We start from the raw sequence: 57,671 nt of genomic DNA, 5'->3' as shown, positions 1-57,671 counted from the left end.
ATTTCGCTGAAGATAAACAAACAGTCACTGCTCCAAACCCAGCAGAAGAACACGACGACATTAACGATGATGATTTAGCTAAAGCCTTACAAGCACTAGAACAAGAACTACAAGATGAACCAGCTTCCATTAATGTAGAAGAGCCGTCACAGCCAGCGGTAGAAACTGTTGATTTGTCTGACGAACTGAGAAACGACGATAAGCTTGAAGAGATTGATAGCGACGCTGATAAAGAGTCTGAGCAACAAGATGATAAGCCGCATAATCCATTTGCGAACTTATCGCTTGATCCAAGCTGGGATCCAAACTCTGACGAAAAGCCTGTGATAGAAAGCAAAACCAAACAGCCAAAATCACAAGCCTTGATTGACGCAGAAGAGCGCGCCAAACAGTTTAAAACGGATGAGTGATTAAGTTACGAGGTACGAGTTTCGAGGGGAAAGGTGCGAGATTCGAGGTGCGAGTTTGTAGCAGCGATTTTACATCGCGTTTGATTACCTAAATCCCAGCGCCTATGCTTCCCCGCGTAGGACTGGCTTTAGCCGGGAATGGTTTGAGTAAGGTACGAGAAACGAGGTGCGAGTCTGTTGCAGCGATTTTACATCGCGTCCTAGAACCTAAACCCAGCGCCTGTGTTTCCCCGTAGGACTGGCTTTAGCCGGGAATGGTTTGAGTTAGCGAGTTACAAGGGTAAAGAAACGAGGTGCGAGTCTGTAGCAGCGATTTTACATCGCGTCCTAGCGCCTAGCGCCCAAAACTTAGAGCCTAGCCCCTAATGCGTTCACCGTAGGCGTGAAACTTGTTTCGCGGGTCTAAATGAAAAGGTTTATATGGATTATGTTGGGTATCGCTCCGCTCGACCCAACCTACCCTAAAACGAGCAGTTCAAATGCAGAGAAGAACGCACGATCTAACCAACTCCACAGTTCGACTGATATCTAACATCTGACCTCTAACGACTAAAGCAGCGATTTTACATCGCGCCCTAGCGCCTAGAGCCTAGAGCCTAATACCCAGCTCCTAGCTCCTTTCCCCTTTACTCTCGCTAACTTTCCCCTCGCTAACTCAACACTCACTTCACCACTGACCGTGGGCGCATTAACCAATGGAAAATAAATATCAAACCAAAAAACACCGACACGGCTAAAACACACAACACAATAATGTTGGTTGGTAAAAACGAATCGGTGCTGTAGCTGTAGCGCTTTAACTCTTGCTCGGCGGTTAACTTAGCTCGTTCGGCTTTACTAGGTAAAACAAACTCATGAAACGAGTCTGTTGGTTTTGCTTCAGTTCGGGCAAGTTGCGCACTTTTTTGCTGCCATAACATATCAAATTGCTGAAACTGAACTTGCTTATTTTCAAGGCACGATTCAAGGTTTTGCAGCTGCAATGAACGAGCTGTACAACGTGGCGGCATCACATAAAAGCGGTCCCATGCAGCTTGTTTGCTTATGTAGGCTTGCTCTGTTAATGGCTTTGCCAAGCTGTTTTCGAGCTCTGCAATGTCAGGGTTATACAACGACGATTTAAGCTCAGCAATTTGCTCTTCACTAAAACAGGTTTCGGATATACGCGCCGATAAGCTTTGAATGCGCTGTTTATAGGCTTCAATTTTGTCGAGAAGATTGGTTTTACGCAGGGCTATTTGTAGCTCGATACGTTCGGCTTGCATGCTTTGACATGCTTCTGAAGGAGCACTTTGCTGCGCCCAAGCAAAAGCGGGCAACAACAAGGCTGTTGTCATTAAAATCCGTTTAATCATTAATTTACGTCACTGTAAAAGTTAGGGGTACAGATTAGCAGTTTCTAGTAAAACTGCAACAAATCTGCGCCAAATTCACTAAAAAGGCTGATCTATCATTACCCAAAAATTGGCCCCTTCTTTTGAATTAGCAAGCTCTGTTCGAACGACTAATCCCGACATCATAGCTCTTAACGAAACACCATAGTCATAATGGTAGTCTTGCCATAATGTACCCAAGGTTAAATGAGGCGACACACGACCCGCTTCTACAAAGCCAACTAACTGAAACCAATCCAGCTTCAAAAACTTTAACCAATTTACATCTGCTATTGGGTTATATTTAAGGGTATAGCGATATTCGAATGCCCCATAAATAGCGGCTTTGTCATGAAACCGATAAAAGTCATAACCCCGTAAACGCTTAAATCCTCCTAATGTAGCGCCTTCGTTATACGGTGCAGCATCAGAGATAAACTTAGTGCCATCAAGAGTGTGATTTACTTGCCAGCTGGGTGAATAAGCAGCCCAAAAATTAAATGCTAAAATACGCTGATGAGCAAACTCACTTGCCCCTAAAGAAATAAACTTACTGCCATTAAACTGCCACAAATCCCAATCATAAATATCGTCACTCCCTGGCATTGATTGGCTATAGGCAAGATACTGCCTGCTTCCGTAACTTGGGTTAGTTGCAAAATCGGTGTTGTCATAGAGCAGGCCAAATTCCATTGCTGAAATACTGCCATCTTGTGTACCCTCATTAAATTCAAAGCTTTGCGAGCGTCTAAAATAGCGTGCAGTTGCAACCATTACACCCGATTCCAACGGGTTCCACTGTGCCCCACCCGATGGTTCAGAAACCAACAAGCCGTTTTTTAGTTGGTAACGCACCATACCTGTTTGCGATGTTGCGCCAAACGGTAAAGCGTATTCGATGCGAGCATCAAACCAATTAGAGCTACCATCGGCTTCTAAATAAACCTCGTTTGAAGAGTCATTACTACCGGGGAACACGGCGTTGTCAGCAATGGGCACTTTATGGCCTCCGGTATAAGCGCGCTGATCAGGAAAATATGCAGCCATGCCACTGGCACTAAAATACCAGCGTTCTGAATCTAACACCTTATAGTTAAACAGGCCTGCCCACGCGCCTTCGCTCACATCACCTTTAAATGCAGTGGCGCCAACGGTCATTTGTGGTTGATGGTAACCTTTGATCATGCCACCCACACCAAAGTTAAGCCCCATGGTATCGGTGCTAAATAAGTAGGGAAGCACTAAAGACTCGTGCTTTTTATTCGCGCTCTCAACACGCTCAATACTTGCTTTTACACGGGAAATATCAGCATTGGCCGTTAGGCTTGCAGCCACACAAACGCCACAAAAAATAACTTTAAAGTTAAGCATTACTAGCTCCTTTAGTAAGCGACTTAAATAAGCATAGCTGGTGCTTAAAAACTTTAAAATGATTTAACGCAAATGTTACTGATGAAGTTGATAAAATTGCTGATCATCTAAAGCAAACTGAGCAAGCAACCAATCTTTAAACAGCTGCACTTTTTGCCATTTAAAATGTTCGGGCGGCGCAGCAAGGTAGTACTTATATTGGCAGTGATACTCATAGTTTGGATAAATCTCTAGCTGACCAAGTTGCAGTTGAGTTTCGATTAACCGCCGCCTTACCATTGCAATACCTTGCCCTGCTAACGTGGCTTGAATAACCAGTGCAGCGTTATCAATTTCAAGTGCGGGGAGCGCATCTGGGCTTACAGCTAATTGCTGAGCCAAAGTTAACCAACCGCGCTCTGCGTCTGGGCACACATCTTTAATTAGTTTTTGTGCCAGAATCTGCGGTTTAAGGGGTTTATTAACATCAATGGCACCGGGTTTATAAGCCAAAAATAGGCTGTCGTCGCTGATAAGCTCACTGTGCAAACCTGGGTAGTTTCCTTGACCAAACCGAATGCCTAAATCAACTTGCCCCGCTGAAAAGTCGGCAAGTTGATCGCTTGGTTCAATACGCACTTTGATATTGGGGTATTTGTTTTGAAAGTCGCTAATACGGCCCAGTAACCAGCCACTGGCGAACGAAGGCAGCACAGTTAAGTTTAACGTATTCGGGTGGCTATCTTGGCTAACAGCCTGCACACCTGCTTGTAAATGACTAAATCCCTTAAGTACATGGGGTAACAGCTGTTCGCCTTGGCGAGTCAGCTCAACATAACGGGTATGACGAGTAAACAAGCTGCAATCAAGCTGTTGTTCTAACAAGCGAATTTGTTGGCTAACCGCAGCTTGGCTAACAAACAACTGCTCTGCCGCAAGCTTAAAACTACCTAACTCTGCCGCGTGCTTAAAATACCAAAGGCTTTTTAATGGAGGTAACTGCATACGCTTTTATGGTTAATAAAAACTTAAGCATAGGCAATTTTTAATCGTTTGTCAGTAGTGGTGACACGAGTAATACTCATACTGCCAACCGCGACAAGACAAGGACAAACACCATGAAATACTTACTTATTTTATTACTTATAGTTGCCACAAGCTTTAGTTATGCCAACCAACCAGTAATTACTCAGCTTGATACCGATGAAGGCTACCCTTATAAAAACTTAATTAAAAAAGTAGAGCGAGTAGAAATTCGCTATGTAGAAAACAGCCATTCGGTGACCTGCAAAGTCAATGTGCAAACACTGCACAACCAATACATGGGCAAAGAACAAACAGTCTCAGCCAAGCTATTTGCAAAACGCCCAATGGCCGCGTGTTTAACCCGCGAAAAAGCTAAGCAAATCCTGCATATGCTGTAACCATTTCAACCTCGTGAAACTAGGCTACGAATAGCAGTACTTCCCCAGTAGCCTAGTTTTTTTTAGCTGGCGGCTGATCGCTCTTTTATGTTTCATTCGGCACTCAAGTACCTCCTACAATACCTCCTACAAGGTTGTCATTGCACAGAAGAACACTCGACCTTAACAACCCCACAGTTCGACTTTCCCCTAGTACCTAGCCCCTAGAGCCTAGCTCCTTTCCCCTCGTATCTCGCAAACTTTTCTCTCAACACACCTCCACTTTCTCTACCTCAACCGGCTTCGCCAAGGCATTCTCATAAAACGCGAACACAGCTTTGGTATAAGGCTGAGCATAATGCTCATCAAGGGCGGCTTGCGATTCAAACTGCTCAACTAAAAACAAACAACGCTGCTCTTTGCTTGCAAACAGCTCAAAACGATTACAACCAGGCTCTGCGCGAGTGGCTGCTAAAATGCCCTGTAAACGCCCTTTACAGTCGTCAAATAATGCCGCCTTTGGGGTAATTTTTGCCACGATATTAATCATACTGACTCCTTACTAAATAACTTTAAAACCAATGCCCTAATTGGCGGGGCAACCGTAAAAGCCACCACAAACGCAGCAGGCCATGCATTGGCAAATGCCTTCATCCAACTTAGAAAAAATGTATCGCTCAGCCCTAAGTTGACATAAGTGACCCATGCCGAAAGTAAAAACGACATTAAAAACGAAAATGCCGCAGTAAAAGTAAAATGAATTTTCATATGTCCTCCTTGGCGTTACTATATTTGCACTGGCCTAGTGGCAACAGTCACGAAAATGCAAACTAAGATTGAGGGAGTCGTATGCTGGATGATCTGCATTTATTTATTGAAATAGCGCGCCGTAAAAGCATGAGCCAAACAGCAAAAGATTTAGGACTGAATCTATCGACCCTATCAAGGCGTATTCAGGCTTTAGAAGAAAAACTCGCTGAGCCATTACTGCAACGCACAGCCCGAGGCATTGTATTAACCGCCAAAGGCGAATCACTGTATAACGAGCTAGGCGAACCAGTGCTCGCTCTTAACAGCCAGCTTGAGCAATTAAATGACTCACCCACTGCAAAAGAGTTTTATCTGTTGTGTCCACAAAACATCATTGCGGGCCCACTGATGGGGGCCGTTAATCAGTTTGCGATGGCAAACCCTACGCTAAACCTCCACATTTACCCAAGTAATGCCAACAGCCAACTAAGCCAAAAACGTTTTGACTTAGCCATTCGCATCGGCGAACAACAAGACTCAAGTTATTTTCAAAAGCGCCTAGGCATGATCGCAATAAAGCTGATTAAAAAGAAAGATGCTCCAACATCAAGGCTGATACTGCCCTATTCAGAGTCACAACTCCCCAGCGGTTTGCTAAACAAATTAAAAACCGAGTATGAACATATAAGCTTTTGTTTTGATATTACAATCGCCAGAAAAATGGTTGAAGCAGGCTATGGCATTGGCTTACTACCCATGAGCGAAATTTGCTGTATAGACGACACCAGCAACTTTAGTTATATCGATTCCCCCCACAGTATTTCCGCAAGGCCAATTTACGCCCTCTGGCCACATTCACGCACACCATCAGCGAATGCCCAGTTGTTGATAGAACAACTCCAAACCAGTATTGCAGACTCACCAAGCTTGCAAGGAGAAATATTAGGGCTTTAGTTGCAGTTTTCTCACTTCTCGCTTCTCGCTTCTCGCTTCTCGCTTCTCGCTTCTCGCTTCTCGTCATCGTAAGTCGGGTTTTAGCCCGTCAAATAACTCAATCTCTAAACCAACGATAAAGGCCAAACACAAACAACATGGCCGCAATGCCAGCCAAGACTAATTGCCAAATTTTAAGGTCATTCAACTTTGTTAATTGCGGTCCAACACTCTCATTTAAAGGAGTTGAAGCTTGTTTAACGGGTGCTTCAATTATCGGATTCTTTATCACGGCTTGGCTTGTAGTTTTATTTGCATTAATTTCTGTAATGGTCGGCTTTACAGTAATAACAATATCTTTATAGTCTGCTTTAGCTTTACCACTCCAAGCAGATTCAAATAGCGCCTTTTGCTCAGCTTTATTTTCGCTACACCATACAAAATCAGCTTGCTTCATATCCTTCGCTCTACAACGATCAGGTAATTGATAAAATTGCCCCCAAGCATGGCGCTTTTTATCGTCATTATATGAATTTGAATACACCGTAGAGTTATGTACTTTGGTGTTTAAAAGTGCGGTAGGGTTCGAGCGATACGTATAATTACCGCCATTACCAGAACTTCTTTTTGGGTGTTTGCAGTGTCTAGCCAACAGCGTAAAAAGCTCATCTAAACGCTGATTCCACCGTTCACCTTGCCTAGCCGTGTAGCTACGATTCATTCTTTTACGAATGCTCTCGCGCTCAGCCTCAATGTTATCGCAGCGACTTTTTGAATATTGCTCTTCAGCAACCGTGTTGAAACTCGCTAGCAAAGTAGCGAGAAATAAAATCCATTTATTCATAACATTACATCTGTGTAATTTGGTTGTAATTACTCCCTATGTGTTAGCTAGGGAGGTACTTATTCGATAAAAGCTAGCTAAAACAATTGCTTTATAAAACTTTCGATGCAAAGTGCCTACTCAAACTAAGCATTAAATTTAGTCTCTATCAATTAAACCTTAGAAATATTTAAGCTTCTTTGCACAGCTTGATAGCAAATAGCTTTTTGCATAGCTCCATCTATTTGGTTTTGGCGCATCGACAATATAGTTTTTGCTAACTGTCTATGGGAAACAATAGGAAATGGTGGTCGCTGCTTCAACTCTATAAACCAACCTGGAAAGCACAATATTGGGGTTATTTTTGTTTGAAAACCAGTTGCTTCACTTAACCATTTATAAACCCAATTTGCTTGTATTTTTGCTTGTTCAATTGGCTTGCTTTCACTCCAAGATGGAAAGGCAAGTAGATTATTTTCGAATCGGACTTTGTAGTTTGTATCATCTTTAACGCGCTTATGCCTTCCTTTTGTTTCAATCGCAAAAACACCATTAGGCCCAATAACTAAGTGATCAATATTAAACCCATCAGCTTGAATATCATGAAATATTTGATACCCATGAGATTGAAGCTCAATTAATTCAGATGCAACAGCTAACTCAGCGTCTCGTCCTAGTTTTAGTTTAATTAACTGGTCTGATTCAAACCACGATTTTCTGGCGGTGTAAATTAAACCGACAATAATTACAACTATAAAAAAGTAGTTCAATTGACCGCTTGCCAACATTTCGGTAATCCCTTTGAGGGCAAACGGCATTGTAATAATCAATGTAGCTAAACCTATGTAACCAACAACATTAAAGACCTTATCGTTTACTTGATCGTTAAGTGTTTGTGCGGCTACTCGAGTAAATTTTTTTCGATCTACAGGTAACTTGGCTTGCTTCTGATGAAGCCATACTCTTAAAAAAATAACACCTAATATTGAATATATTCCTCCTATTACAAATAAGAGGCTGAGTCCTTGTGCTATGAAGTTATCCATTTCAGATCCTTGTTCTGTTAACTCCCTCTTTATACATCAATTATTTAATAATGTCGCGTTGGCGACGGCAACCAAAGAGAAGTAAACGCCGACTTCTCTTTGGAATCTCTCGGCGCCCCGAGGTTCACACTGTTCCCTCAATTTGAATAAATTAAATGAACGTAAACAGCGTAGATAGGCCATCCGTGGCCAAGCTAGGCCTTTTACAGCATCCATGCTGTAAATTACTCATAATTAATTCAATTTCGGGTGTGAACACGGGGAAAACCTCAGCAATCGCCTGCAACTGAACAATGAGTTATTTCTTGTTTTCATTAGCTATTTCAGTAAACTGGCTGTAAATAACAGGGAGTGGTTTATGGAACAGGTTGGCATTTACGAGCAGCTTATTACTCAAGTGATTGAGCAGAATTTAGATCGTAAGCAATTTTATGTAGGAGAACGCCAACTAGAATGTGCCGAAGCCGCAACTTGGTTAGCTCGATTTTTAGGAAAGCTAGTCGCACATGCGATTGATGCTATCCCCCACTCTAAAGATCGATTAAGCGAGCAAATTGATTTAGCTAATAACTTAGTTTTATGGCTTAAAGATCATATTAAAGACGATGAGCTAATCAATGAAAACCTCATAGATAGCCAAGGTAAAATACTTACAGCTCTATTCAATACAGAAAACCCTGTAGCAACTAATCTCAAAGACTACTCAAACAGCATTTCCCCACTAACAGGTCTTACGCAAAGTGAGCTATTTAGTGGCGCAAATGCTGGCCTATCTCTTGAGACTGAGCTTAAAAGAGAAATTAAATCAGCTGATACCATTTATTGGCTCGTTTCATTTATCAAATGGACTGGACTGCGGATATTTAAAAGTGAGCTAGAAGCCTTTACAAGAAAAGGTAATAAGCTAAAAGTAATCACCACCTCATACATGGGTGCAACAGATACTAAAGCAGTTGAGTTCTTAGCTAGCTTACCCAACACAGAAGTAAAACTAAGCTACAACAATCAACAAGAACGTTTACACGCTAAATCTTACTTATTTATGCGTAACACAGGTTTTCATACAGGCTACATTGGTTCATCAAACTTATCACATTCAGCACTCACCAGCGGCCTCGAGTGGAATTTAAAAATCACCGCGCAAGAAATACCGCATATTATTGCTAAAACCAAAAGCACCTTTGAAACCTATTGGCAGTCGCCAGATTTTGAATTATTTACCGGCAAAGTTGAATGCAAAGAAAAGCTAATAAACTCACTGAATGAGCAGCGTGGTAAAGGCCAACCAAGTAACCAGTTTTATTTTGATATCACACCAAAAACTCATCAATTAGCTATTTTAGAAAAACTAAGTGTTGAACGAAGTGTTCACGATCGATTTAGAAACTTAGTGGTGGCTGCAACAGGCACTGGCAAAACCATCATATCGGCATTCGATTTTAAAAACGTGTATGAGAAAAAGCCAAATGCCAATTTTTTATTTGTCGCGCATCGAGAAGAGATCCTCACTCAAGCACAAAGCGCCTATCGTGGTGTGCTAAAAAATAACGATTTCGGTGAGCTTTGGGTCGGTAACTATAAACCTCAAAGATACAACCAGTTATTTGCCTCAATTCAGACTCTTAATAATCAAATAGACAACATGAAGTTGAGCGCTGATTTTTATGATTACATTGTTATCGATGAAGTACATCACGTAAGCGCAGCAAGTTACCGCGGTATTCTTAACCACTTTAAACCAAACATTTTATTAGGCTTAACTGCCACACCAGAAAGGCAAGATGGTGCAAATATTTTGGAAGATTTCTGTGGTGTAATTGCTGCAGAGATCCGCTTACCAGAAGCAATAAACCAACGCCATCTATGCCCATTCCAATACTTTGGGCTTGATGATGATATAGATTTAAGCAAAATAACTTGGCGTGGCGGTCGTTATGATATTAGCGAATTAAGTAAGCTCTACACAGGGGAAAACAACCGCGCTAATAGAATCATATCGTGCCTCAATGAAATCGCCACAAATATTCACACAATTAAAGCCTTAGCATTCTGTGTTAGCCAAGATCATGCTGAATTTATGGCTAGTAAATTTAACCTTGCAGGTATAAGTGCAGACGTACTTACTAGTAAAAATACTCATGAGCGAAATCACAAACAACAGGCGCTTAGAAGAGGTGAAATAAAGATCCTCTGTGTAGTAGATATTTTTAATGAAGGGGTCGATATCCCTGAAGTTGATACTCTGCTTTTTTTACGGCCAACAGAAAGCCTAACGTTATTTTTACAGCAGTTAGGACGGGGCCTGCGCTTACCTGACAATAGCCAAAAACAATGCTGCACCGTTCTCGATTTTGTTGGTAACGCTCGCCCAGAGTATGACTTTGCTAATAAGTTTCGAGCTCTAATTGGCAAAACTAACCAGTCAATAAAAGCCGAAATAGAAAATGATTTTCCGCATTTGCCGTTGGGTTGCAGTATAGAGCTACAAGAACATACCCAAAAAGCAATTTTGCGTAATATTCAACAGGCAACTAATAGTAAAAGGCGCTTGCAACAGCTTATAAGTAGCTATTCACAACATACTAACGCCCAACTATCTCTAAGTAACTTTTTATCCATAAATCCTCAAGTGACGTTAGAAGATATTTATAAACCGAAGGAAAATAAGCTCGGTGGCTGGCACTGGTTAAAAGGCGATGAAATACCAGTAGATCAAGTAGATATTTACGCTGCGTATTATCGTGCAATCAACACTCAATTACTCAGTTGCAACTCACTGAGCTATTTGAGCTTTTTACGCGATTTATGTAACAGCGACTTTAGCATTGAAGTAACGCCTAAAAATCAACAATACGCTCTAATGGCTCATTACAATTTTTGGGATAACACCGGCACAAATCTGGGGTTTAAATCTATTAAACAAAGCTTACAAGCACTAAAAAACCCACTATTACAACATGAGTTATCAGAAGTGATTACGCTTTTAATAAACCGTATTCACCAACAAGAAAGTGATTTAACGTGTCTCCCAAATCACGCAATAAAATTACACAGCCGTTATACACGCCAGCAAATATTAGCTGCATTTGGTGCTCATACGTTTGATAAAAAATCAACTGCACGCGAAGGCGTATTAGAGTTCAAAAAACAAAATTTAGAATTACTTTTTGTAACCCTCAATAAATGCGAAAAAACCTATTCGCCAACAACGCTATACCATGACTATGCAATCAGCCCTACTCTGTTTCATTGGCAAACGCAAAACAGCGCACGACCAGAACACGGCCGCGGCCTAAGCTACATTCAGCACCAACAAACAGGCAAAACCATCTTGTTGTTTGTGCGTGAACAAAGCAAAGATGAAAACGGTAGAACAATGGGATTCGTTAACTATGGCGAGGTTAAATACCAAAGCCACAATGGCAGCCAACCAATGAATATTACTTGGGAGCTAACAAACCCCATGCCAAACGAAATGTGGCATGAGGCAGGGAAGTTGGCTGTAGGTTAAACCTAAGCTTATTAAGAATCATATTTGTACTTTGTCTGCGCAACTAGATCTAACGCTTGGATATTTTTACTTCCCGCCAACTCAAATCTATCTTTTGCAAGCCAGAGTTTCGCGCCATTGCTGCTGGCTACTTGGTATGCCCAGTTGCTTACTGCAAGAGATTTATCTTCATCACAATGAAAATAGCGAGTTAGTTCATTAGTGAGCAGCTGGCTGTGACGATCTAGATTTTGGTCTTGCCAACGTTCGCGGTGAAGCTGGGCTGCTAAAAAGTCACGTTTACTGTTATTACAACTTCGATGGGCGGCAACAAAATTATGGCCTAAATCGTTAGCGTAGCGGGCAAAGGGAATAAAGTGATCAACTTCTATCGCGCTCGTGAGTAGCTTTTGACAATAAAAGCATTGGCCTTTTTGTATTTCGACTAAAACTGGTTTTGCTTTGTTTAGTGCTGTGCGGTCGAAACCAAATAAAAAGTCATGTAATTGGCTTTGAGGGCCAATAAGCGCTTGGTTATGCTTAATGCTTTGAATCTTTTGTAGCCATGCATTTTTAGCTAAATAGACAACTAAATCGTAAAAGCGTCTGAAGCAAGCAGCTATGCCTGCGTTTAGAGTGATATAGCTTTTTCCTTTTGTGTGCGGATATAAAAAGCATTCTTCTTGTTTGGCGAGAATTTGTAAGCGCCACAACGGGCCTGTTTTTAAAGTGTATAAAGCCTCTTTATAAGTGGTGTGCCAGTAAGGGCTTAATTTAAGTTGGCGCAAGCTACGAATATTGTTTTGCTGGCACTCATATAGCACCGTAATTACTTTTGATTGCGCACCCGAATTTTGTTTTAGTAAAGCACTTTCACCACTATGAGCAGAAGAAAATGGCACTGCATGGTGCCAATAAAGCTCTATTAACTTTTCAGCAAGCTTAGCAAGATCAATGTTTAACTCGCTAGCTTCATACATCATTGGTTGCTCAACACAAACATCAGCCAACGCATGCAATAGTGCAAACTTATAGGTAGCACTAAAATCACCTTCCACCAGCATGCGCTGAATGTAAGCAATAAAATCGAGTTGCTGCTGCATGGCCATCATCAATCAAGCCTTATGTGTACTTTTGAAAAGTGCTTTAAAGTTCATGAACTGTTCCCTGTATACGCCGACTTATTTGCCACTTATGCTCATAACGCATTGTTGTAGCTTGCATATTCGCGATTTAGTTTAGGAACAATCTAGCATGAAAAGCAGATGTAAATATAGGATTTTAGGTAGAGCCACATATTAAAACACATACAATATTGGGAGAGTTGCGGTATAGCCTGCTATACCGCATATAAACGACTATATCGTTCTTCTATGCAAAATGGCGTTTAGCCATGTTTCTGTTGCGCGCTCTGGGCGTTGGTCGGCGCTTTGCCATGACTTGAGAATAAACAGGTCGGTGCCTTTAATAATGCTCTCAAGGGCTTGCTCGTTTAGGTCGGTAAATTCGCGACCGTTGTGTTCGCGCTCGCCGTCGCCGTATTTAAACGATACATACACGATGCCTTGTGGCTTTAATGCTCGGGCAAGGTTGTTGAATGCTTCTGTTAAGTCGTTTTTTGCTACGTGAATAAGACTTGCGCAGCACCAAATGCCGTCGTATTTGGCAACGTCGTTTAGCTCTAGGAAGCTGCTTACAGCTACGTCTTGGTTTAAGTATTCTGACGCCAGCTTTGCCATAGCTGGGCTGATATCGAATGCATCTACGCTATAACCACGCTCTTTAAAGATGAAAGCGTCGCGGCCAGAGCCACAACCGGCATCGAGTAAAGCGCCTTTTTTTGGGATCAGCGGTAAGAATTCGTCGTAAAGTTCATTGAGGTCTACATCGAGTGTGGCATCTACAAATGCTTGCGCATTTTGATTGTAGTATTCGACGGTTTTGGATGCCATTTTACTTCCTTTATAGGGGCAAGATTGCTTGGCGCTAAAATACCATTAAAGCTAGGTAACGCAAAGAATGAAATGTGATTTTAGATGCTAAAAATCAACGGCTTTAGAGTAGGTATTAGAAGTTAGTTGGAGGGGGATTGGAGGGAGTAGTTACGAGGGACGAAGTGCGAGGGACGAAGTGCGAAATTTTATACCTTTAACTTAACAACATTGCACAATTGGCAATTTGCTAGCACTATTATGTATTAAGAAGACTTAAGTCTGAGGTAAGCATGAACGACAAGCAAACTCATTGCCAGCCAACAGGTTGCAAACAGTGTGAAGACCATTTGGCACTAGGTTTTGATTTTACAATGGCTTTTCAGCCAATCATTGATTGCACCGATAAACACATTTTTGGCTATGAGGCTTTGGTTAGAGGGCCTAATAACGAGTCGGCTTATTCTGTTATCTCACAAGTGAACGATGAGAACCGCTATACCTTCGACCAGCTTTGTCGTATTAAAGCTATTTCGCTTGCCGCTGAGCTGAAGCTTGATTCTGTGCTTAGTATCAATTTTTTACCTAATGCAATTTACAAGCCTGAGCGCTGTATTAAAACAACCCTTGAAGCTGCAAAGCAATATGGTTTTCCGGTAGAGCAGATTATGTTTGAGTTTACCGAGGTAGAACAGGTTGAAGACAGTACGCACATCAAACGTGTGATCGAATATTACCAATCACTCGGATTTATTACCGCAACCGACGACTTTGGCTCTGGGTATTCGGGATTAAATTTATTGGCTGATTTTCAGAGCAATATAATCAAGCTCGATATGGAGCTGATACGCGATATTCATTTAAATAAAGCACGCCAAATCATAGTGAATCATTGCATTGCTATGTTTGAAGAGCTCAACATCACCGCCCTTGCCGAAGGCATTGAAACAGTTGAAGAGTATCAATGGTTGCGCCAAGCCGGCGTAAGTTTAATGCAAGGGTATTTCTTCGCTCGCCCAGGGTTTGAGAGCCTGCCAGAGGTTGATTTTAGTAAGTTGGGGTAAGTGGTTGTAACGAGAATCGAGTTGCGATAAAACAAGAGCTTTCAGCCGTAAGCTCTCGGACGCATGAAGACATTAGGTTCTAGGCGCTAGGACGCGATGTAAAATCGCTGCTACTTGTTCGGCGTTAAAACGCCTCCTACATCTCGTATCTCGCATCTCGTTCCTTTCCCCTTTACTCTTTCCCCTTGTAACTCGCTAACTTAAAACACTTCCCGGCTAAAGCCAGTCCTACGCGGGAAACATCAGGTGCTAGGTTTTGGGTTCTAGGACGCGATGTAAAATCGCTGCTACCTCGTATCTCGTAACTTTCCCCTTTACTCTTTCCCCTTGAAACTCGCTAACTTAAGACACTTCCTTGCTAAAGCCAGTCCTACACGGGAAACATTAGGTGCTAGGCTCTTGGACGCGATGTAAAATCGCTGCTACTTGTTCGGCGTTAAAACGCCCCCTACATCTCGCATCTCGCATCTCGTAACTCGTAACTTTACTCTTTCCCCTCGAAACTCATAACTCTCACTTTCCCCACTTTTAGTACCGTTTTTGTGAAAAATAACAACTTATTCGTTGATGTAGTTACAATTTATCTGTAACTTGTGTCGCCCATTTCGCTACGCACGACTATAATATTAAGCGAAATCAACATTTTCATACTAAATACTAGGGATACACAATGAAAAAACTTCCTATTGCATTGGCTCTATGTGCTGCTTTTGTGTCTGCAAACACAATGGCAGAGGTTCGCATAAATGGCTTTGCTTCTATTGTTGGCGGTAAAGCCCTTGACGACGACGCAACCCTTTACGGTTACGATGACGATATTTCGTTTAAAAACGAAAGTATGTTCGCATTACAGCTTTCTGCAGATTTACAAGAAAAGCTGAGCGCTACGGCACAAATTGTGGCGCGTGGTAGTGATGATTTTGATGCTGAGTTTGAATGGGCTTATTTAACTTATGAGTTCAGCGATGAGCTACAAGTAAGTGCTGGTAAAATGCGCGTGCCTTTTTACCGTTATTCAGACTTTTTAGACGTTGGTTACACTTACCGTTGGGTTCGTCCGCCGCAATCTGTTTATAACCTCCCGTTTTCAACGTATGAAGGCCTAAGCCTGTTACACAACACGCAATTAGGTGATTGGGATTCAACCGTTCAAGTTATTTACGGTAGCTTCGATGGCAACATTGCTGTGGTATCGGTTAATGGTGATACAGAGCTTAATGATATTGCAGGTATCAACTGGACGATGAGCTATGACTGGTTCAGCGCTCGTGCTGCGTACTTTGTAGCCGATACAACAATTGCAATTGAAAACGACACCGATGCAGGTGTTGCACTTAATGGCCTTGAGCAAACTCTTCGCGCTGCGGGTTTTGTTGATCAAGCAGATGATATTGCTGTAAACGAAGATGACGGTTCTTTCTTCGCTGTGGGCTTTTCAATTGATTACAACGACATTCTATTTGATGCTGAATACACTGAGTTCGAAGTAGAAAACAGTGCTCTTGCTAAACAAACTCAATACTACACGTCTGTTGGTTACCGTATGGATGAGTGGATTGTGCACTTAACTTACGAAAATAACGACGACAAACACGATAGCAACCGCTACAACGCACTACCTGCAGTACCAGCTTTAAACGCAGGTATTAATCAGGTGCTTGAAGGCGTTAGAGCAAAGAGCAACGTGTATACCATTGGTACGCGTTATGACTTCCACCCATCAGCAGCATTGAAAGTAGATTTCAGCCGCTTTAAAGATGACATTTCAGATACAGAAACCGACGTTGTTGCTGTTGCTGTTGATTTAGTTTTTTAATTGGAGTTCATAATGAAAAAATTATTAATCGCTACAGCAATGACTCTTTGCTCGCACGCTGCATTTGCTGATGTTGCTGTGATTGTGAACCCTGCAAATGGCAATGCTATTGATGAAGGGACAATCAAAAAGATTTACCTTGGTAAGGCCAAGTCGTTTGATGATGGCACAAAAGTAAACCCGGTAAACCAAGACGGCAACAGCGTAAGCGATGAGTTTAACGATAAGGTTGTTGGTAAGTCGAGCAGCCAGCTTAACGCTTATTGGTCGAAATTGGTATTTACTGGTAAAGGTACTCCGCCTGAGAAACTAGCAAACGATCAAGCTGTTATTGATTTTGTTGCAGCCAACGGCGACGCCATTGGTTATATCGATGCAGCAAAAGTAACTGATAAAGTTAAAGTAGTAGGTACTTTTTAAGTCATTACTACGGCTAATAAAAAACCAGGCAATGCCTGGTTTTTTTATGCGCTTAAATTACTCGACTTTAAATTTAGCTGTGGCGTCGAGTAACGAATCAGACAGGTAATGAAGGTTCTTCGCTACATCACGTACCGCCGACAATGAGTCCATTGTTTCTTCAAACGACATATGCATATTCGACACGTTATCAACCACCATACTGGCAACTGATGTTTGTTCTTCAGTGGCCGCGGCGATTTGCGAATTCATACCGTTAATTTCTAAAATCTGCTCAGAGATTTTATCAATCGACTGCCCTGTATTTTCTGCCGCTTCGGCATTGTTTGTAGCCATATCTCGGGCTGAGTTCATTGCATTTACCGCATGGCTCGCTGCGGTTGTCAACGTTGAAAGCAGCTCTCTGATTTCGTTGGTTGAGTGCGATGTTCTTGATGCAAGCTCACGTACTTCATCTGCTACAACCGCAAAGCCACGACCTTGTTCACCTGCACGCGCAGCCTCAATAGCCGCGTTTAGTGCCAGTAAATTGGTTTGCTCTGCAATTGAGGTAATGACGTTTAAGATCTGAGTCACATTTTTAGTGTCATTTGCCAGCTGGTTAATTGTTGAAGCCGCTTGGTTTATTTCTTCACTTAATGTTTTTGACTCAGTAACAGAGCGCTGTATTTGCGTTCTGCTTTGCTCAACTTCGCGCTCGGCTGTTTGCGCAGCTTGCGATGCGTTTGCCGCTGAATGTGAAATATCAGCAACACTTTGACGCATTTCTTCCATCGACTGCTTAACGATTTCGGCATCGGATGTTTGTTTCGTTGTGGCACGCTCAGCACGTTCCATACCTTGCACAAGTCGCGTTGAGTTCTCCATTAATGGTTCACACACAGCTATTACCTCAAGTACCGAGCCTTTTAATAGCTGAATAAACGCATTGAAGTTAATTGATACCTGACCAATTTCGTCTTTAGCGTGTACTTCAAGTTGTGTGCTTAGTGAGCCTTTACCGTCGGCTAATAGACGTAAGTTATCAGCCGCAGCGCTAGCTGATGAGCCAATTCCACGGGCAATCCAAATTGAGGTAACCACCAATAAAATAAGTGATACAACAGACACAATAAGCATTAAGTGTAGTGCGTTGTCTGAACGCGCTTTGGTTGCTTGTACAAGTTCAAAAAAGCGGTCGTCTGCACGGGTTTGTGCACGTTTAAATCCCGCTAAAACGGCCTCGTATTGCTGTGTTTTTTGCTGTGCTTGCTGTTGAATTTTACTAAAGTCGGCGGTGCCGTCGATCATTGAGGTTGCAATACTCGACGAGGTTTGCGCATAAAGCTCTAATTGTTTTTTGGTATCGGCATGCACATAGCTGTCGTTGATACTGATAATATTTTGTAGATTTTCGTTAATTGTTTTATATGTTTGTGCAGCACTATCCACTAAGTCTGACTCACCAAATGTTACCGCTTGAGTATATAACTCATCTAGTTTTTCGAGTAGCGCAACGTTTGCTGAAGTGAGTTTAACGACTTGATATGACGACTTTTCTAGCTCGTCGAGCGAGATCTTGTTGTCATTCATGGCTATAAAATTGGTTACTACTATGATCACGAATGCCGTTATGGCAATGCATGTTATGGCGTGTATTTTTTTTGTGATGCTCAAGTTATTGAATGAAATACTTGCAGACATTGAATCCACCTTTGCTGTCATATTACTTAGTATTATCGCCCGATTTCCCTAAAGTATTAACTATATTTATATATTTTCAGGTTTTTTTCTTATTTTGTGCCGTTTGTGGGAGGTCTTGTAGGAGGTACTTTAGTGCCGAACCAAAAATAAATAAGAGCTTTCAGTCTTCAGCTGTCAGACGCGCGAAACAAGTTTCACGCCTACGAATGAAACATAGGCGCTAGGATCTGGGTCTGGGTTCTAGGTTCTAGGTTCTAGGACGCGATGTAAAATCGCTGCTACAGACTCGAATCTCGCACCTCGCACCTTTCCCCTCGTAACTTGAAACTCGCTAACTTAAGACACTTCCCGGCTAAAGCCAGTCCTACGCGGGAAACATAGGCGCTAGGATCTAGGCGCTAGGACGCGATGTTAAATCGCTGCTACAGACTCGCATCTCGCACCTTTCCCCTCGTAACTTGAAACTCGCTAATTTAATACATTTCCCGGCTAAAGCCAGTCCTACGCGGGAAACATCAGGCGCTAGGATCTAGGCGCTAGGATGCGATGTAAAATCGCTTACTCGCACCTTTCCCCTTTACTCTTTCTAACCCGCTAACTTTCCCCTTGAAACTTTCCTTTTTTAATAGCGTTCTTTGGGGCTGATCTGTATAATCCGCGGCCTATTATTTACCCTATTGCTTGTTTATTTTCGCAGTTGCTGCGCCCATAACCCTGTCAGTATTTTTCTAGGAATAATTCGTTGATTTCAACCGCTAATATCACCATGCAGTTTGGTGCAGAGCCTCTGTTTGAGAACATTTCAGCTAAGTTTGGTAACGGTAACCGCTATGGTTTAATTGGCGCGAATGGCTGCGGCAAATCGACCTTTATGAAAATTCTAAGTGGTGCGCTTGTGCCAACGTCTGGCAATGTGTCGATTGCGCCGGGTTTAAAGCTAGGTACGCTAAGCCAAGATCAGTTTGCGTTTGAGCAATACACTGTGGTTGATGCGGTGATCATGGGTGATGCAGAACTTTGGAAAGTTAAACAAGAGCGCGACCGTATCTACTCACTACCAGAAATGAGTGAAGAAGACGGTATGAAAGTCGCTGAGCTTGAAAGCATTTTTGCCGAAATGGATGGCTACACAGCAGAAAGCCGTGCGGAAGAAATTTTGATCCAAGCGGGTATTGAGCAAGAGTTTCATTACGGCTTAATGGCAAACGTTGCGCCGGGCTGGAAACTTCGAGTACTTTTAGCACAAGCGCTGTTTGCAAACCCTGATATTTTGCTGCTTGATGAGCCAACCAATAACCTTGATATTCACACCATTACTTGGCTAGCTAACGAGCTTAACCAGCGTAAGTGTACGATGATTATTATCTCTCACGACCGTCACTTCTTAAACTCGGTATGTACACACATGGCCGATATCGATTACGGTGAGCTACGAATTTACCCTGGTAACTACGAAAAGTGGATTGAAGCTTCAAGCTTGCAACGCGAACAGCTGCTTGCTGAAAACGCAAAGAAGAGCGCCGAAATTGACGAGCTACAAGAGTTCGTAAACCGCTTTGGTGCTAACGCATCAAAAGCAAAACTAGCGAGCTCTCGTGCTAAGCGCATGGATAAAATTAAGCTTGATGAAGTAAAAGCATCGAGCCGTATTAGCCCATCACTTCGTTTTGACGAAGGCAAAAAGATGTATCGCCAAGCATTAGAGCTTACCAAGCTAGGTCATGGCTTTGAGGGTGAAACCCTGTTCAGCGGTGGTGACTTATTACTAGAAGCCGGCGCTAAGCTTGCGGTTATTGGTGAAAACGGTGTTGGTAAAACCACCCTATTACGCTGCCTAGTGAATGAATTACAAAGCAACGAAGGTGTGGTTAAGTGGTCTGAAAATGCCAGCATTGGTTATTGCCCGCAAGACAGCAGCAAAGAGTTTGATAACGACTTAACTCTATTTGATTGGATGTCGCAGTGGCGCACCGCTAAGCACAACGATTTAATGGTTCGTGCTATGTTAGGCCGTTTATTATTCACTGCAGATGACGCTAACAAAAAAGCACGTAACTGTTCGGGTGGTGAAAAGAACCGCCTATTGTTTGGTAAGCTCATGATGCAAGACATCAACGTGCTCATTATGGACGAGCCAACCAACCACATGGATATGGAAGCCATTGAAGCACTCAATAATGCATTAAAAGATTACCAAGGCACACTGATTTTTGTGAGCCACGACCGTGAGTTTGTATCGTCATTGGCGACTCGTATCATCGATATTAAAGATCAACAGCTTATCGATTTTCAGGGCACGTTTGACGAATATATGGACCATGTTGCGCAACAAGCGCAGTAACCCCTTCTTCGAAAAGGTGAGCAAGTTAGCTCACCTTTTTTGTTTACGTTCAGTTACATAATACCTTTGACTGACTTACCCAATTTAGGTAATTTGCATCTCTTTTACAAAGAAAAATAAACTTTAAAGGATGTAAATGAAAAAGCTTCTTAGCGTATCGGCATTAACACTGGCATTAACAGCGTGTGGTGGCGGTTCATCAACAGACAAAAAACCAGATGTAAAAGTTGAGCAAAATACTGCGCCTACCCTCTCAGGCTCACTGGCCCTTTCTATTAAAGCGCTTGAATCAGCTAATTTAGTTGTTGATTTAAAAGATGAGCAAAACGACAGTGTGACAACAACGATTATTGATAAGCCAGAATGGCTGACTGTATCCACCAGCAGTAATCAAGTAACTTTTAGTGCTGAGCCAAGCCTATTCGACGTTGCTAACCACGCTTTTACTGTGGAAGTCTCTGATGGTAAAGCAAGTAACCAATATACCCTAACCGTTAATGTCGCTGAAAACCGTGCCGCATGGCAACCAATTGAGCTTAGCAACAGCGAAGTGATGGGGAATTGGCAGTCAAGCGATAGCAGCGTGCAGCTTTCGTTTGCCTCTGAAGACACCGGTGTGATTGCTCAAAACGGTGAGTTAAGCCGTTTTAGATGGTCAAATCCTGATGTTATTGCGTTAAATACCCAAGCAATTGATTGTTTGCATGAGTGTAATCAACAAGCCCTTCTTGAAATGGAAGTGTTAGCTAAGCGCGATGACGCTATTCGTGTTGAGCTTTTTAATGTATCAACCGATAAAGGCGAAGTAGTTACCCTTTATAAATCAAATACAGAGCTTAGCTCTGCGTATTATGTTGATATGGATGACAATACTTTTCACATGGTGAATCATATAAACACCGAAGGTGAAGAAAGCTATTTTGAAGTATCGATAGCAAGCTATATTCCAACAGCTTCAGGCAGTACCACATCATTCCCTTATGCAGAGTTTTCGGCGACCTTAGAAGGTAAATCGTTAGCGATTAATGGCGACAAATTTATTACGAACAGCTATGCAAATCAGCTAAATAAAGAAGGCTACGAGGTGAATGTAGAGTTTGACCTTAACCTCGTTAATGCCGAAGTAGTTGCGCAGTTCGATGATTTTGCGGTTCTAAAACTGCAACATATTCTTAGCTATCATGATGAAGCTGACGCTGCGAATATTGTTGAGTCAGAAGAGCTAACTGAAGCTATGAAAGTGCAAACATCGGTTGTTGCATTACAAAAACTGACACCGATTGCGGTTCCTGAGCTTAAAGTGGGTAAAACGTATACTGGCCGCTTAAATAATAAAAATTCAGATACAGGTGAAGGATTAACGCTTCGCTATTTACCATCATTTTTCACTATCACTGCCGCCGACACTGCAACGGTAACATTCAATACGCCAATAAGTACCGACTCGTTCAAGTGGCATTACAACTTAGACAATAATGGCGACACCGTTAAGGTAACCGGCAATGGCCTAGATACCAGCTTACAATTTTTCACTCAACCTGATGGTAAAACTCTCATGGTGCGCGAGCGAAATAAAGAAGAGCGTCAGGCTCGCTTAGGGTATGAATTTTTGGAAGTGATTGATGATTCAACCATCACTCTTGATGACTATAAGCATCTATTTAGCTACTTACGTCAAGACTACACCAGCGGCAACCTGAAAACATACTGGTTTATAAATGATGATGGTAAAGGCAGCTTCTATTATGCTGATCAATATGGCCTTGAAAACAGAGCTAACTTTACGCCAAATACCTATTGGCAATTTGAAGCTGATAATAGTATTAGTTTTGCAATGATGTCTCAGTGCCCAGGCGCAGTTGATTATGCTAGCTGTAAGGATGAAGTGTTAGGCGATGATGAAATTTTATATGCCTCTTTAATTAATTTTAAAATTATTCATAAAGAAGCAGATAAATTCATTTTCGACCGCCTGTTTTGGCAGCGTATCTATAACTACAGCGATAAAGAAGTTGAAGAAAACATATACCAAAACAGTTATTGGTTAGGGATTGAAAAGTAAAGGAGCTTGCAGCGGTCAGCCGCGCGAAACAAGTTTCACACCTACATGTAGCAGCGGGTTTATCCCGCGTCCTTGGCGAGGTTCTTGGCGCTGGGATTTAGGTTCTAGGCTCTAGGCGCTAGGTCCTAGGCTCTGGGCTCTGGGACGCGATGTAAAATCGCTGGTTTCTAGTCGTTAGAGGTCAGATGTTAGATGTCAGTCGAGCTGTGGGGTTGGTTAGTTCGAGAGTTTTTCGCAACAAAAATGCCTCTTATGCAACATTGTAGGAGGTACTTTAGTGCCGAATCGGACGTCGAAAAGAGCGGTTAGTCAGACGCGCGAAACAAGTTTCACGCCTACGTGTAGCAGCGGGTTTATCCCGCGTCCTTGGCGCTAGGCTTTAAGTTCTAGGCTCTAGGACGCTATGTAAAATCGCTGCTACCTCGCATCTCGCATCTCGCATCTCGCATCTCGCATCTCGCATCTCGTAACTTTACTCTTTCCCCTCGTAACTTTACTCTTTCCCCTCGTAACTTTCCCCTTTCCCCTTGAAACTCGCTAACTTCTTTAAATAAAAAAGGCCACACAGTTTAACTGTGTGGCCTTTGTACTTAACGGAATTTTAAGTTAAATATCGAAACGGTCGGCGTTCATTACTTTCACCCATGCGTCGACAAAGTCTCTTACAAAACGTTCGTTGTTGTCGTCTTGTGCATAAAACTCTGCGTATGAGCGTAGGATTGAGTTTGAACCAAACACTAAATCAACGCGTGTTGCTGTCCATTTAGTTGCACCTGTGCTGCGCTCAACAATATCGTAAAGGCCATTGCTTGTTGGCTTCCATGTGTAAGCCATGTCAGTTAGGTTTACGAAAAAGTCTGTGCTAAGTGTGCCTACATTATCTGTAAACACGCCATGCTTAGAGCCGCCGTGGTTAGTGCCAAGTACACGCATACCACCAACAAGAGCGGTCATTTCTGGTGCTGTTAAGCCCATTAATTGCGTACGCTCTAGCATTAGCTCTTCTGCTGAAACCACGTAATCTTTCTTCAACCAGTTACGGAAACCATCGTGAATTGGCTCAAGTACGTCGAACGAGTCTGCATCTGTCATCTCGTCTGTAGCATCACCACGACCCGGCGCAAATGGCACAGTGACGTCAACACCCGCTGCTTTTGCAGCTTGTTCAACCGCAGCAGAGCCACCAAGTACAATTAAATCAGCGAGGCTTACTGGTTTGCTTAAACCCGCTTGTACTGATTCAAGTGCGCTTAATACTTTAGCTAAACGCTCAGGCTCGTTACCTTGCCAATCTTTTTGCGGTGCTAGGCGAATACGTGCACCATTTGCACCACCGCGATGGTCTGAACCACGGTAAGTACGGGCGCTGTCCCATGCTGTTGCAATTAAGTCTGCTTGACTTACACCACAGTTAAGTAGCTTGGTTTTAAGCTCGCTAATTTCGCTGTCTGATAAGGTGTAATCCACCGCTGGGATCGGATCTTGCCAGATCAGATCTTCGCTTGGTACATCGGCACCTAAATAACGTGATTTAGGGCCTAAGTCACGGTGCGTTAGTTTGAACCATGCACGTGCAAACACATCACTAAAGTATTCAAAATCATCGTTAAAACGTTCGATAATCTTACGATAGGTTGGGTCCATCTTCATCGCCATATCGGCGTCGGTCATAATAGGATTTAAACGAATTGATGGATCTTCTACATCAACTGGTTTGTCTTCTTCTTTAATATCGATTGGTTCCCACTGCCACGCACCTGCTGGGCTCTTCTTAAGTTCCCACTCGTAGTTAAGCAGTAAGTAGCAATAACCGTTATCCCATTTAGTTGGGTGAGTGGTCCACGCGCCTTCGATGCCTGATGTCATGGTATCGCGGCCAATACCGCGTGAGTTATGGTTGTTCCAGCCAAGGCCTTGCTCAAACACATCAGCCGCTTCTGGCTCAGGGCCAACGTTCTCTTCGCTACCATTACCATGGGTTTTACCCACAGTGTGGCCACCGACTGTAAGCGCTGCAGTTTCTTCGTCATCCATTGCCATACGGGCAAAGGTTTCGCGAACTTGTTCAGCCGTTTTAAGTGGATCAGGATTACCATTCACCCCTTCTGGGTTCACATAAATTAAGCCCATTTGTACCGCTGCTAATGGGTTTTCCATGGTGTCTGGTTTAGCTACATTTGTATAACGCTCATCACTAGGTGCTAACCACTCTTTTTCAGCGCCCCAGTAAACGTCTTTTTCTGGATGCCAAATATCTTCGCGGCCACCTGCAAAACCAAAAGTTTTTAAACCCATTGATTCGTATGCCATATTACCGGCTAAGATCATTAAATCAGCCCAAGAAAGTTTGTTACCGTATTTCTTTTTAATTGGCCAAAGTAAACGGCGTGCTTTATCTAAGTTAGCGTTATCTGGCCATGAGTTTAATGGCGCAAAGCGTTGATTACCCGTACCACCGCCACCGCGGCCATCTTCTAAACGGTATGAACCTGCTGAGTGCCACGCCATACGGATCATTAAACCACCGTAATGGCCCCAGTCAGCTGGCCACCATTCTTGGCTTTCGGTCATTAAGTTTTTTAAATCGGTTTTAACTGCTTCAAGGTCAAGAGATTTGAATGCTTCTGCATAATTAAAGTCTTTGCCGTAAGGATTCGTTTTGCTGTCGTGTTGATGAAGAATGTCGAAATTGAGTGCGTTTGGCCACCAGTCGGTATTTGATTGAGCGGTGACAGTGTTACTACCATGCATTACCGGGCACTGGCCCGTTTTTCCATTACTCATTATATGCTCCTCATAAGCTAAAAATATGACGAAACGCTAAAAAGTCGCTTTTATCCCTTTCGTCATAAAGAGAGATTTTCTAATAGTTATGAATAACTAATAGCAAATAAGTTCCTGTTGTTTAAAACTATAGGAGTTGTATATAAATAAAGCTAGATCTAGATCATGGTTTTAAATCGATTGCACCGATAGAAAAATCTGATTTGATTCATTTTGTAAAACCGTCCATTTTATAAGGGTATTTTTTAACAGCGAGTAGCCCTTATGAAAACTATTAATCCTGATGTTGCTAGACAACTAAGTATTAACTTTTTTATCGCCAATTTACCTATTTTGATGTTAACGGGGCTGGTAGTTGCTTCGCTTGTCGGGCTAACCTTTAGAAGCTCAGTATTGTTTTGGCTGGCGTTGTTAATCACACCTTTAAGCATTAATTATTTATATTCTAAAAAACGCATAAAACAGTTTTGCAAAGACAACAAATGCTCAGATATTTCTTGTCTTGCCAAGCAAACTGATTAATTTTTAATTTCATTACCCAGTCACCAGATTATTTAGCCTGCAACTTGTTTAAAAATTAATTAGTTATGCGAGTTTCATAGGTAGTTTGAAGGTGACAGTAACACCGTTATCGGGTTTACTATCGATGCTCACTTCACCTTGCAGCGCTTGCGTTGCAAGGTTATAAACGATCGACATACCCAACCCACTGCCGCCACTCCCTCGTTTGGTGGTAAAAAATGGCTCAAACACCTTGTACATAACATCTTCAGTCATGCCATGGCCATTATCTTTGTAGGTGACAGTGTAGCTGTGATTGTCATTATCTATGCTCACAGCAATATCTATGCGGTTTTGCTCTCGGCCAATAAAGCCATGCACGCAGCTGTTATTAACTAAGTTTAGAATTATTTGGCTAAGCGCCCCTGGTACGGTGATCAACGAAAAGTCTTCGACGCAGTCGATGTTTACTTCGACACTATGGCTTCGCGTTAGCGGCATAAGACTGTGCAATATATTTTCAAGATAATCTTTAATATTGGTATCTAGTAAATTAAGCGATGACTGATCAACTGCGGTTTGCTTAAAGTCGCTAATCAGTTTTGCAGCCCGCTCAAGGTTGGTAAATGATATTTTGATGCACTCGTTTAAGTGATTCATACCTTCGAGTAAGGCCGTTTTTGTTAAGGTATTTGCCTCTATATGTTTGTTAAGGGCACTGAGTTTATCTTTTGCCGAACTATTCGCGGTTACTGCAATGCCAATAGGCGTGTTGACTTCATGTGCAATGCCCGCAACAAGATTACCCAGTGAAGCCATTTTCTCGGCTTCTATGAGTTTTTCTTGCATTGCGGTGAGTTCTGATAAGGTTTTTTCAAGTGTACGCGTACGTTCAGCTACACGTTGCTCTAGATGCTGATTGGCGCGCTCAAGTTCTGCATTGATACGTTCATTCTCTTGTGCAGACAGGGCTCTGCCATAAAGATCTGCCAATGCACCAATAAATGAACATTCATCTTCTGTCCAATGCCGCTTGCCACCAATATGCTCACAGCAAAAAATCCCGATCATTTTTCCTTTATAGCGAATTGGTGCATCAAGCATTGCACCGATATTAAGAGGGGTTAAATAACTTTCGCTAAATTCATAGGTGGCAGGGTCGGTATGAGCATCTACTGCGGTAATCGTACGTTGGGTGTCGAGCGCTTTGAAGTAGGCTGGGTATGCATCACGAGGGAGCACTAACATTTGAATTTCTTTGCCGTTTTCTCTATCAAGTAACAAACGACACTCAATCGCCGTGTTTTCGGCATTTAAAAGCCAAATCCCAGCTCGGCCAATTTCAAGGCCATCAAGAACAGCATTTAGAATTAAGCGTTCAGCTAATTCAACATTGCCACTATCAAGATCGGAAGAAATTGATACTCCATACAGCAGTTGGACTAGTTGTTGGCGCATACTCTCACCTTTTAGTTTTACGACTCCTTAAGTCTAGACGAACATTATGATTCTGACAGAACGAATATAAGTTTTTAAAAACTCATTTAGTATTAAGTAGTTGTTCAGATAAACAGGGGTATATTGTACCTAACTCCTGTTGATACCCCTTACGACTTTATGTTGTTTAAGCAGTTTGGCCAGCTCTCCCCCGAGCTGGTTTTTTTTTGCCTAGTCCACAGTGCTCACGCATGTTACAGTTACTCTAGAACTCACTAAAAATGAAAAGATCATGCGTTATACCTTAATTTTAATTACTTTTTTAATGAGCTTTAGCACGTTTGCAGCAGCTCAAAATGAACCTGAAAACCGCCCTGCACTGAATGAAGCAGAACAACAACAAGCACTCGATAAACTTCAAGAACCTATGTATAAGCCATTGTTAGAGCGTTATATTCTTGATGAATTAAAAGCAGTGCGCCAAGACCAACAGAAACTGCGTGAAGATGTGACCAAACAAGTTGCTCACACACAACTTGATACTGCCGACCGCGCATTAACTTATACAACCGACACCATTAATAATGTCTTTTTTATTATTACCATTACCGCTTCAATTTTAGTTCTAGTTGGCTGGAATTCGCTGCGTGATGTTAAAAACAAAGTAGAAGACATTGTTAATACACGCGTGAGTGCAATCACCAAAGAATACGAAGAGCGATTAAAAGTACTAGAAGAAAAACTACGTGAGCGATCTGAAGAGATCTTAACGAATCAGAAAAAGATCTCAATTACGAATGAGGTTCACTCTTTATGGATGCGTGCCAATTTAGAAAGCGATGTTGCCAATAAGATTGAAATTTTTGATGAGATCTTAAAACGTAAGCCAGAAGATGTAGAAGCGATTGCCTATAAAGCCGATGCATTACTTGAAAAGAATCAAACCACAGAAGCTATTGCACTTTGTAATCAAGCATTAGAAATCGATAGCGATTACGGCTATGCATACTGGCAACGTGCTTGTGCGTATGCATTACTGCACAAACACGCCGATGCTATGGCTGATATTCGCATGGCCCTTGAGTATTCTCCTAACTTGCGTAACGAGCTATTACACGAGAGCGCGTTTGCCAGCCTGCACGACAACGACAGCTTTAATTCGTTGTTAAACGAAACGGTTTAGTCGCCCCCCCATGTAGCAGCGGGTTTATCCCGCGTCATAGGCGTTAGGATTTAGGTCCTAGGCACTAGGATTTAGGCTCTAGGTCCTAGAGCCTAGGACGCGATGTGAAATCGCTGACTTTTAGCCGTTAGAGGTCAGATATTAGATATCAGCCGAACTGCGGGGTTGGTTAGTTCGAGTGTTTTTCTCTGCAATGAAAACCTTGTTCGAGGCATTGTAGGAGGTACTTTAGTGCCGAATTGAACTTAGAAAAGAGTGGTCAGTCAGACGCGCGAAACAAGTTTCACGCCTACATGTAGCAGCGGGTTTATCCCGCGTAATAAGCGTTAGGCTCTGGGTTCTAGGTCCTAGGCGCTAGGACGCGATGTAAAATCGCTGCTACCTCATATCTCGCATCTCATATCTCGCATCTCGTTACTCGTACCTTTACTCTCGCTAACTTTACTCTCGCTAACTTTACTCTTGCTAACTTTACTCTTGCTAACTTTACTCTTGCTAACTTTACTCTCGCTAACTTTACTCTCGCTAACTTTACTCTCGCTAACTTTACTCTCGCTAACTTTACTCTTGCTAACTTTACTCTTGCTAACTTAATCCCCCTCTATTGCAAAAGCCCCAAATACCGCTAAACTAATCATTAAATACCTAATGATTATAAAAGCAATCAATATGCGTTCTGAACAGGCAGCAAAAATGGCACAAAAGCTGGGCGATTTGATACGCCAGCACCGAACACTTCATTATACGCAAAGTACATTTGCGAAAATGATTGGGGTATCACGTTCAACTGTACAAAAGTTGGAGCAAGGTGATGTTGTGAAAAGTGACATTCTTTTTGAAGCGCTGGTTGTACTTAACTTACAAGGAGCACTGCTTGACGAAATAAATGAATTAGCTGCAGACGTAGGTGGCTACAATGCGCGCCAACGCAAACGAAATTCACCACAGGAAATTAATGATGACTTCTGAGTGCTATGTCTTTATAGATGGTTTAGAAGAAAAACCCGTTATTTGTGGTTACTTTAAATTAGATAATCAATCAGGTCGCGGTGAGTTCAACTATGGTAAGAGCTATTTAGCCCGAAGCGATGCCTTTGCTCTAGATCCAGTACATCTGCCATTAAAATCGGGGATTTTCAGTTACAGCGCAAACAGAGGTCTATTTGGCGTATTGAGTGATGCAGGAGCTGACTCGTGGGGGCGCAAGTTAATTCTTTCGCTTCATACTACAAAACCCAAAAACGAGTTAGAATTTTTATTAGCTGGGTCTGGGTATGGCGTAGGAGCTCTTGTTTTTAGTCTCTCGCGAAGTGCCTCAAAGCATAAAACTAACAAAAACACCTTGTCTGATTTAGCCTTGCTAGACCAAGCTAAAGATGACTTGCTGGCGAATAAAACAATTTCTGATGAAGCTAAGAAAGCATTTGAGTTTGGCCAAAGCATGGGGGGAGCTAGACCGAAGACCTCTATACAAATTGACAACAAACTCTACTTAGCAAAATTCAATCGCCAAGATGATTTATTCAATCTAGTCAGAGCTGAACATGCTGCAATGAAAATGGCGGAACAGCTTGGTATTCGAACGGCTCCTACCTTTATTCATAAAACACATACCGGTGATGTGCTACTTGTTGAGCGGTTTGATGTTAGTAATGGGTTACCAACACACCACTTTTTAAGTGCGAATAGCTTACTTCAAAAACCTAAAGTTGCTATGAGTGATCTTTCAAGTGACTACTCATATGGTCAATTAGCTGAATTTATAAGGCATCAAACAATGCAAAATGCAGGTGATGCTGAAGAGTTGTTTAAGCGAATGGTGTTCAATGCGTATATTGGTAATACAGATGATCACACTCGCAATCATGCATTCCTATATTCATTTTCACAAAAAAATTGGCGATTAAGTCCAGCTTATGACATCACTCCAATCAACAACTCAAAACAACATGGTCTTGGCTTTGGCGATGATGGTCGTTATGCAAGTAAAAGCAATTTTTTATCTCAGGCTAAGCGATTTGGATTAGCAAATTCTGCAGCAAAAAACATCATCAAAGAGATTGAAGAATATTGCAAAGATTGGCCGACTCACTTTAAACATTTTGCCGACGTTAGTGATGAAGATATCACTCGCTTAAAAGGTGTAATTCCTGAAATAAATGAAGAGTAATAGCGTGAAACAAGTTTCACGCCTACGTTTTATCCCGCGTTATAGGCGCTAGGATTTAGGCCCTAGGTTCTAAGACGCGATGTAAAATCTCTGGCTTTTAGCCGTTAGAGGTCAGATATTAGATATCAGCCGAACTGCGGGGGTGGTTAGTTCGAGTGTTTATCTCTGCAATGAAAGCCTTGTTCGAGGCATTGTAGGAGGTACTTTAGTACCGAATTGAACGTAGAAAAGCGCGGTCAGTCAGACGAGCGAAACAAGTTTCACGCCTACGTGTAGCAGCGGGTTTATCCCGCGTCATAGGTTCTAGGATTTAGGTCCTAGGCTCTAGGCGCTAGGACGCGATGTAAAATCGCTGCTACAGACTCGCACCTCGTTACTCGCAGCTTTCCCCTTGAAACTCGCTAACTTTACTCTCGCTAACTTGTAACTTGAACCCACTAACTTTCCCCCATAAAAAAAGAGCAGCTGGGCTGCTCTTTTTTCTATCGGAAGAATAACACTTTGGTTATTTTGCCATTCTCTATTTTGTAGCTGGTGACGAACTCTGAGCGCTTGTCGACGACTTTCGGGTCTTGCGTACAAGTTTCAGAGAGTTCATGATCAATCACGATGTTGCCAAGTACGATGCGTTTAATTGGCGATGACTTAATGCACTTTAGCTTTTTGAACATGATACCGTATCGTGCAATAAGCTTTTCTTTACCAGTAAACATAAGCTCATTCGGGAATGTATAAAACTCAACGTTTTCATCATACATCTTAATAAAAGCATCAATGTTGCGAGCGTTGTACGCAGCGATAACTTGTTCAATCACTGCCATTGATTCACGTGACTGGCGCGCTTTTTCTTGCTGCTTAGCTGTTAGTGCTTCTTTAGCTTGGTTAACGGCTTTTTCTGCTTCTGCGACTGCTTGCTGTTTTTCGGCAACTGTTTTTGGTTGCTCAGCAGGTGCTGGGGTTTGTGTACCGAGTACTTTACTGTCATCGACTTCTGCAACCGCTTTTAACGCTTCGGCAGTGGCTTTTTGCTCGTCACTGTTTGTTGTGGTTGCAGTCGTTGTTTTAGCTGCTTCTTCAGCTTTCGCTTTTTCTTCTGCTGTGGTTTTTTCAGCTTCCGCCGCTGATTTTTGCTCTGTTGCTGGCTTTTCTTCAATAAACTCTAAGCTTGGTACGTCCTTCTTTTCGGCTTTTTGTTCATTGCTCGTTTGAGGCTCGGTTTGTTCGGTGGTTTCGTCACTTGCAATTGACTGCCAAGAGAATAATAAACTGATTGCAAAAAATAACGGTTTCATACTTTTCCTAAATGCATCATTCCTGATTTGAGGCGCTAAGGTAGCAAATTCTAGCTGTTTGGCATAGTTTTTTACCAATATTGCTCTACTGTGATCTGCCCAGGTTCACGGCGCCTGTTGCGGCTAAAACCAAGCTCTAACAAAATAGCCGAGGTATCTTTTACCATTTGTGGGTTACCGCAAATCATAAATTGTGCGGTATCAGGTACAGTCGGGCGCCCTATTACATCAAATAAACGATGGTCTTTTATTACGTCTGTTATCCGGCCATTAAAACCGATTGTGGCTGACTCTCGGCTGACTACAGGCGAATAGTAAAGATTTGGGTACTGCTGCTGTAGCGCTTTAATGCGCTCCTGATAACTTAAGTCCTCATTAAGACGAACTCCATGCACTAAATGAACATGCTCAAACTTTTGCCACACTTCGCCCTGCTCTAATATTGAAATAAAAGGCCCAAGCGCAGTGCCTGTACTCAGCATATAAAGCTGCTCACTGCTTGGCACTTCATCAAGAGTAAAAAAGCCAGTCGCGCGGCGCTCTATAGTCACTGAGTCACCCGGCTTTAATTGCGCAAGTTGTTGAGAAAGTTGCCCGTCTTTCACATTGATAAGATAAAACTCGAGGTCGGGATTATTCGGCGCATTCACATAAGAATATGCACGTGCGACACGTTTATCACCCACTTGCATTGCAAGCTTTGTAAACTGCCCCGCCGTGAATGGTTCGACATCAGCATTAACGATTAAGCTAAATAATGACTCAGTCCACCATTTAACGTCTTTAACCTTAGCTTCAACCCAATTAGACATACACATCCTCAATTGTTGTTCCTCTATTAAAGGTGGCAACAATTGCTTGAATTTTCAAGTTTTAAGGGTCGGATGCGAGATGCGAGATGCGAGATGCGGGCAGGATTTTACGCGAGGTAAATAAGTAGTCATAAAAAAAGCCGCATAAATGCGGCTTTGATAGGGTTTCATTAATTAGGTTATAAGCCTTTATCAACCGTGTTTTGCCATGCTGCTTCCCAAAGGCTAAGATCTTCTAGTTTGATAAAGTTAATGCGAGGATAAATTAAGTTTTCAATTTCATCCTCAGAAATTTCACCATTATTATCCTCATCATAACCATAATAACCATACTCATGTACTAATGCAGAATTTGATTCAGGAACATATGCTAGTACGTCCCAAAATCTATAGCGCAAATCAAAATCGCTTTCATAGCCCATTTTAATTTGGTTTTCTGTTCGGCTCCATGCCCATTCGGTTCCAATGTGAAAATAGTTATCAGGCCCATCTATTAAATGAGCTGAACGAATAGCCCGCTTTACAGTATTGTTCGCATCAAACTGGTAAGCAAATAGATAATCAATATTCATTAGGTCATCTTCATATACACTCTCACTACCATGATTCATTACTGTAATCATAGGTTGATACACCTTTGGTAGCTCAGTAATCATGTTGTCAAAAAACAATTCAGCATCGTCTTGTACCTTAACAACGGAGCCTGTACCTTGAAAAATTAGTTCATCATTTTCCCATTGCTGTACAAAGGTTAAGTAACGATGACTATCAGACATAATCGGCGTATAAGTCACTTTTTCTGTAGAGCTAGAAAGCACCAAGCTATTTTCTAAGCGCTCTACTACATAAGATTTACCTGTGTGTTTCGCAGTTGCTGTCACACCTGAAATTGTTAAGAACTCATGATTAAGAGTGCTTCCTGAAACTTCCTCTGCAACATACAGTAATGGGACAGACCACTCCCCAACTAACTGTTCTGAATTAAGCAATGAAAATTCATCATTGGTGCCGTTAACAATTTTCAATGCTCCATCAATTGGTTTTTCGTAAATTAGAGTATCTGATTCCCATTCAACGGCTTCCGGGATCTCTAACTCTTCAACATCTACCCCAGAAATGTATGCTAAAACACCTGACTTATCATTGGCTAATTTAGAAACCGTTCTTTTTAGTGGGTACTTTTTAACAATAATAAATGAATTTATTTTGCCCTTGTAGTAAGCATCTCGTATTGCTATGGCGATATCTTCGCCCCATTTATTAGCAATTTCTACCATTCCACTATCAATGTTGAAGCTTAAGTCGATTGCATATCGTAAAACAGAGTCTTCTGCAAAATCGAATACAAGCTTACCTTGTTCGATTTTCCACTCAACACTCGCTTCTCGAATATCGTTATTTTTAGCGACTATACTTTTACCTTGATGATCACTATTCAAAATAAGTGTTTTATCTGCATATAGCGGCATTAACTTTTTACGGTACGCTGAAAATGTAAATAGTGGTTGCTCAGTGAGCTCTTGTTCAGTAAAAACCAAATCAGTACTGCTGATAGAGTCATTTTTCGCTTGTGTGAAATCAGCTTCATACTGCTCGGTTAGATTACCTTGCGTATCCATTGCAGCAATACTCACTAAGTAAGCATTTATTGCCTCTTTAACTTCACCAGAGTTTAGTAAAGTCAACGATGTACCTTCAGCAACTGTATAGTTGTCATTATCGACCAACAGTTTTATAAAACTTGCAGTATCTAATAATTCCTTTGGTGATATTTGTGCAGAAAAACTATCGTAAGCTTCTTGGGTAATTATTGTGTCTTCAGCATTTTGTTCTTCAGCCAATAAATAGTGGGCAGTCGATAAGTGAGTGATGTTGGCATTGTTTCCTTGCTCATATGAAAAAATGCGATCCTCACCCGAAGCTAGCATTACACTTTCAAAACTCCCAAATAAATTAACTAACTCGACGTGTTTTTGATCATTAGCCGTACCAATCGCCTTTAATAAAAGCATATCGGTTATATCTGACGTTTTAACATCTAACTGATAAAAGCCATTACTATCAGCTTGAGTTTCAAGTGTTTCGCCATTAATTGTTAAAGAGATATCAGCATTTGCAATTGGTTTATCAACCACTTGCCCATGTAAAGTCAACTGCTGATATAAAGTTAGCTCAACGCTTGCTTGTGACGTTTTTTCTCCATCGGTTATTTGATAGCTGAAGCTATCTTTTCCTGCAAAGTTTGCATCAACCGGAGTATAAAGCACTTCATTATTTGAAATCGTTGCTGTTCCGTGAGTTGGCTGCGTTAATATTTGCGCAACAGTTAACGCATCACCATCACTATCTGTGTCATTTTCCAAAACACTAATTACAACACTTTCACCATTAAGGGTTGAACTAGTATCAATAACTGCAACGGGTGCCGAATTTGTTAATTCTTGTTTAGATTCCTCATTACTATCACTATTGCCACCACAACCAGTAAGTAAAGATGAAAAGACAAGGCTTAGAGGTAGGTATTTATATTTCATACTAATCCTTAGTATTTTTGTCCAAGAGAGTTTATTAATTATTTACTTTTTAGGTACAAACCTAAAAGACTAACAATAAAGTATTGTTGCTTATGATTACAACTCTTTTTTATTTATCAAGGCTTAAAATTGCGAGATGCGGGCAGGATTTTACGCGTGGTAAACAGGTAGCTATAAAAAAAGCCGCATAAATGCGGCTTTGAGGTTAGTCTCACTTCACTTTGGGCGTGTTTCCAAATTTCAGTGAATACGTTACCAAGGAACTTATTTAAATTGATTCTAGAGCAATTTTAACCATTTCGTTAAAGGTGCTTTGGCGCTCTTCACTTGGTGTTGCTTCACCAGTGATTACGTGGTCACTCACTGTAAATAGTGCCATCGCTTTTGCGCCGTATTCAGCGGCTACGCCGTACATGCCAGCTGTTTCCATATCAACAGCAAGTACGCCTAGCTTGTCTAATTCTTGATAGAATGTGTTATCTGCTTGGTAGAATGTATCTGTTGTGAATACATTACCTACTTTCGCTTCAATGCCTAATTCTTTTGCTGCGTTTACGCCGTTAAGTAGTAAACCAAAATCAGCAATTGCGGCAAAGTCGTAACCACGTACGCGCGCACGATTTACGTTTGAATCTGTGCTTGCACCTTGTGCAAAGATTACGTCACGGATTTTGATATCGCTACCAATACCGCCACAGGTACCAATACGAATTAGATTTTTAACGCCGTAACTAACGATCAATTCACGGGCATAAATTGACATTGATGGAATACCCATCCCAGAACCCATAATACTAACTGGCTTACCTTTGTAGGTACCGGTAAAACCATACATATTACGAACGCCTGTTACTTGTTTTGCGTCATCTAAAAAGTTTTCAGCAATGTATTGAGCGCGAAGCGGATCACCCGGCATTAATACCGTTTCTGCAAATTCGCCTACATTGGCGCTGATATGAGGAGTACTCATTATTGGTTTCCTTTTTTGTTCGCTAATAGCTTGTCGTTAAAGCTATCACCGTATTCAAGTGCAGGAAGATTAAACCACTGGGCAAGGGTTTGACCTATGTCTGCAAAACTAGCTCGTTCTCCAAGCGGGGTGTTTGTCATTCCCGGTTGGTATGCAAGTACTGGCACGTATTCACGTGTATGGTCAGTGCCTGCTGCTGTTGGATCACATCCGTGATCGGCCGTGATAATTAATACATCATCACTATTTAGCTGATTTAAAATGGTCGGCAGGTAATCATCAAACTCTTTTAATGCTTTAGCATAGCCAACTGCATTACGGCGATGACCGTACTTTTCATCAAAATCAACTAAGTTTGTAAAAATCAAACTATGGTCAGGTGCGCTTGCAATCACTTCTGAGGTTTTCTCAAGCAAGTTCATTAGCCCTGGCGCTTTGTGTTTTTGGGTGATGCCTTGGTGCGCATAGATATCGGCAATTTTACCAATACTGATCACTTCACCGCCGTCTTGCGATAATTTATCAAGCAAGGTTGGCGACGGTGGCAACACCGAATAGTCACGACGATTACCTGTACGGGCAAAATCGTCACGGCTCGAACCCAAAAATGGCCGCGCAATCACTCTTCCTATGTTCATTTCATCAAGCAGCGCCCGTGCGATTTCGCAAACCTGATAAAGTTTCTCCAGTCCAAATGATTCTTCGTGCGCGGCTATTTGAAACACGCTATCAACTGAGGTGTAGCAAATCGGCATGCCGGTTTGCATATGTTCTTCACCTAGCTGTTCTAAAATAGTAGTTCCTGAGGCATAACAGTTACCTAAAATGCCAGGAATCTCAGCGCGAGCAATTAGCTCGTCAACAAATTCTTGGGGAAAACACGGCTGTGTATTAGGGAAGTAACCCCAATCAAATAACACAGGTACACCGGCCATTTCCCAGTGCCCTGAAGGCGTGTCTTTACCACTTGATAACTCTTTAGCGTAACCCCATGCGCCAATAGGTGCTTGGCGGTCACTGACTAAACAAGGTTCTTTACCTGCGGCTTCGCATGCATCAGCTAAACCTAAACGGGTAAGATTAGGTAGCGATAAGTGCTCACCTGTTTCTTCTGCATAGGCTTTAAGTAAATGAGCAAAGGTATTTGCGCCTACATCACCAAACTGCTCTGCGTCAGGTGCTGCGCCAATTCCTAGGCTATCTGCCATTAAGATGAGTGCTCTTGCCATGGGTACCTCGTTATCAATATGTGAATACTTTATATGCTCTTCGAATTTTTGGTACAGGACATAAGTCCTGTTTCATAAAACAGAAACATTATAAATTTGCATCTCTAAGCGAAGCAAAAGAGATTAATCGTGTCTTTTTTGCTATTGTGATCTACCTAACAATGTTTCCTTCTGTGTGGGCGAGAACTTTAGTGACACGAACAATTATAGCTATTGCTGGCGCATCTGCGTCGGGCAAGTCTCTTTTTAGCAAGACGATTTATAACGAATTAGTCAATGAGCTTGAACCGGGCGCGATCGCAGTGATCGAAGAAGATGCTTATTACAAAGACCAGTCGCATTTGCCGTTTGACCATCGAACGCAAACCAATTACGACCATCCTGATGCTTTCGAGCATGAGCTTTTGCATGAGCACTTACTTCAATTGCGCGCTGGAAAATCAGTAGACGTACCAACTTATGACTATGCAATGCATACCCGTAGCGATGAAACGCGTCGAGTGGCACCTGCAAAAGTACTTATCGTTGAGGGTATTTTGCTATTGAGTGATCCGGCACTTCGAAAAGAATTTGATATTAAGGTGTTCATTGATACACCGTTAGATATCTGCCTTATGCGCCGTATGCAACGAGATATGGAGCAGCGTGGCAGAACATTACAGTCCGTTGTTGATCAATATCAAGCGACAGTGCGACCTATGTTTTATCAGTTTATTGAGCCATCAAAGCACAAAGCTGATCTCGTAGTCACACGCGGCGGTATGAATCGCGTTGCCATTGATATAATTAAAAGTAAAATAAAATATTTACTGCAACAATAACAACGGGAAATAGTCAGTATGACAACATTTATGAGCTTAGTAGGCATTGTTGTGCTACTAGGCATTGCTTTTGCGGCTTCAACGAACCGTAAAGCAATTAATTTAAGAACTGTGGGCATCGCCTTTTTACTTCAAGTGTTAATTGGTGGCTTTGTCTTGTTCTTTGAAGTGGGCAAAAACGTACTGGCAAGTATGTCTCGAGGCGTCTCATCAGTTATTGGTTATGCCAATGACGGGATTAGCTTCTTATTTGGCTCACTGGCATCGCAAGATACTTTAGGGTTTATTTTTGCGATACAAGTATTGCCCGTTATCGTGTTCTTCTCAGCACTCGTTGCTGTGTTGTATCACATCGGGGTAATGGATTGGATAATCAAGATTCTAGGCGGTGGCTTACAAAAGCTATTGAAAACCTCTCGCCCTGAATCGCTTTCTGCAACCGCCAATATTTTCGTTGGCCAAACAGAAGCACCATTGATTGTTAAACCATTTATCGCCAGCATGACTAAGTCAGAGCTATTTGCGGTAATGGTAGGTGGCCTTGCTACCGTAGCCGGTTCTGTTATGGCAGGTTACGTAACAATTGGTGTAGAGCTTAAATACTTAATTGCAGCCAGCTTTATGGCGGCACCAGGTGGTTTCTTAATGGCAAAAATGATTGTGCCAGAGACCGAAACACCAAAAGAAGATTTAGCTGATTTAGACGTACAAGAAGAAAAACCGGTTAACGTAATTGATGCAGCCGCATCAGGTGCCGCAAACGGTATGCAACTAGCACTGAACGTAGGTGCGATGTTACTGGCTTTCGTAGCACTTATTGCACTTCTAAATGGGTTATTAGGCGGTATTGGTGGTTGGTTTGATCACCCAACATTAACGCTACAAGAAATTTTAGGTTATGTATTCGCACCGGTTGCATGGTTGTTAGGTGTACCGTGGAGCGAGGCAGTAATCGCAGGCAGTTTTATAGGTCAGAAGGTAGTAGTTAACGAATTTGTTGCTTACCTCGACTTTATTAATTATCGCGATACGTTAAGTGCGCACACACAAGCGATTGTCACATTCGCGTTATGTGGGTTTGCTAACTTATCATCGATAGCAATTTTACTAGGTGGATTAGGCGGTATGGCGCCTAGTCGGCGAAAGGATATCGCACGCTTAGGGCTCAGAGCAGTGTTAGCAGGATCTATGGCTAACCTCATGAGTGCAGCAATTGCAGGTTTTTTCCTCTCGCTAGCTTAGAAACTTAATGAGATGAGCCGTAGTTGCAAAACAATAGGATAGGACTTTAAGGGGTTAAAGGTCTATCTGACTTGAACGATACTTCACCAAGGGCCGCAAGGCCCTTTTATCGTTTTATGTGCTAAGATTTAATTACTAAGTCCTTTTAAGTACATAAATGAACTATTTACGACTTTATTTACTAATCATTTTCTTTAGTTGGCCAGCACTGTGCACGCCGACTCTAACCGTTGTGACTGAACTGTCGCCACCCAATCAGACCTTAATCAATAACCAAGTTGCCGGTGAGAGCACCGAATTAGTAAAAGCGATTTTTGCCAAAGCTAATTTGAACGCGAATATAGAGCTCTACCCTTGGGCCCGTGCCTACAATATGGCATTGAAGAAGCCGAACATTTTCATTTACAGTATGGCGAAAACCGCTGAGCGCGAGCAGCACTTTCATTGGATTGGTGAAGTGGCAACCTATCAAATGGGCTTTGTTAAATTAACCTCTCGCAGCGATATAAACATCACTACAAACGAGCAAGCTAAGCAATATAAGATTGCGGTTCAGCGTCATGACCTAGCGGCACAACGCTTAACTGAGCGTGGTTATACGCTGGTTTATACCTCTGATATCAATAAGTCGTATCAGTTGTTGATGTCGGGCAAGGTTGATTTAATTATTGATGATAAAAATTATATAGCGGCGATGGCTGAGCAGTTAGCACTGGATGAAGCTCGTTTCAGCTTTGCGCATGCAATCGACTTTTTAACCATGAAAGGCTATCTTGCTGCAAATATTAATACCGACCAACGTTACGTCGATGCCTTAAAAGCAGCGTTTAATGAGGTGGTCATGACACCAAGATACAATGCGGTGATGATGCTCGCACAGCGACCTTAATTCGCTTTGTATTGCTCAATATAAGTCTCTAATAACCCTTGCTTACTGAGCTTGTCATAACTTGCCTGTAATCGGCTTACAAGCTCTTCGGGTAAGGCCTTATTTAAGGCTAGAAAGTTACCTACCGTGCCATTTAGTGGCAACTCAACCAACTTAACCACTTCTCGCCCTTGGTGACCGTACTGCATTAATTGGTAATTAAACGACAGCTCCGAGCCAATAATGAGCTCTATTTTATTTTTGAAAAATAAATTAATGCACTCGTAATAGTGACTCACTTTGAGAAGATTTTTTTCACTGCGAAAACCAATACTCTCAACAAATTTTTCGTAAATACTGTCTCTTACCACGCACAGACTATGATCTTTCACTTGCGATAAATCGATGGGATTAATACGGTCATTTGATTGTAAGCGATAAAAGAAGTTACTTGATGAAGCCAGTGGACCAACCCAGTTAAACAGCGCTTCACGATCGGGTATACGAGCCGTAGAAACAAGACCTGATTGCGGCTTTTGCTGGGCTAAGTGATATGCCCGAGACCAAGGCAAGAGCTCGAATTGACATTCAATGTCTGCATCAACACACATCGCTTTGACAAACTCGAGGTTTATGCCCTCTAAGTGCCCTTTGTTCGAAAAATTATATGGCGGGAATTGCTCGGTGTAGATGATGACACTGTCTTTTGCCAGTACTACAGGTGCAAAGCTTAGGCACGCTAACAACAAATATTTTAAAATAATTAATACACTCTAATGACACAGCTGCATTAAATATAGAAATATTCATTAACTCAGTCAATTTTTAGGCATAAAAAAAGCAAGCCGTAGCTTGCTTCTTCTCAACTTTACTTTTCAGTAAAATTATAGCGGCTTGATGTTGTCCGCTTGAGGGCCTTTTTGACCTTGTGAAAGAGTGAACTCTACACGTTGGCCTTCAGCTAAAGTTTTGAAACCTTCAGATTGGATAGCGCTGAAGTGAGCGAAAACGTCTGGACCATTTTCTTGCTCGATGAAACCAAAACCTTTAGATTCGTTAAACCACTTAACTGTACCTGATACGATGTTAGACATAGTATTATTCCTGATATAAAAAATTAAACATGCCCTAGTGGGCGGGTGTAGCAAAAAATGAGATGGTACTTAAAAACTTCAGGACGGTACTACAAGTATTACTTATACAACAACGAAATAAAGATTTATTAATTACACGCTTTCTTTCTAGCTGGTGCCCACTATATAGAGTTAGTTTGATAAGTCAAACACTATCGACATTAAAATTCAAACTCTAAAGCCAAGCGAAAGCTATGATCTTTGCCTGATTGGCTAAGCTCACTAATAAAACCTGCTTCCCATTTTAACTGGCGTTTAGGGCTAAATCTGTGTAGCCCAATAAAGCCTGGACCAACCCCAAAAAAGTCCTCTCCCGCATAGATTTCTATCGATGGTTGAAAGGCCGAACGATAGCGATAACGGTATTGTAAGCGAAACTCGCTCTCCCACTCGTTTGCAATATCAGCGCCCCATTCATACACTAAAAATGCGTTCATAGTCAGGCTTGTACGGCCAAACTCTTTTTCCCATAAAAACCCAGTTGTTGCTTCGTATGCATCGATATTATGCTGTTTTTCAAGCTCAAATAACGCTCCCCAATCGGCCCATAAACGGCCTTGCTCAACTAGCTGCCAACGTAACTCAAGCTCATACGAAGATAAGCCAAAATCACCGTTATCATCTCGTTCGCCAACTAAGTAGCCCTCAAGACTCATGGTGTCGTTAATTGCGCCACCAAAGCCTCCTCGCTGCGCCAGTACATTACCGTTATCGGTTTGCCGAGACACTAAACGCCACTCAACCTCACGTTCAAACGGCATCACATAAGGGTGATATACTTTATCAACCACCATGCCATCTGCCTGCGCGACTTGGCTGACACTTGCTAACAACAAGCAACTTAAGCTAATTATTAAGAACCGCATACTGGCTCCTCTGTCTTTTTAATTTTTAAAACGCGCGCTAAGGCAATAAATACTACAGCAGCAATAACATACACCCAGAGCGCTGTTTTACTCGGCGTGGCTTCGTAGCCCACTAAGGCTTTTAATACGCGCCCAAGCTCTGAGTTTTCAACTAAAAACCCACGCCAATCTAAATAATTTGAGGTCACGTCAAGTAAGTCGACCTGGCTTGCTAAATCAAGAAATATCAATAACTTTGCTGTTGCATTAAAGGCAAGCAGCACGACTAAAGGCTGCACACCTGCACGTCTGACAATACTTTCCAGTAAAAAGAACAATAACACACCAAAACTAATACATATGCCCACACCTAAACATGTACCGAGTATCAATGGCTCAGCGGTATCTTTACTGTGCCAAAAGCTGACCAAATAGATCATGTAATGGCTTAAATACAAGGTCATGGTTGCAATCAAGGCCAGTGCAGCCGCCATTTTTCGTTGCTGACAACTCATCAGTGCAGCGACAAAAATCATTATACACAGCAGCATTTGTATGAACTCTAAGCCTCGGTGATCAAATAACTGACTCACCCAAGCAGCGGCTTGTACAAATACTAAGCTCATCAGGGTACCAATAACGGCATAAATACTCAGCTGGCGCTGACTTAAAGGCACGATCAAACTCAAAAGCACAGCTAAAATAACCACAGGTAAAAGCTGATTAATGCTCATTAATAAACTAGTTATCAGCATCATTCACCTCCGTAGCCACGACAGTACCTCGCGCCGTATTAGGCGAAAATTCTCCAAAAAAATCATAACGTCCAGGGCTGAGCGGTCCGATATAAATGACACTCGTACGACCTGGGTAGAGCACTTTTTCACGGTTTAAGTCAAAGCTATCGAACTCTTCTGGGGTGTCATCTTGGTTTTCGATAACTAATCGCAACTTTTTATTGGCAGGTACTGTTATTTCAGCGGGGTAAAACAAATGATCTTTTAAAATCAGCTTGTACTCTTTGGCATAGGCAAGCCAAGACGACATACATAGTAGCAGCATAGAAAGCGCTAAAATCCATTTATTCACTGACATCTCCTTGCATAAAAGAGACACTCACTCGCAAGCCACCAAGGTGACTATCTGCTAAAGCAATATCAGCGTTATAAATCGAGACTATGTGTTCAACAATGGCCATACCAAGCCCGGCTCCTTGTTCACCTGATGGATGTTTATCACCACCCACACGGTAAAAACGGTTAAAAATGCGCTGTTTTTGAGCTTCATCAATACCTGGGCCCGAGTCATCTATTTGCCAAATAAAACGATTATTTTCGGTTTTCAGCGTAATACAAATTTCTCCCACAGCTGGGGTATATTTTATGGCGTTACTCAGTAAATTGCCAAACAAAGTAACTAAGGTGAATTCGTCACCGGCAATGATAAAATCATCGCCATCAATGCTAATGGTATGCTCTTTTTCGTCAATACGATCATAAAGTTGTGCAACAACTTGTTGGCTAATTTCTAACACCGACACGGGGCTAAATTGCGCTTGCCATTGCTCTGGATAAGTACGCCCCAAAATCAGCATTTGCTCAACGATATTGCTCAGTTTATCAACGCCTTTTTCCATCGCATCAAGCTCAACACTCTCAACACCTTGAGCCACTAAATTATGCACATTGATTTTTAAACTACTGAGCGGGGTACGCAGTTCGTGGGCCGCATCAGAAGCAAAAAAGCGCTCTCGTAAATAGGCACTTTCAACCCGTTTGAATAGATCGTTTAAGCGGCTAATTACGGGTTTTATTTCTTGCTCTGGGGTTTGCCAAGGGATTGCAGTAAAGTCATTTGCTTGACGATGTTTAAGTTGATTTGATAACCGAGTTAGTGGCGCAAGCCCTTGTTTTACAAACACACTAATAAGGAGAGCAAGGATAGGCACACTCCACAACAGCGGCGTCATGGCCGATAGAATCACGGTTTCGGTTAGCGCCACACGTTTACTCAAAGGCTCTGCAATAAGCACGCGCTTATTACCTTCGCTTAAGCGATACACTTTGACGCGTTGCCCAGCCAAATTCTCAACACTAAACCCGCTTTGCCACTGACTTTGATTGCTAGAGTTATGCTGCAATGATTTTGAGCTTGAGGCCAAGCTGTCATCAACCCAAACTTGAAATAATAACTGCGGTAGATCACTCGTATAGGCCGGAGCTTCTTTATTGAGTGGCTGCTCGAGTAACACATGCGCCAGCGTTACCAGCTCGTTATCAAGCAGTGCTTCAGCCTGATTCATACTTTCACGGTAACCTTTAGTAAATGCCAAAAAGCAGGTTAAGATCACCATAGACAAAATAAGTAGAGTCAGCCTTTTACGAATTGACACTAGCGCTTACCCACCACATAACCAATGCCGCGTAAGGTTTTAATAAACTCTTTTGGGAATTTTTTACGCAAGTGATGAATGTGCACTTCGATGGTATTTGACCCCACCTCTTCGCCCCATTCATAGAGTTTATTCTCTAACTGCTGTTTTGATTGCACGCGGCCTTGGTTTTCTAGCAAGGCTTTTAGGAGCATAAACTCTTTACGTGGCAAGTTTACTGGCTCACCTTGAAAACTCACGGTAAAAGCGGCGGTGTCCATTTCAACATCACCGACTTTTAAAGTGCTGGTCTGAGCTTGGGTCACACGCCTGCTGGCAACCCGAAGACGGGCAAATAATTCTGCGGGATCAAAAGGCTTTGCTAGGTAATCATCAGCACCTAAATCTAGCCCCATGACTTTATCATCAATACTGCCCCGAGCCGTTAAAATCACCACGGGCAGGTTTTTACGATGCTTTTTGATGTGTTTTAAAATGTCGATGCCATCACCGTCTGGTAGTCCTAAATCAAGGACTACCAGCTCAATTTCATCATTTTGCAGCCATTGCATCGCTGACTTAACGGTCGAACTATGTTCAACACTGTATCCTTGTTGACGTAAAGAACGACACAGGCCTTCTGCCACTAAATGGTCGTCTTCAACGAGCAATAAATGCATAGTTTATCTCTTTATTTTTTTCTCTACCTTAGCCAATAGTTTAGTAATTTCTTGTTGGCGGTAAAGATCTGCTTTTGGTCTATCAGGGCGCGCTGGCGCTTGCTGTGCAACCAATAAAAACTCTCTAGCTGATTTATACTTGCGCTCGTCATACAGGAATGACGCATATAAATAGTTGCTATCGATACCACGCGGGTTTAGCTCAAGCGCTTGCTTAAACAATTTTTTCGCTTCATCGTCATCACCAAAACCAATTGGCCAACCAGGTACTTTACCGTATAAGGTTGCAAGGCTGGTGTATGCTGAGCCATCAAGCGCTTTTGGATCTAGGCTTAGCGCTTTTTCAAATTGTGCTTTCGCATCTTTTGCAAGACCTAGCGCACCTAAGCCCCCTTTTGCACCTGCATAGCTCGATAACACAATACCGTACCAAATATGGCTAGCTGCTTGCTGGTCGTTGGCTTTGGTAAACTCTGCGGTTTCGCTCGCTAACTTTTCGAATGCATCTAACTGCGCATCTTCAACTAATTCGTAATTCACCACTGCCCACTGTTTTTGCACCGAACTTAAATCGCTATTAAAGTCGGCTTTTGCAGGCGCAGCCATGATAACACCTAACATCATTAGGGCTTTAAAATTTAGTTTAGTCATAATCATTCACCTTAATCAATTTAGTTGGCAAAAAAACTTTTAATTTTAGGAAGTTGTTTTGCTATTGCGTTATCAACGAGTGATGGAAATGCACCGTTAATACGGGCAAATAATGTTTCTGGAAAACCAATAAAACGACGACGTTTTTTTGATTTAATTAAATCTATTAATGCATCAGCCACTTTTTCTGGCGGATCCATGGTGTTGCCCAGCTCTTTATTCATCGCGCGTACTTGCGGCGAATTAATCGCGGTATCGGTGGCACGAGGCGCTAAATACAATACTTTGACATCGCTATGGCTGAGCTCTCTGGCAAGGGCTTCGGTCATCCCTCTTAGGCCAAACTTGCTTGCGCAGTACAAGGTTTGATACGGATAACCAATGCTGCCAAACGATGAACCAATATTGACAATCGTGCCTTTATTGCGGGTCACTTGAGGTAAAAACAGCTGACACAATTTAATAGGCACATGCAGATTAATATTTAACAGGTGATCAATTTGCTGTTCGCTAATTTCACTAAACCCCTGCATTACATTAACGCCTGCGTTATTGATTAGTAACGTTGCCCCGCCAATTTGCTGAGCAAACTTAGCAAGATCGTCGCGAGATTCGCTGTTACTTAGGTCAGCCTGAAAATACTCAGCATCATTGCCACATTCCAATTGCAGTGCAGCAAGTTGCTTCACATTTCGACCAACAAGTAATAAACGCCAACCTTCTTTTGCAAGGCGAAGGGCAATAGCACGGCCAATCCCCCCTGTTGCACCGGTTAGCACACAAACTGGGCTACTCATGCGCTTTGCTCCAAGTCAGCCTCGCTAAAGAAAGGTTCTGAATCGAGGTCACGGAAAATATTGCCGTACAGTTTATAAAAACATTTTGCGGCGTGAATGATGGCTTGCTGGTCGTCCTCGTTATCAATTTTGTTCATAAGATTTTCGAAAAACTTCACATGTTCAATATCAAGTGCACCGTGCGAAGTAAGGTAGGTAAACGCCTTTTTAGGTAAACCTACAACCTCACGGATTTGCCCTGCTGCATTATCGGCTAATGCAATCGAAGTGCCTTCAAGCACATGAACCATGCCAAAGAATGCTAATGGGTTACCGCGATTAATTGCATCGTAGGCGTACGACACCATTAATTCGGTCGAAAACTGTGGACGAGAATGACGTACTAGCTCTTTATCAAAACCGCATGCTGCAATATCGTTTAGCACCCATTCTTGGTGGCCTAACTCTTCTTCGATATATTCTGCAACAGCTTCGCGCAGCCACTCTTGTTTATCGCTCAGCTTTGCACCGACTGCCATCAGCAGTGGTACTGTATGCTTAACATGGTGATAAGCTTGCGTTAAGAACGATGCATATTCACTTAGGCTTACTTCACCTTTAAAAACGCGGCCGATAATCGGCGCAGCTAAAAGGTAGTCACGTTCTTTCTGTGTTTCGGCTTGTAATGTATTGAAAAATTGACTCATGCTCGTCGCCTCTTGATAAAGTGCTGAAATCTCTGTAGCAAAAAATTGATTAATAACATCGCGTTTAGGGCGATTATTGCTGGTTAATAAACCTTGCGTGTGGCTCATAGGCTCTGCCATTCGATGCCATTTTCTGATCTGTGCGTATTCGGGTAGTTGCGCGTTTTGTGCCGTAATATGGGCAGCAAGTTCAGCGTCACTCATCGCTTGGTTTGCATAGATAAGCGCGGCTAAAAATGCCTGGCCTTCGCCAATCACCACAGCTTGTTGTACTTGGCTGTGGCTAAGCAATAACGACTCTGGCCACTCGGCACTGATATTGCGCCCAAAGCTGGTGATAAGCTGATTTTTCAAGCGGCCTTGTATAATCAAGCGACCTGCTTGCTCAGTAACGAGATCGCCGGTTGCATACCAATCGTCAGCATTTTGCGCTGCTTGACCTAAGTACCCCAAAAACAATGAGCCTTTGATATAAAGCTGGCCATTTTCAATTTTGTATTGAATGTGCTTTAGCACTCGCCCTGCGGTGTCAATGTCATCATCAGTCTGTGTATTTAGGCTCACCACCGATGAAGATTCAGATAAACCATAGCCTTGATAAACGGGTAAACCGAGCTCACGAGCTTGCTTAATAAGCGCTTGGCTTACAACCGCGCCACCTACAGCAATAAACTTTAAGCTTGTAGGTACTTGCCAGCCTTGCTTTGCAAAAGCCACTAAACAAGTCAGTAACTCAGGCACTAAAATAAGGGTATTTGGCTCAGTGCGTTCAATTGCTGCTATCAATTTGCGTGGTTCAAGTAACTGTGCACCAGAAAAGCCAAGTTCCGCTAAAGGCACTAAGTTAACTGTGCCACCTGCTAATAGCGGCGCATACACACCCGCTAAATTCTCAAGTAAAACCGGTAGCGGCAGTAAACATAAATGGTTTGGTTTTTCTAAACCAATGCTTTGATAAAGTGATGTCGCTACCTGCATTTGACTCTCAAGCGATAAACACACCCCTTTAGGTGTGCCCGTTGAGCCCGACGTAAAGGTAATCTTTTGCGTGTTTGCAAAATAAGGTACAGACTGTGTATTACTCAATTGATAAACATATAAAGGGTAATGCTTACATACATCCACTAGCGCCACTAATTTTGCATGCTCACCTTCATAAGCGCGGTCACATACAAATAACCCTGCCCCACTGTTTTGCAAACCAAACGCAATTTGCTGGGCAGTAAAAAACGTTGGTAGTGGAATCGCCACTCTTTGAAGTTCGCTAAGCGCAGCTTCTAATACACACCAAGCGGGTGTGTTATCTAATTGGTAAGCAACACCCTGGGCATCAAATTCAGCCAAGGTAGGAAGCAAACGAGCCACTTGTTCTGTAAATTCTTGTTTAGTTAGTGAGCGCACACCTTCACTTTGATGGCAAACCATCAAGGTGTCGCTATCCTTATGCGGTAACTGTGTTAACCAGCTCATAACGCCTCCAAATAGACAGCCAATTCAAGGGATGACTGTAAACACTGCTGTTTGATATTGAATAAAACGGGGGTATTTAATACACGTTGATGTGCTTCGTTTAGGTCAACCACACAAATGGTTGGTTGATTATCGTAATAGCTCCCCCAGCTTGCTGGATCTTGTAGTGCTTGTGCATTGGCAACACCGATTTCTTTGCAATTTACACCCAGCATTTTTAATAGCGCTCTCACTTTACGGGTTGCACAAAACACTAAATATTTTGCCCCTGCTTGATAGAGTGCTTCGTTCATTAAAACAAAATGTGCCAAGGTGGCTTTTCGATGCGTTGAGCATAAATTACCTAGCTCAAAAATGTGCTCACGCTTGGCACCTACAAAGTGCTCAATAGACGCAGGGAGGTATTGTTCAATAAACAAAGGTTGTGATGCAGAGCGAAGACCTAACGTACATACTTCATCATCAACATTAAGCTCACACAGTAGCGGCATGAACTGCGAAATTTTCGCATCATAAGCTGCAGCAAAACCTTGCTTGATATTACTCTCGAGACGGTCACGGAATTGACCTCCTTCACGAGTGCAAACAAAGGCCGGCTCTTGAACTTGAGTTTGATGTGATTGTTGAACTGAAAGCATAATTGTTCGCTCCACTTAGGTTATGTGTAAAATTTATCGAGCGAAACTTAAATAAAACTTAAGAAAAATTAATTTTTATAAATATTTTTCAACCTTATGAAATTCAGTACTTTTATTTTTATAAAAAACAAAAATGCCAGTCTGTTAGACTGGCATTTTAATGCTTAAATTAACCTTAAACTTAGATTACTTAACGATAGTCATCTCTTTAAGTAGGTTTTGAGCATTATCAACTTTATCCATCACCCACAGCATATATCGTGAATCAACGTGAATTGAGCGATTTAAATTTTCATCGTAATCCCAATCACCAATAATGCTTTCGTAAACACCATCAAATAACAAACCAACGAGCTCAGCATTACCGTTTAACGTTGGAGAGCCTGAGTTACCACCTGTGGTATCTACATTCGATAAAAAGTTAACCGGAACAGTATTCATACCGCCTGTGTAATCGCCATAAAGCTTTTGCTTAATTAACTGATTTTGCTTTTCTGGTGAGTTGAATGGTTCAACACCAGTATTTTTAGCAAGCAGGCCTTCTAACGATGTAAAGGGGGTTGCCACTAAGCCATCTTGCGGTGAATAGCCGCCTACCGTACCGTAAGTTACCCGTAAGGTGCTATTAGCATCTGCATAAACAGGTTTATTAAGTGCCTTGTTATAAGCAATGATTGCTTCCATTAATGCAGGGCGAGCAGCTTGCTGTTTACCGGCCAGCTCTTTTTTCGCATCTTCAATATCTTTTGTGACTGCAAAGATTGCATGCGCATACTGAATGAATGGATCGCTACTTTGCTTTAACTGTGCAAGGTCAAGTTCTGTCATCCATAAACGTTTGCTTTCATCTGCAAGAACCGATTTAGCATACATATCATCAAGCAAGGCTTGCTGTTTTTGTTTATCAAAGCCATTGCTCAAACCAAGTGCTTTATCAACCTCAGCAACGCGCTCATCGCTTGGTAAGGCTGCATACTGCTCAATAAAGTACAGTAAAATGGCTTTATCAACGGTTTCATCATAACGACGACTCATGCTTTCTAAACGTGATTTAATGCGTGGCATATCACGCTCTTGATAACCGCTTTCGCGCTCAGCGTCTGGCTTTTGTTTTTCATAAGCTAAACGGTATAGCATGCGTGCAGATGACATCATTTGTGAACGGTGTACATACCCTAACATACGGTCGCGCTGGTTATGCTCTTGTGACTGTGCAACTAACGCTGTTAAATCAGCAAGTACGTGTCCGTATTTAGCTTTGCGGTTGCTATCTTGATTGATCCAAGCAGTAAGATCTCTTTCGAATTGTTGCTTACGGCTATACATTGACCCTTTATTGAAGCTCTCAATCATTGAGCCGTAGTTTTTAATGTAGTTGTTGTAACCCGCAATCGTGCTTTCATAAGCGATACGTGCCTCTGAACCATCCGGGGCATTTTCTTCAATTAACGAGACATATTTAGAGTTATATTTACGCGCTAATGGATAGGCTGTATTAAACACATAGTCAACTTCAGGCGAAATGCGGTAACGGTTTGTGCTGCCCGGATAACCGGTAACCATCACAAAATCGCCTTCTTGTACGCCTTTAGCACTTACTTTTAAAAACGCATCACTTTGGTACGGCACGTTGTCTTCTGAATATTCAGCTGGCTTGCCATCTTTGCCAACATACGCGCGATAGAACGAGAAATCACCTGTGTGGCGCGGCCACATCCAGTTGTCGATATCACCGCCGTATTTACCGACGCCCATCGCTGGGGCATAGGCTAAACGTACATCTTTTATTTCAAGCGACTTAATAAGGTAGTACTCAAGACCACCGTGGAAAGTATACACATTACAGCGGTAGCTCTTGTCTTGCTCACACTCACTAACAAGTGCTTTTTCATTTGCTTCAATAGCATCAAAGCGTGCTTTTCCGGTTAGCTGTTCAGTCCCTTTATTTACTTTTGCTGTAACGTCGGTCACTTGCTCTGTTACATAAACACGAGAACCTGGAGATGCAGGCACTTCTTCGCCCGTTGTTTTAGCTAAAAAGCCATTTTCTAAAATATTGTTCTCGGTCGTTGAGTTATATTGAATCGAACCATAGGCACAGTGATGGTTTGTTACAACTAAGCCTTTTGGTGAAACAAACGAAGCGGTACAGCCACCAAGGCTAATTACCGCATTCATCGGAAACTCAGTCAGTTTTGAAATTGACTCTACATCAATGCTCAAGCCTTTAGCTTTTAGGATAGATTCAAGTTCTGGTAACTGGTGAGGTTGCCACATGCCTTCGTCGGCAACAGCAACATTTGCTACAGCGAGACCCACTGCAGCAGCAATAAATTTAAATCGCATAGTCGTCCTTTATATTTGTTATGTTTATCTTTTTAGCGCTCGTATCATTGTCATTATGCTAGCCAATAGCAATAATTTGCGACCGCAAATGTCAAAGTTTGTAAACCACTTAAGGTTCATGAACCTAATATTTAGACTCATAAACGACCGCATTGTGGCCATGTAAGCTTTCTTGGTGCTCAACCTTAAATTGGTAATCAGCAATACCCGGCATGGTTTCGAAACACTGCTTTAATCGCCTTGCTGCATCTTCGCAAAACAGTAAGTTTTTTGCGTTAAGGGCTGCAAATGCTTGTTCATCTTCACGCTTTACGGCGGTTTGTACTGGGGTGCCTATGGCTTGCTCACATACTGTGATAAAGCCGCTAATATCAGGTAGCTTTTCACTACTAAAAGTGACATCGACATACGCATAAGAGCGCTGGCTATGGGGAGTTGCAATTGAGCCCTGTTCACTTGCAAGCCAATTGAGTAAAGAGGCTTTATCTATATGCTCATCACTAAATTGCTTATCGACGGCCTCGCTCAAAAGCTGCCTCGATAATGCCGCTGAACATGGGCAGGTGCTACTGTAGGCAATATCGGCTTTTAAGTTAATGGTGAGCGATTGCTGCTTAGTAATCGTTAAAACGACAGGGTATGCATTGTATCCAGCATGGTCACTAAGTAGCGCTGGTTTTAGCTGTGGTAAATCAAATTGTAGCACCAACTTTGCGCCTTTACTTAAGCCTTTTTGTGATGCTAAAACGGCCTCCATAAACTCACTAACACGTTGACTCGTTAAGCTTTGTTTAGCCAATTGCTGATTAAGTAATAAATAAAGACGTGACATATGAATGCCTTTTGCATCGCTATCAAGGCTAACAAACACATCAGCTTTGGTATTCAGGTGCACATCAACATGAGTTTGTGCAAGCTTCAAAGGCAATGCTATTTTCTCCATGCCAACCCATTTTAAAGGTGACTGAAAATCTACATTAGAGTGCGAGGTAATATCGGGTAATTGCATATCCACTTCTTTTAACGATTGAATGTTAAGGCCTTAGCGGCCTGTTTGTGCGGGGTCACTTGTTGCCCATCAAAGACACACTCACCATTTACAAAGGTATGTGTTATTCGGTGTGAAAAAGTGGTGCCATTGAAAGGAGTCCATTGGCATAAGTAATGTGTGTTTGTATGCTCAACGTACTTTTCTGCATTTGGGTCAACCAGGACTAAATCAGCAAAATAACCTTCTCTGATAAACCCTCGCTCTTCGATAGCAAATCGCTTTGCCACGTTATGCGCTGTTTTTTCAACAACTTGCTCAAGGCTCAACGCACCACGTTTTACCTGCTCAAGTAACGACAGTAATGCATGTTCGACTAAAGGGAGGCCGGCAGGTGCAGCGCTGTATTTTTGCTGCTTTTCTTGCCAAGTGTGAGGGGCATGATCGGTGGCAATAATATCAATGCGACCATCGCGTACTGCTGCGAGTAGCGCTTGGCGGTCTTGCTCTGATTTTATGGCAGGGTTACATTTAATTTGATTGCCATAGTTTGCGTAATCATCTTGGTTAAACCACAAATGATGCACGCAAGCTTCGGCAGTTATGTGCTTTTGCTCTATGGGTGCGTTACTAAATAGCACTAGTTCTTTTGCTGTTGTAAGGTGTAAAACATGTAACTGTGAGCCATAGCGTTTTGCCAGCGATACGGCATACGATGATGATGCATAACACGCTAACTCATCGCGAATAAATGGGTGATGTTCGATACGTAACTCCCCATAGCGCTTTGCTAAACGGCGCTGATTCTGTTGAATAACTTCGCCTTGCTCACAATGGGTGGCAATGAGTACTGGGCTTTCCCGAAAAATGGCCTCTAGAGCATGAGGGTGCTCAACCAGTAAATCGCCTGTTGATGCCCCCATAAACACTTTAACACCACATACACTTTTGGCATCAAGGGCCTTTATTTCATCGAGGTTGTTTGGGGTTGCGCCAAAATAAAACGCATAATTCGCAGAGCTCGTTTGTGCCGCTATCGCGTATTTATCTGCAAGTGCTTTTGCCGTGGTAGTCGATGGTGAAACATTGGGCATTTCCATAAAACTTGTAATGCCACCAGCCACTGCGGCGGCGGATTCACTGGCGATCGTACCTTTGTGGGTTAAACCTGGCTCTCTAAAATGTACTTGATCGTCGATCATGCCTGGTAATAGCAACAGGCCGCTTGCATCAATTACCTTATCATTGGCCTTAGCGCTGATATCTGCAGCAATTTCAGCGATTCGATCACCTACAATTCTTACATCATTTAATGCGCGCTGCCCTTCATTAACAACGCAGGCGTGTTTGATTATGATAGCCATATGACTCCTTGCTTATTCAGCAACATTTGCAACTTATCGTAAAAAAATGCACTCCATGGCAAGATTGATTGCAGACCAAATTGTTACAATATAACATACCACAAAGTTTTTATTTGGACACTGTTATGAGTCAAAAAGATCAATTGGGTCGGGCTATTTAAGCTGTAAAGTTATAAGTGGCTTTCCGATCTTAGAGAATTTTAACGGCTTATCGCAGCCAATAATCACCTTATCGCAACGTATGAGGTCAATTGTAATAAGACACAGTATGCTGGGCTCATTGATCACATGGTGATACCTGCCTCATATAAGTGCTTTTTTAGCATCTTTTTGTAATCCGTTTTAACCGCTATGCAAATCAAGAGCTTATAAAACGTATGTGCAAGGTTATATCGACACAATTTAATTTTAAAAATGACAAGAGAAAAACTATGAAACACCTAATCGCAACCGCGATCAGTTCTGCGCTGTTACTTACAGCCTGTTCAGAACCGCAAACAACAACATCAACGCCTAAATCAGAGCAATCAGCCCCTGTTGCTGCAAATGAGCAAGCTAACCCACTGTTTGTGAAAAGCGTATTACAATACGAAACGCCTGATTTCAGTGCGATTAAAGATGAACATTTCATGCCGGCATTTAATAAAGGCATGTCTGAGCAAATGGCTGAAGTGCAAGCTATTATCAACAATCCAGCAAAGCCTGATTTTGCCAATACGATTGTTGCGCTCGAGAAAAGTGGTGAGCTATTAACACGCACACGCAGTATTTTTTATAATCTAGCGGGTACGGATTCAAATCCGGCACGTCGTGAATTACAAAAAGAGTTAGCGCCAAAACTAGCGGCTCATAGCGACAACATTTTCTTAAATAAAGCACTTTTTGAGAAAGTAGCGGCTATTCACAGCGAAGCTGACAGCCTTGCCTTAACTGCTGAAGAAAAGCGTTTATTAGACGTTTACTACAAACGTTTTGTGCGTGCTGGTGCAAAATTAAGTGCAGAGCAAAAACAACAAATTCGTGATATCAATACAAAGCACTCGAGCTTAACAACTCAGTTCTCACAAAACTTATTAGCGCTTACTAAAACAAATGTTGTTTTAGTGGATGACAAAGCAGAGCTTGAGGGCTTACCAGCAGGTCAAATTGAGCAGCTTGCCAATGCCGCTGCAGAAGCAGGTCACCCTGGTAAATACCTAATTAAGATCACAAACACCACGCGTCAGCCTATTCTGGCAACACTGAAAAACCGTGATTTACGTGAAAAAGTATGGCGTGCATCGGCTGAGCGTGCATTATCGGGCGAAAATAGTAACCGTGATATCGTGGCAGAACTTGCTCACTTACGTGCTCAAAAAGCGAAACTATTAGGTTACGACAGCTGGGCTGATTTTGGTTTAGAGTCGCAAATGGCGAAAAAACCACAAGCTGTATTTGATATGTTTGCAAGCATGATCCCTGCATTAATGCAGAACGTAAACGCAGAAGCGGCGGCTATTCAAGCTAAGATTGATGAGTCAGGTGAGCAGTTCAAATTACAGCCATGGGATTGGTTATTCTACGCAGAGCAAGTGCGTAAAGATAAATACAACCTTGACGAAAATGCAGTGAAAGAATATTTCGAGTTCAACCGCGTTTTAGAAGACGGCGTATTCTTCACCATGAACCGTTTATACGGCATCACCTTTAAACCACGTAACGATATTCCGGTTTACCACCCTGATGTAAAAGCCTATGAGTTATTTGATGAAAATGGAAAGAGCTTAGCCATTTTCTTTGCTGACTACTTTGCGCGTGAAGGTAAGCGTGGCGGTGCATGGATGAGCTCATTCGTTAAACAATCTGGCCTTAAAGAACAAAAGCCAGTTGTCGTAAACGTTATGAACATTCAAAAAGGCGCGAATGGCGAACCTACGCTTATCAGCTACGATGAAGCAACAACGATTTTCCACGAGCTAGGTCATGGCTTACACGGCATGTTCTCAAACGTGAAGTACCCGACTCTATCTGGCACCTCAGTATCACGTGACTTCGTTGAGTTCCCATCAACTTTTGAAGAAGATTGGGCAATGTACCCTGAAGTTATCGCTAACTATGCAAAACACCATAAAACTGGCGAGCCAATTCCTGATGAGCTACTGAAAAAAGTAATTCAATCACGTAGCTTCAACCAAGGTTTTGATACCCTAGAGTACGTTGCAGCTGCATTACTTGATATGGAGTGGCATTCACTTTCTGCTGATGCACCATTACAAGACATTGAAAAGTTTGAGCAACAAGCGCTTGCAAAACATGGTGTTGATGTACCATTTGTACCACCTCGCTATAAGTCAGCCTTCTTCTCGCACTCAATGGGCGGCGGTTACTCAGCGGGTTACTATGCTTACATGTGGAGTGAAATCTTAGCGGCAGACGCCTTTGCATATGTTCAAGAGCAAGGTGGTTTAACTCGCGAAATGGGTGAAAAATACCGTAAAGAAATTTTAGAAGTGGGTAACTCACGTGACTTAATGGAATCGTTCAAAGCATTCCGAGGTCAAGAGCCAGACACGTCAGCGTTATTAAAACGCCGCGGCCTAAAAGCAACAGTTCAATAGCTTACCTTAAGCTTTAAGCTTTAAGTTCTGAGCTCTAAGCTGTAAGTCAGAAATGTGGGGTTATCGAGTGTTGATAACCCCACAACGATAGTAAAAGGAGCTGTCAGCCTTCAGCTATCAGCCGTCAGACGCGCGAAACACGTTTCACGCCTACGAATGAAAACATCAGGCGCTAGGTGCTAGGGCCTAGGACGCGATGTAAAATCGCTGCTACCTCGCATCTCGTACCTTTCCCCTCGTACCTTTCCCCTCGTACCTTCCCCCTCGTATCTTTCCCCTCGCTAACTTTACTCTCGCTAACTTTCCCCTCGCTAACTTTACTCTCGCTAACTTTACTCTCGCTAACTTTACTCTCGCTAACTTTACT

The 57,671-nt window shown here is 42.3% G+C and carries 50 protein-coding genes and 1 pseudogene (1 of these 51 only partly in view); 19 read left to right on the top strand and 32 right to left on the bottom strand.

Features of this window, described 5'->3' with window-relative positions; all coding sequences use genetic code 11:
* A protein-coding gene (locus NH153_RS11635) for a hypothetical protein (protein ID WP_167350240.1) crosses the window boundary here: on the top strand, positions 1 to 410 show its 3' end. The gene continues 1,765 nt to the left of window position 1, outside the view; only the last 410 of its 2,175 coding nucleotides appear in the window; the start codon falls outside the window, past its left edge; it ends in the stop codon at positions 408 to 410.
* A 662-nt stretch (positions 411 to 1,072) separates the two neighbouring features.
* Here NH153_RS11635 and NH153_RS11630 read toward each other — a convergent pair.
* From NH153_RS11630 to NH153_RS11620, 3 genes are all read right to left on the bottom strand, one after another.
* Positions 1,073 to 1,765 (bottom strand): hypothetical protein, encoded by a 693-nt coding sequence (locus tag NH153_RS11630; protein WP_156503628.1) that lies wholly within the window; start codon positions 1,763 to 1,765, stop codon positions 1,073 to 1,075.
* Positions 1,766 to 1,843: 78 nt separating this feature from the next.
* Positions 1,844 to 3,154, bottom strand: a complete 1,311-nt coding sequence (locus NH153_RS11625; protein ID WP_156503627.1) for a BamA/TamA family outer membrane protein — start codon at positions 3,152 to 3,154, stop codon at positions 1,844 to 1,846.
* Between the two features lie 75 nt (positions 3,155 to 3,229).
* Positions 3,230 to 4,138: a LysR substrate-binding domain-containing protein gene (locus tag NH153_RS11620; RefSeq protein ID WP_062565916.1), complete on the bottom strand. Its 909-nt coding sequence runs from the start codon at positions 4,136 to 4,138 to the stop codon at positions 3,230 to 3,232.
* A 113-nt stretch (positions 4,139 to 4,251) separates the two neighbouring features.
* Here NH153_RS11620 and NH153_RS11615 point away from each other — a divergent pair, with 113 nt between their 5' ends.
* Positions 4,252 to 4,557 (top strand): hypothetical protein, encoded by a 306-nt coding sequence (locus NH153_RS11615; RefSeq protein ID WP_063703979.1) that lies wholly within the window; start codon positions 4,252 to 4,254, stop codon positions 4,555 to 4,557.
* A gap of 247 nt (positions 4,558 to 4,804) precedes the next feature.
* Here NH153_RS11615 and NH153_RS11610 read toward each other — a convergent pair whose 3' ends face one another.
* Both NH153_RS11610 and NH153_RS11605 read right to left on the bottom strand, forming a co-directional pair.
* Positions 4,805 to 5,086 carry a putative quinol monooxygenase gene (locus NH153_RS11610; protein ID WP_063703976.1) on the bottom strand — a complete coding sequence of 94 codons (282 nt, stop codon included), beginning with the start codon at positions 5,084 to 5,086 and terminating at the stop codon, positions 4,805 to 4,807.
* Positions 5,083 to 5,304, bottom strand: coding sequence for a DUF2798 domain-containing protein (locus NH153_RS11605; protein WP_058584444.1), 222 nt, complete (start codon positions 5,302 to 5,304; stop codon positions 5,083 to 5,085). The genes NH153_RS11610 and NH153_RS11605 overlap by 4 nt, the downstream gene beginning before the upstream one ends.
* Before the next feature lie 81 nt (positions 5,305 to 5,385).
* Here NH153_RS11605 and NH153_RS11600 point away from each other — a divergent pair, with 81 nt between their 5' ends.
* A complete protein-coding gene (locus NH153_RS11600; RefSeq protein ID WP_063703973.1) occupies positions 5,386 to 6,240 on the top strand; it encodes a LysR family transcriptional regulator in 855 nt (284 codons plus the stop codon).
* A 97-nt stretch (positions 6,241 to 6,337) separates the two neighbouring features.
* Here NH153_RS11600 and NH153_RS11595 read toward each other — a convergent pair whose 3' ends face one another.
* Positions 6,338 to 7,063 carry a hypothetical protein gene (locus tag NH153_RS11595; protein WP_063703971.1) on the bottom strand — a complete coding sequence of 242 codons (726 nt, stop codon included), beginning with the start codon at positions 7,061 to 7,063 and terminating at the stop codon, positions 6,338 to 6,340.
* Positions 7,064 to 7,215: 152 nt separating this feature from the next.
* Positions 7,216 to 8,088, bottom strand: coding sequence for a nuclease-related domain-containing protein (locus NH153_RS11590; RefSeq protein WP_063703968.1), 873 nt, complete (start codon positions 8,086 to 8,088; stop codon positions 7,216 to 7,218).
* A 358-nt stretch (positions 8,089 to 8,446) separates the two neighbouring features.
* On the opposite strand from NH153_RS11590, the gene NH153_RS11585 reads away from it, so the two are divergent.
* Positions 8,447 to 11,599, top strand: coding sequence for a DEAD/DEAH box helicase (locus tag NH153_RS11585; protein ID WP_063703965.1), 3,153 nt, complete (start codon positions 8,447 to 8,449; stop codon positions 11,597 to 11,599).
* An 11-nt stretch (positions 11,600 to 11,610) separates the two neighbouring features.
* Here NH153_RS11585 and NH153_RS11580 read toward each other — a convergent pair whose 3' ends face one another.
* Together NH153_RS11580 and NH153_RS11575 are read right to left on the bottom strand one after the other, a co-directional pair.
* The gene (locus NH153_RS11580; RefSeq protein ID WP_420820058.1) at positions 11,611 to 12,681 is read right to left on the bottom strand and encodes an HNH endonuclease; all 1,071 of its coding nucleotides are present in this window, start codon (positions 12,679 to 12,681) and stop codon (positions 11,611 to 11,613) included.
* Between the two features lie 255 nt (positions 12,682 to 12,936).
* A complete protein-coding gene (locus tag NH153_RS11575; protein WP_063703960.1) occupies positions 12,937 to 13,530 on the bottom strand; it encodes a class I SAM-dependent methyltransferase in 594 nt (197 codons plus the stop codon).
* 272 nt (positions 13,531 to 13,802) lie between these two features.
* Between NH153_RS11575 and NH153_RS11570 the strand changes: the two genes are divergently transcribed.
* The 3 genes from NH153_RS11570 to NH153_RS11560 all read left to right on the top strand — a co-directional run bounded on the left by NH153_RS11570 (position 13,803) and on the right by NH153_RS11560 (position 16,809).
* Positions 13,803 to 14,573: an EAL domain-containing protein gene (locus NH153_RS11570; RefSeq protein WP_063703958.1), complete on the top strand. Its 771-nt coding sequence runs from the start codon at positions 13,803 to 13,805 to the stop codon at positions 14,571 to 14,573.
* Positions 14,574 to 15,243: 670 nt separating this feature from the next.
* The gene (locus tag NH153_RS11565; RefSeq protein ID WP_063703955.1) at positions 15,244 to 16,389 is read left to right on the top strand and encodes a porin; all 1,146 of its coding nucleotides are present in this window, start codon (positions 15,244 to 15,246) and stop codon (positions 16,387 to 16,389) included.
* A 12-nt stretch (positions 16,390 to 16,401) separates the two neighbouring features.
* On the top strand, positions 16,402 to 16,809 hold the full coding sequence (locus NH153_RS11560; protein ID WP_063703953.1) for a type 2 periplasmic-binding domain-containing protein: 408 nt from the start codon (positions 16,402 to 16,404) through the stop codon (positions 16,807 to 16,809).
* A 57-nt stretch (positions 16,810 to 16,866) separates the two neighbouring features.
* On the opposite strand, the gene NH153_RS11555 is transcribed toward NH153_RS11560, so the two are convergent.
* Positions 16,867 to 18,492, bottom strand: a complete 1,626-nt coding sequence (locus NH153_RS11555; RefSeq protein ID WP_063703950.1) for a methyl-accepting chemotaxis protein — start codon at positions 18,490 to 18,492, stop codon at positions 16,867 to 16,869.
* 742 nt (positions 18,493 to 19,234) lie between these two features.
* Between NH153_RS11555 and NH153_RS11550 the strand changes: the two genes are divergently transcribed.
* Both NH153_RS11550 and NH153_RS11545 read left to right on the top strand, forming a co-directional pair.
* Positions 19,235 to 20,833, top strand: a complete 1,599-nt coding sequence (locus NH153_RS11550) for an ABC-F family ATPase (RefSeq protein ID WP_082874043.1) — start codon at positions 19,235 to 19,237, stop codon at positions 20,831 to 20,833.
* Between the two features lie 136 nt (positions 20,834 to 20,969).
* Positions 20,970 to 22,895, top strand: coding sequence for a hypothetical protein (locus NH153_RS11545; RefSeq protein ID WP_063703948.1), 1,926 nt, complete (start codon positions 20,970 to 20,972; stop codon positions 22,893 to 22,895).
* Positions 22,896 to 23,501: 606 nt separating this feature from the next.
* On the opposite strand, the gene katG is transcribed toward NH153_RS11545, so the two are convergent.
* Positions 23,502 to 25,679 carry a catalase/peroxidase HPI gene (gene katG, locus NH153_RS11540; RefSeq protein ID WP_063703945.1) on the bottom strand — a complete coding sequence of 726 codons (2,178 nt, stop codon included), beginning with the start codon at positions 25,677 to 25,679 and terminating at the stop codon, positions 23,502 to 23,504.
* A 264-nt stretch (positions 25,680 to 25,943) separates the two neighbouring features.
* Between katG and NH153_RS11535 the strand changes: the two genes are divergently transcribed.
* Positions 25,944 to 26,201, top strand: a complete 258-nt coding sequence (locus tag NH153_RS11535) for a hypothetical protein (RefSeq protein ID WP_063703943.1) — start codon at positions 25,944 to 25,946, stop codon at positions 26,199 to 26,201.
* Positions 26,202 to 26,264: 63 nt separating this feature from the next.
* Here NH153_RS11535 and NH153_RS11530 read toward each other — a convergent pair whose 3' ends face one another.
* Entirely contained in the window at positions 26,265 to 27,638 is a 1,374-nt protein-coding gene (locus NH153_RS11530; RefSeq protein WP_063703941.1) for a GAF domain-containing sensor histidine kinase, read from the bottom strand.
* Positions 27,639 to 27,909: 271 nt separating this feature from the next.
* Between NH153_RS11530 and NH153_RS11525 the strand changes: the two genes are divergently transcribed.
* The 4 genes from NH153_RS11525 (at position 27,910) to NH153_RS11515 (ending at position 30,970) form a co-directional block, all read left to right on the top strand.
* Positions 27,910 to 28,800: a tetratricopeptide repeat protein gene (locus tag NH153_RS11525; protein WP_063703939.1), complete on the top strand. Its 891-nt coding sequence runs from the start codon at positions 27,910 to 27,912 to the stop codon at positions 28,798 to 28,800.
* Positions 28,801 to 29,171: 371 nt separating this feature from the next.
* Complete coding sequence (locus NH153_RS22065) at positions 29,172 to 29,429, top strand: pentapeptide repeat-containing protein (RefSeq protein ID WP_082874065.1); 258 nt, start codon at positions 29,172 to 29,174, stop codon at positions 29,427 to 29,429.
* Between the two features lie 40 nt (positions 29,430 to 29,469).
* Entirely contained in the window at positions 29,470 to 29,769 is a 300-nt protein-coding gene (locus tag NH153_RS11520; protein WP_063703937.1) for a helix-turn-helix transcriptional regulator, read from the top strand.
* Positions 29,759 to 30,970 carry a type II toxin-antitoxin system HipA family toxin gene (locus NH153_RS11515; RefSeq protein ID WP_063703934.1) on the top strand — a complete coding sequence of 404 codons (1,212 nt, stop codon included), beginning with the start codon at positions 29,759 to 29,761 and terminating at the stop codon, positions 30,968 to 30,970. The genes NH153_RS11520 and NH153_RS11515 overlap by 11 nt, the downstream gene beginning before the upstream one ends.
* A gap of 482 nt (positions 30,971 to 31,452) precedes the next feature.
* Here the strand turns inward: NH153_RS11515 and NH153_RS11510 are convergent, their stop codons facing one another.
* The 5 genes from NH153_RS11510 to NH153_RS11490 all read right to left on the bottom strand — a co-directional run bounded on the left by NH153_RS11510 (position 31,453) and on the right by NH153_RS11490 (position 37,807).
* Positions 31,453 to 32,262 (bottom strand): nuclear transport factor 2 family protein, encoded by an 810-nt coding sequence (locus NH153_RS11510; RefSeq protein ID WP_167350242.1) that lies wholly within the window; start codon positions 32,260 to 32,262, stop codon positions 31,453 to 31,455.
* A 71-nt stretch (positions 32,263 to 32,333) separates the two neighbouring features.
* The gene (locus NH153_RS11505; protein ID WP_063703931.1) at positions 32,334 to 33,074 is read right to left on the bottom strand and encodes a ferredoxin--NADP reductase; all 741 of its coding nucleotides are present in this window, start codon (positions 33,072 to 33,074) and stop codon (positions 32,334 to 32,336) included.
* Between the two features lie 179 nt (positions 33,075 to 33,253).
* Positions 33,254 to 35,608, bottom strand: coding sequence for an Ig-like domain-containing protein (locus NH153_RS11500; RefSeq protein ID WP_063703929.1), 2,355 nt, complete (start codon positions 35,606 to 35,608; stop codon positions 33,254 to 33,256).
* 268 nt (positions 35,609 to 35,876) lie between these two features.
* Complete coding sequence (deoD, locus tag NH153_RS11495) at positions 35,877 to 36,578, bottom strand: purine-nucleoside phosphorylase (protein ID WP_036972525.1); 702 nt, start codon at positions 36,576 to 36,578, stop codon at positions 35,877 to 35,879.
* On the bottom strand, positions 36,578 to 37,807 hold the full coding sequence (locus NH153_RS11490; protein ID WP_063703926.1) for a phosphopentomutase: 1,230 nt from the start codon (positions 37,805 to 37,807) through the stop codon (positions 36,578 to 36,580). The genes deoD and NH153_RS11490 overlap by 1 nt, the downstream gene beginning before the upstream one ends.
* 191 nt (positions 37,808 to 37,998) lie before the next feature.
* Here NH153_RS11490 and udk point away from each other — a divergent pair, with 191 nt between their 5' ends.
* The 3 genes from udk (at position 37,999) to NH153_RS11475 (ending at position 40,759) form a co-directional block, all read left to right on the top strand.
* Entirely contained in the window at positions 37,999 to 38,628 is a 630-nt protein-coding gene (udk, locus tag NH153_RS11485; RefSeq protein ID WP_054553619.1) for a uridine kinase, read from the top strand.
* Positions 38,629 to 38,646: 18 nt separating this feature from the next.
* Positions 38,647 to 39,870, top strand: a complete 1,224-nt coding sequence (locus NH153_RS11480; protein ID WP_063703924.1) for a NupC/NupG family nucleoside CNT transporter — start codon at positions 38,647 to 38,649, stop codon at positions 39,868 to 39,870.
* 157 nt (positions 39,871 to 40,027) lie between these two features.
* Positions 40,028 to 40,759 carry a substrate-binding periplasmic protein gene (locus NH153_RS11475; protein WP_063703922.1) on the top strand — a complete coding sequence of 244 codons (732 nt, stop codon included), beginning with the start codon at positions 40,028 to 40,030 and terminating at the stop codon, positions 40,757 to 40,759.
* Here NH153_RS11475 and NH153_RS11470 read toward each other — a convergent pair.
* From NH153_RS11470 to NH153_RS11405, 15 genes and pseudogenes are all read right to left on the bottom strand, one after another.
* Complete coding sequence (locus NH153_RS11470; RefSeq protein ID WP_119852742.1) at positions 40,756 to 41,484, bottom strand: substrate-binding periplasmic protein; 729 nt, start codon at positions 41,482 to 41,484, stop codon at positions 40,756 to 40,758. The two genes, NH153_RS11475 and NH153_RS11470, sit on opposite strands and share 4 nt — an antisense overlap.
* Positions 41,485 to 41,622: 138 nt before the next feature.
* Positions 41,623 to 41,832 (bottom strand): cold-shock protein, encoded by a 210-nt coding sequence (locus tag NH153_RS11465; protein WP_054553399.1) that lies wholly within the window; start codon positions 41,830 to 41,832, stop codon positions 41,623 to 41,625.
* 200 nt (positions 41,833 to 42,032) lie between these two features.
* Entirely contained in the window at positions 42,033 to 42,737 is a 705-nt protein-coding gene (locus NH153_RS11460) for a hypothetical protein (protein WP_063703917.1), read from the bottom strand.
* The gene (locus NH153_RS11455) at positions 42,725 to 43,474 is read right to left on the bottom strand and encodes an iron transporter (RefSeq protein ID WP_233999094.1); all 750 of its coding nucleotides are present in this window, start codon (positions 43,472 to 43,474) and stop codon (positions 42,725 to 42,727) included. The genes NH153_RS11460 and NH153_RS11455 overlap by 13 nt, the downstream gene beginning before the upstream one ends.
* Positions 43,458 to 43,778: a cupredoxin domain-containing protein gene (locus NH153_RS11450; RefSeq protein ID WP_082874063.1), complete on the bottom strand. Its 321-nt coding sequence runs from the start codon at positions 43,776 to 43,778 to the stop codon at positions 43,458 to 43,460. The genes NH153_RS11455 and NH153_RS11450 overlap by 17 nt, the downstream gene beginning before the upstream one ends.
* A gap of 19 nt (positions 43,779 to 43,797) precedes the next feature.
* Positions 43,798 to 45,108: an ATP-binding protein gene (locus NH153_RS11445; protein ID WP_063703910.1), complete on the bottom strand. Its 1,311-nt coding sequence runs from the start codon at positions 45,106 to 45,108 to the stop codon at positions 43,798 to 43,800.
* The gene (locus tag NH153_RS11440; RefSeq protein WP_063703908.1) at positions 45,108 to 45,767 is read right to left on the bottom strand and encodes a response regulator transcription factor; all 660 of its coding nucleotides are present in this window, start codon (positions 45,765 to 45,767) and stop codon (positions 45,108 to 45,110) included. Before NH153_RS11440 ends, NH153_RS11445 begins: the two co-directional genes overlap by 1 nt.
* Before the next feature lie 3 nt (positions 45,768 to 45,770).
* Positions 45,771 to 46,418, bottom strand: coding sequence for a tetratricopeptide repeat protein (locus NH153_RS11435; RefSeq protein WP_063703906.1), 648 nt, complete (start codon positions 46,416 to 46,418; stop codon positions 45,771 to 45,773).
* A gap of 20 nt (positions 46,419 to 46,438) precedes the next feature.
* The gene (locus NH153_RS11430; RefSeq protein WP_054563176.1) at positions 46,439 to 47,215 is read right to left on the bottom strand and encodes an SDR family oxidoreductase; all 777 of its coding nucleotides are present in this window, start codon (positions 47,213 to 47,215) and stop codon (positions 46,439 to 46,441) included.
* Positions 47,212 to 47,901, bottom strand: coding sequence for an iron-containing redox enzyme family protein (locus NH153_RS21895; RefSeq protein WP_105173768.1), 690 nt, complete (start codon positions 47,899 to 47,901; stop codon positions 47,212 to 47,214). The genes NH153_RS11430 and NH153_RS21895 overlap by 4 nt, the downstream gene beginning before the upstream one ends.
* Before the next feature lie 12 nt (positions 47,902 to 47,913).
* Positions 47,914 to 49,371: pseudogene (locus NH153_RS11425) on the bottom strand (AMP-binding protein); the annotation flags it as partial.
* On the bottom strand, positions 49,368 to 50,009 hold the full coding sequence (locus NH153_RS11420) for a thermostable hemolysin (protein ID WP_063703902.1): 642 nt from the start codon (positions 50,007 to 50,009) through the stop codon (positions 49,368 to 49,370). The gene NH153_RS11420 and the pseudogene NH153_RS11425, both read right to left, overlap by 4 nt.
* A gap of 186 nt (positions 50,010 to 50,195) precedes the next feature.
* Positions 50,196 to 52,355 (bottom strand): S46 family peptidase, encoded by a 2,160-nt coding sequence (locus NH153_RS11415; RefSeq protein ID WP_063703900.1) that lies wholly within the window; start codon positions 52,353 to 52,355, stop codon positions 50,196 to 50,198.
* Between the two features lie 124 nt (positions 52,356 to 52,479).
* Complete coding sequence (gene folE2, locus NH153_RS11410) at positions 52,480 to 53,364, bottom strand: GTP cyclohydrolase FolE2 (protein ID WP_063703897.1); 885 nt, start codon at positions 53,362 to 53,364, stop codon at positions 52,480 to 52,482.
* 11 nt (positions 53,365 to 53,375) lie between these two features.
* Positions 53,376 to 54,707 carry a dihydroorotase gene (locus NH153_RS11405; protein WP_063703894.1) on the bottom strand — a complete coding sequence of 444 codons (1,332 nt, stop codon included), beginning with the start codon at positions 54,705 to 54,707 and terminating at the stop codon, positions 53,376 to 53,378.
* 431 nt (positions 54,708 to 55,138) lie between these two features.
* Here NH153_RS11405 and NH153_RS11400 point away from each other — a divergent pair, with 431 nt between their 5' ends.
* The gene (locus tag NH153_RS11400; protein ID WP_063703891.1) at positions 55,139 to 57,304 is read left to right on the top strand and encodes a M3 family metallopeptidase; all 2,166 of its coding nucleotides are present in this window, start codon (positions 55,139 to 55,141) and stop codon (positions 57,302 to 57,304) included.
* 268 nt (positions 57,305 to 57,572) lie between these two features.
* A partial coding sequence (locus NH153_RS22060) for a pentapeptide repeat-containing protein (protein ID WP_156503639.1) occupies positions 57,573 to 57,671 on the top strand: 99 nt, incomplete at its 3' end.

This window comes from Pseudoalteromonas gelatinilytica (genome assembly GCF_001641615.1).
GTDB lineage: Bacteria > Pseudomonadota > Gammaproteobacteria > Enterobacterales > Alteromonadaceae > Pseudoalteromonas > Pseudoalteromonas gelatinilytica.
Note: the sequence above shows the minus strand (reverse complement) of the source record. Positions and strands in the feature narration are given on the sequence as shown.

Bases quoted from the DNA above. Each gene is read 5' to 3' on its own strand.
- NH153_RS11630 (WP_156503628.1), bottom strand. From the start codon at position 1,765: ATGATTAAACGGATTTTAATGACAACAGCCTTGTTGTTGCCCGCTTTT.
- NH153_RS11625 (WP_156503627.1), bottom strand. From the start codon at position 3,154: ATGCTTAACTTTAAAGTTATTTTTTGTGGCGTTTGTGTGGCTGCAAGC.
- NH153_RS11620 (WP_062565916.1), bottom strand. From the start codon at position 4,138: ATGCAGTTACCTCCATTAAAAAGCCTTTGGTATTTTAAGCACGCGGCA.
- NH153_RS11615 (WP_063703979.1), top strand. From the start codon at position 4,252: ATGAAATACTTACTTATTTTATTACTTATAGTTGCCACAAGCTTTAGT.
- NH153_RS11610 (WP_063703976.1), bottom strand. From the start codon at position 5,086: ATGATTAATATCGTGGCAAAAATTACCCCAAAGGCGGCATTATTTGAC.
- NH153_RS11605 (WP_058584444.1), bottom strand. From the start codon at position 5,304: ATGAAAATTCATTTTACTTTTACTGCGGCATTTTCGTTTTTAATGTCG.
- NH153_RS11600 (WP_063703973.1), top strand. From the start codon at position 5,386: ATGCTGGATGATCTGCATTTATTTATTGAAATAGCGCGCCGTAAAAGC.
- NH153_RS11595 (WP_063703971.1), bottom strand. From the start codon at position 7,063: ATGAATAAATGGATTTTATTTCTCGCTACTTTGCTAGCGAGTTTCAAC.
- NH153_RS11590 (WP_063703968.1), bottom strand. From the start codon at position 8,088: ATGGATAACTTCATAGCACAAGGACTCAGCCTCTTATTTGTAATAGGA.
- NH153_RS11585 (WP_063703965.1), top strand. From the start codon at position 8,447: ATGGAACAGGTTGGCATTTACGAGCAGCTTATTACTCAAGTGATTGAG.
- NH153_RS11580 (WP_420820058.1), bottom strand. From the start codon at position 12,681: ATGCAGCAGCAACTCGATTTTATTGCTTACATTCAGCGCATGCTGGTG.
- NH153_RS11575 (WP_063703960.1), bottom strand. From the start codon at position 13,530: ATGGCATCCAAAACCGTCGAATACTACAATCAAAATGCGCAAGCATTT.
- NH153_RS11570 (WP_063703958.1), top strand. From the start codon at position 13,803: ATGAACGACAAGCAAACTCATTGCCAGCCAACAGGTTGCAAACAGTGT.
- NH153_RS11565 (WP_063703955.1), top strand. From the start codon at position 15,244: ATGAAAAAACTTCCTATTGCATTGGCTCTATGTGCTGCTTTTGTGTCT.
- NH153_RS11560 (WP_063703953.1), top strand. From the start codon at position 16,402: ATGAAAAAATTATTAATCGCTACAGCAATGACTCTTTGCTCGCACGCT.
- NH153_RS11555 (WP_063703950.1), bottom strand. From the start codon at position 18,492: ATGTCTGCAAGTATTTCATTCAATAACTTGAGCATCACAAAAAAAATA.
- NH153_RS11545 (WP_063703948.1), top strand. From the start codon at position 20,970: ATGAAAAAGCTTCTTAGCGTATCGGCATTAACACTGGCATTAACAGCG.
- katG (WP_063703945.1), bottom strand. From the start codon at position 25,679: ATGAGTAATGGAAAAACGGGCCAGTGCCCGGTAATGCATGGTAGTAAC.
- NH153_RS11535 (WP_063703943.1), top strand. From the start codon at position 25,944: ATGAAAACTATTAATCCTGATGTTGCTAGACAACTAAGTATTAACTTT.
- NH153_RS11530 (WP_063703941.1), bottom strand. From the start codon at position 27,638: ATGCGCCAACAACTAGTCCAACTGCTGTATGGAGTATCAATTTCTTCC.
- NH153_RS11525 (WP_063703939.1), top strand. From the start codon at position 27,910: ATGCGTTATACCTTAATTTTAATTACTTTTTTAATGAGCTTTAGCACG.
- NH153_RS11520 (WP_063703937.1), top strand. From the start codon at position 29,470: ATGCGTTCTGAACAGGCAGCAAAAATGGCACAAAAGCTGGGCGATTTG.
- NH153_RS11515 (WP_063703934.1), top strand. From the start codon at position 29,759: ATGACTTCTGAGTGCTATGTCTTTATAGATGGTTTAGAAGAAAAACCC.
- NH153_RS11510 (WP_167350242.1), bottom strand. From the start codon at position 32,262: ATGAAACCGTTATTTTTTGCAATCAGTTTATTATTCTCTTGGCAGTCA.
- NH153_RS11505 (WP_063703931.1), bottom strand. From the start codon at position 33,074: ATGTCTAATTGGGTTGAAGCTAAGGTTAAAGACGTTAAATGGTGGACT.
- NH153_RS11500 (WP_063703929.1), bottom strand. From the start codon at position 35,608: ATGAAATATAAATACCTACCTCTAAGCCTTGTCTTTTCATCTTTACTT.
- deoD (WP_036972525.1), bottom strand. From the start codon at position 36,578: ATGAGTACTCCTCATATCAGCGCCAATGTAGGCGAATTTGCAGAAACG.
- NH153_RS11490 (WP_063703926.1), bottom strand. From the start codon at position 37,807: ATGGCAAGAGCACTCATCTTAATGGCAGATAGCCTAGGAATTGGCGCA.
- NH153_RS11480 (WP_063703924.1), top strand. From the start codon at position 38,647: ATGACAACATTTATGAGCTTAGTAGGCATTGTTGTGCTACTAGGCATT.
- NH153_RS11475 (WP_063703922.1), top strand. From the start codon at position 40,028: ATGAACTATTTACGACTTTATTTACTAATCATTTTCTTTAGTTGGCCA.
- NH153_RS11465 (WP_054553399.1), bottom strand. From the start codon at position 41,832: ATGTCTAACATCGTATCAGGTACAGTTAAGTGGTTTAACGAATCTAAA.
- NH153_RS11460 (WP_063703917.1), bottom strand. From the start codon at position 42,737: ATGCGGTTCTTAATAATTAGCTTAAGTTGCTTGTTGTTAGCAAGTGTC.
- NH153_RS11455 (WP_233999094.1), bottom strand. From the start codon at position 43,474: ATGATGCTGATAACTAGTTTATTAATGAGCATTAATCAGCTTTTACCT.
- NH153_RS11450 (WP_082874063.1), bottom strand. From the start codon at position 43,778: ATGCTGCTACTATGTATGTCGTCTTGGCTTGCCTATGCCAAAGAGTAC.
- NH153_RS11440 (WP_063703908.1), bottom strand. From the start codon at position 45,767: ATGCATTTATTGCTCGTTGAAGACGACCATTTAGTGGCAGAAGGCCTG.
- NH153_RS11435 (WP_063703906.1), bottom strand. From the start codon at position 46,418: ATGACTAAACTAAATTTTAAAGCCCTAATGATGTTAGGTGTTATCATG.
- NH153_RS11430 (WP_054563176.1), bottom strand. From the start codon at position 47,215: ATGAGTAGCCCAGTTTGTGTGCTAACCGGTGCAACAGGGGGGATTGGC.
- NH153_RS21895 (WP_105173768.1), bottom strand. From the start codon at position 47,901: ATGAGTCAATTTTTCAATACATTACAAGCCGAAACACAGAAAGAACGT.
- NH153_RS11420 (WP_063703902.1), bottom strand. From the start codon at position 50,009: ATGCTTTCAGTTCAACAATCACATCAAACTCAAGTTCAAGAGCCGGCC.
- NH153_RS11415 (WP_063703900.1), bottom strand. From the start codon at position 52,355: ATGCGATTTAAATTTATTGCTGCTGCAGTGGGTCTCGCTGTAGCAAAT.
- folE2 (WP_063703897.1), bottom strand. From the start codon at position 53,364: ATGCAATTACCCGATATTACCTCGCACTCTAATGTAGATTTTCAGTCA.
- NH153_RS11405 (WP_063703894.1), bottom strand. From the start codon at position 54,707: ATGGCTATCATAATCAAACACGCCTGCGTTGTTAATGAAGGGCAGCGC.
- NH153_RS11400 (WP_063703891.1), top strand. From the start codon at position 55,139: ATGAAACACCTAATCGCAACCGCGATCAGTTCTGCGCTGTTACTTACA.